Origin of the sequence: Rhizobium sp. CFBP 8762, assembly GCF_014841565.1 — a bacterium.
Taxonomy (GTDB): domain Bacteria; phylum Pseudomonadota; class Alphaproteobacteria; order Rhizobiales; family Rhizobiaceae; genus CFBP-8762.
On sequence record NZ_JACYUD010000002.1, the window covers coordinates 1 to 57,156 of the forward strand.

Sequence of the window (57,156 nt, forward strand, 5' to 3'; positions counted from 1 at the left end):
ATCACATAAAATCTGATTTGGGAATCTGCCGCCGGAAGCTACTCAACTGACGACACGCCCTAATATCGCCTGTAGATATCCCCACTTTACCGGCAAAGTCTAGAAGCAAAAAATAACGGCAGTGAGCATAAATTATAGGCATTATAAATACTTGACTTGATTTTGTGCATCCAATAACAATTTTCACCAGTTGGTAAAAATTGGGGAACACATCTATGACCAGCAAAATTCTTTTGTCCCGGCGCGGGGTTCTTGCGTCTGGTCTTGCGCTCAGCGCGTCCGCCTTTATCCCTTTTGCTCGAGCTGCTGCGCCGGTCAAAGTCGCTGGTATTCACGGCTCTCCAGTGGAAAATGCATGGAATTCCGTGCTGCACAAAGCGTTGCAGGATGCCGCGAAAGAGGGCGTTATCGAATACGTATTTTCGGAGGGGGTGTCGGGTACAGACTATCCGCGGGCGATGCGAGAATATGCTGAACAGGGCGCGAAACTGATTGTCGGTGAGACATTTCCAGTTGAGAAACAGGCCCGCGAAGTTGCCGTCGATTACCCAGACACTGCGTTTCTGATGGGGTCGAGCGGCAAGGAGGCCTGGGAAAATTTCGGTGTGTTCGGAACATGGAACTTCGATGGCGCCTATCTCGCAGGCATGCTGGCCGGCAAAATGACGAAATCGAATGTGGTTGGCTCAGTTGCCGCAATGCCGATTCCAGAGGTTAATATGCTGGTCAACGCCTTTGGCGCGGGCGTAAAGGCCGTCAATCCCGATGCCAAGCACCTCGTGACCTTCATTGGCACGTTCTTCGATCCACCAAAAGCGCGTGAAGCGGGGCTTGCACAGATCGATGCCGGTGCGGACGTGCTGTTCGGCGAGCGTATCGGCACAGCCGACGCTGCGAAAGAGCGCGGGATCAAATCGGTTGGTTCGCTGATTGATTATACGCCGCGTTATCCGGAAACCGTATTCGCCAACGCGCTTTGGAATTTCCGTCCGATCCTCAACGCAGCCCTTGCAGACGCGACTGCGGGCAAGGCCACTGGTCGGGACTACACAGCGTACGGCTTGATGAAGGAGGGCGGCAGCGACATCGTGTTCGTTAAGGGTGTCGCATCCGCGGAAGCGGAAGCCGCCATGGAAGCCAAGCGTGCAGAGATCAAAGCTGGCACCTTTGAAGTGCCACGCGTGATGGACGAACCGAAGTAACCGGACTGCACAATGCTACATGATGCAACGTCACTGGCTGATGCGATCCGCACGGGTCGCGTTAGTGCGGTGGAAGCCATGCACGCGTCTCTCGATCGGGCTGAGAAATGCGCAGATCTGGGCTCGATTTCGTATCTCGACCCCGATCTGGGCCTGCGAGCGGCCCGAGCTATCGATAAACGGCTGCTTGCCGACGCAGGGATGGCAGTGCCGTTTGGCGGTGTGCCGAGCCTCGCCAAGGATCTAGGAGGTCCTTTTGCGGGCCTTCCTGTTGCGGGCGGCTCCCGCATGATCGAGCGCGGAGTGCCGCAGCCGGGGTCTGATATTGCCACACGACTAAGCGCAACTGGTTTGTGCTTCTTCGGCCTGACGACAGTTCCGGAAATGGGTCTCTCACTGTCCAGCGAGCCGGATGCCGGACCCATATGCCGAAATCCATTGGACCCCGCTTTGACGCCGGGTGGCTCTTCAGGCGGTGCGGCAGCCGCCGTGGCCGCGGGAATCGTTGCCATCGCCCATGCCACGGACGCCGGGGGATCAATTCGGGTTCCCGCTGCCTGCTGCGGGCTTGTAGGGCTGAAGGCAAGCCGTGGAGTTTTGCCCGCTGGCCCCGGCTTCGGTAATCATCTGGGCGGTATTGCCAGTGAGCTGGCTGTCTGTCGCTCGGTGCGAGACCTGAAGACGGTGTTTGAATGTGCCAGAGGCACAGCGCGAGGGCCCTTTGCTGACCCTGATCTGATTGCGGCTGCATCCGGCTCTTTGCGCATTGGCATTGTCAGCGCGTGCGGCCCGGACTTTTCCGTTGATGCCGACCGTGCAGCCGCTGTCGATGCTGCCGGTTCTGCGCTTGAGTCGGAAGGGCATTCTCTGGTGCGTATACCCTGGAGCAGGCTGGCAGATGCGGCTCGGGTAAGCGGCAGCGTGTTTGCCGATATTATCGGGGTCAATCTGGCGAATTTTGTCCATACCGCAGCGCTGGATGTGCGAAAGGCCGAACGTCTGACACAAGCCTTCGCAAACCGCGGGCAAGCGCTCAGCGGCCAATCGCTTTGGGCATCGCTGGACGCCGGGGTGCAGGCAAGCCGAACCCTGTGGAATATTTTTGATGACATTGACGTTCTGCTGACCCCGATGCTGTCCAGCGCACCACTGCCCATCGGCTCCTTACCCTTCGACCATGATGACACCGGGTTGCACATTCAGCGCATGGCTGCTTTTGCGCCTCTGGCGTCTCTGCCCAACATTACCGGCTTTCCCGCGCTAACCTTGCCGTTTGGTACAGATGCCGCAGGCCTGCCGCTCCCTGTCCAGATCATCGGTCCGATGGGGCATGATCTTGTTCTACTGTCACTGGCACAGCGGTTGGAACGGGATGGCCGCTGGCAGCATCGATTTTCCGTTGCGGGACTGGACGCATGAACAAACCTGTTCTGGACATTATAAGGGTCAGCAAGCGGTTCGGCTCGACCCTTGCCAATGACGATATCTCGCTGTCGCTCGGCAAGGGGGAAATCGTTGCGCTGCTTGGCGAAAATGGCGCAGGCAAGACGACGCTGATGAGCATACTCTTCGGGCACTACGTTCCCGATACGGGCCGGGTGCTGATCGACGGACAGCAACTACCGCCCGGTAAACCGAGAGCAGCAATCCGCGCGGGTATTGGCATGGTGCACCAGCACTTTGCTTTGGCGCCCAACCTCACCGTGCTGGACAACGTAACGACCGGCACGGAGAGCCTTTGGTCACCGAGGTCGCGCCGACTGGAAGCGCGCACGAAGCTAATGGCGATCTCGCAGCGCTTCGGCCTGAAGGTCGATCCGGATGCAAGGCTCGGCGACCTTTCGGTAGGTGAGCAGCAGCGCGTGGAGATTTTGAAAGCGCTGTATAATGAGGCTCGGATTCTGGTCCTCGATGAACCGACAGCCGTGCTGACGCAAATTGAATCCGAGCGATTGTTTACAACGTTGAAAGACATGGCAGCGCAGGGCCTGTCGCTTATTTTCATTTCGCACAAGCTGGACGAGGTCATGTCCGCTGCAGACCGTGTGGTGGTGCTGCGTGGCGGTCGCCATGTGGCGGAGCGAAGGACGACGGAAACCACAAAAGCCGAACTTGCCGAACTGATGGTGGGACGCACAGTCACCCGGCCTGTCAGAGCGCCATCAACGCCTGGCGAACGGGTGCTGGAGGCCGTAGGCGTGAGCGTGCGTGCTGGCGGTGTCGATCGACTGAAGTCAGTGGATTTTCATCTATGCGCGGGCGAAGTGCTTGGCATCATAGGCGTTTCAGGCAACGGGCAGGCCACGCTGGCACAGCTTTTGTCCGGCACGTTGGCCAAGAGCGGCGGCGATATTCGATTGTTTGGCAAAGAGGTGAACCGCCTTTCAGTCGAAGACGCAGTAGCGGCTGGTATTGGCCGCATCCCGGAGGACCGGAACCGGGAAGGGGCCATCGGCGAGATGACAATCTGGGAAAACGCGATACTGGAACGGCTGGGCTCGTTTGCCAGCCGTGGATTGGTGGATCGAAAGGCGGCCATTGCCTTCGCGCAGACAATAATCGATCAGTTCGATGTTCGCGGCGGCACGCCCACCAGCCGCACCCGGCTATTGTCGGGCGGCAACATGCAGAAGCTCATTCTGGGACGCAATCTGATCAACCGGCCGCGCATACTGCTTGCCGCGCAGCCCGCGCGGGGGCTGGATGAAGGTGCCGTTGCAGCGGTGCATGAGCGCATTCTCGATGCGCGGCGACAGGGCGCAGCCGTGCTTTTAATCTCGGAAGATCTGGATGAGGTCATGGCGCTTGCCGACCGCATACAGGCCATTGTCGGTGGCAGGCTATCGCCGCCTATTGGCTCTGAAGAGGCATCGGCGCGCCGGTTAGGGCTGATGATGGCCGGTGAGTGGATGCAGGAGGCGGCCCATGCGGTTTGAACGGCGCGAACATCGCTCGGTGGCGCTCGTCATCGCAACACCGCTGATTGCTATTGCCTCGGCACTTGCTATCGCTGGCGTTCTGATTGTCATTGCCGGTGCGCCGGTTCTGGAAGCCTATTGGCGTATTCTGCAAGGGGCATTCGGCTCTCGGCTTGCAGCAACCGAAACGCTGACCCGCGCAACACCTTTGATTTTAACAGGGTTGGCTGCGGCGGTCGCGTTTCGGGCTCGGCTTTGGAATATTGGCGCTGAGGGGCAGTTGTATTTCGGTGCTATCACGGTGGCATGGGCAAGCTCCCGATTTTTGGGGGATATGCCGTCCATCCTACAAATTCCGCTGCTTCTGATGTTGGGAGCGCTTGCTGGCATGGCGCTTCTGCTGGTGCCGCTCTGGATGCGGTTGCGATTCTCCGTTGATGAGGTGGTGACGACGCTGCTGTTGAATTTCGTTGCCGTGCTGATTGTGTCCATGCTGATTGATACGGTCTTGAAAGATCCGATGGCGTTTGGCTGGCCCCAGTCGCAGCCGGTGGCGGATGCGGCGATGTTGCCGAAGATTCTGGCGCGCTCGCGGCTGCATATTGGCCTGTTGATCGCTGTTGTTCTTGCGCTCGTTCTGGCGTTTGTCGAAGCCCGCACCGTCTTCGGTCTGCAATCGCGCGCCGCCGGTCTCAATCCACAGGGTGCTGCCTATGCCGGTGTGCCGCTCAAGCGCACGCTCGTCATTGTAGCGTGCATATCCGGTGGACTGGCCGGGCTGGCAGGTGCTGTGGAGGTGATGGGTGTGCAGGGCTATGTGACAACAGAACTTTCCCGTGGCTATGGATATTCCGGCATTGTGGTGGCTATGCTGGCCAATCTCAATCCGTTCGGCGTCGTCTTGGCAGGGCTGTTTACGGCCACCATGTTCGTGGGCGCGGATGGCATGAGCCGCAGCCTTGGCATTCCCAGCTATATTGCCGATGTCATCGTGGCACTGTCTTTGCTGACTATGCTGATCGCCGTCTTCTTTACCCAATACAGGATTCGCCGATGAGCGCCGTGTTTGACATACTTGCATCGGCGGGGCTGTGGGCAGCGGTCTTCCGCATCGCCACGCCTCTGATTCTCGGCACGCTTGGCGCGCTGCTGTGCGAGCGGGCAGGGGTGCTCAATCTCGGTATTGAAGGCATCATGACCTTCGGCGCGATGATTGGCTGGTTGACGGTCTACAACGGCGCGGATCTCTGGACGGGCTTTCTCGTGGCAGCGCTGGCTGGCGGTTTGTTCGGCTTGCTGCATGCGGGCCTGACGGTCACGCTCGGCCTTTCGCAGCATGTGGCGGGATTGGGCGTTACGCTGTTTGCTGCCAGTTTCAGCTATTATGTATTCCGTCTGGCCGTGCCTGTGGCCGGTACGCCACCGACAATTACGCCGTTCCAGCCGATTGCCATTCCGGGCTTGAGTGATCTCCCCTTCGTGGGCCCGGCATTTTTCGTCCAGACGCCGCCCACCTATGTTGCTATTCTGCTGGCTCTGGTGCTTGCCTACCTGATTTTCCGTACGCCGCTTGGCCTTGCCATCCGCATGACGGGCGAAAACCCCCATGCGGCGGAAGCGCAGGGCATCAATCCGATGGCTGTGCGCTATGGCGCGGTCATTGCTGGCAGTGCATTGATGGGCATGGCAGGTGCGTTTTTGACATTGTCGGCCTTCAACAGCTTTTTTCCGACCATGGTGCAGGGGCGCGGCTGGATTTGCATTGCGCTCGTCGTCTTTTCGTCGTGGCGGCCGGAACGGGCGTTGCTCGGCGCGCTGCTGTTCGCGTTTTTTGATGGCTTCCAGCTTCGGCTGCAAACCGTGCTTGGGGGTGCAGTTCCCTACCAACTGTTTCTGATGATTCCCTATGTCCTGTCCATCGCGGCGCTGGCGCTGATGGCGCGTCGCGCGCGTGTTCCGCAAGCGTTGATGCAGCCCTATCGGCGCGGCGAGCGTTGATGTGTTTGCGTTGCAATACCCGAGGAGAGCAGCATGTTTGACCTGATTATCCGAAACGCCAACCTACCCGATGGTCGTCAAGGTATCGATATCGGGCTGGCTGACGGCAAAATCGTGGCTGTGGAAAAGCTGTTGCAGGCGTCTGCGGGCGAGGAAATCGATGCGAGCGGCAGGCTTGTCAGTCCGCCCTTCTGCGATCCGCATTTTCACATGGATGCAACCCTTTCGCTGGGATTGCCGCGCATGAATGTCTCCGGCACGCTGCTGGAAGGAATCGCGCTCTGGGGCGAGTTGCGGCCCTTGTTAACGAAGGACGCTCTAGTCGAACGCGCGCTGCGCTATTGTGATCTGGCGGTCTCCCAGGGTCTTCTGTTTATTCGCAGCCATGTCGATACGTCCGATCCGCGTCTGGTGACGGCAGAGGCTATGCTGGAGGTGCGCGAGCGCGTCGCGCCCTACATCACGTTGCAACTGGTTGCCTTTCCGCAGGATGGCTATTACCGCGCGCCGGATGGCGCGGCCTCGCTGGAACGTGCGCTGGATATGGGTATCGATATCGTCGGGGGCATTCCGCATTTCGAGCGAACAATGGACGATGGTCGCCGCTCCCTGGAAGCGCTTTGCCGGATTGCGGCGGAGCGTGGGTTGCCGGTGGATATTCACTGCGATGAAAGCGACGATCCTCTGTCCCGTCATATTGAAACACTGACGGCAGAAACGATACGCCACGGCCTGCAGGGGCGCGTGGCCGGATCGCACCTGACCTCCATGCATTCCATGGACAATTATTATGTCTCGAAGCTTATTCCCCTGATGGCGGAAGCCAAGATCAACGTCATTCCAAACCCGCTGATCAACATCATGTTGCAGGGCCGCCACGATACCTATCCCAAGCGTCGCGGCATGACGCGGGTGCGCGAACTGATGGATGCTGGGCTGAATGTGTCCTTCGGGCAGGATTGCGCAATGGACCCTTGGTATTCCATGGGCTCGGGCGATATGCTGGAGGTGGGCCACATGGCCATTCACGTGGCGCAGATGGGCGGCATAGAAGACAAGAAGAAAATTTATGACGCGTTGACCGTCAACTCCGCCAAGACCATGGGGTTGAACGGCTATGGCCTCGATGTCGGCTGCAACGCCGATTTAATAGTACTGCAAGCTTCCGATGTTGTGGAAGCGCTGAGACTGAAGCCGACACGCCTTTATGTAATTAAGAACGGCAACGTCATCTCTCGAAGTGCACCTCGGATTGGTGAACTTTTCCTCAAGGGCAGGCCCACGAGCATTGACCCCGGATTGGACTACGTACCCGCATCGGGTTGACAACAATGTGTAAACACAGTCGCGTACAATTCGGCTCCGGTTCAGCACGAAGTTCGAACTGAATTTTAACGAAATCTTAAATACGGGCAAATGCGAAATAAATTGCCTTAAGAGTCCTTTTCCTTGGCAAGAATGTCTTCGAGCGCCGCGAAGCTAGAATAAAATTGCTCGTGGTCAGGCCCCGCTTCTCATATGTTACACCCCACACAAGGAGCCATTTGATGCCTGCCAACACCATCGCCAGAACCATTTTCGGACTCGCTCTCTCCGTCGCTACACTGGTAGCCACACATGCTTCCGCGGACGCCACCCTGGACCGCATCAAGGGCCGTGGCAAACTGACGGTTGGCGTTATCCTGTCTGGTGCGCCGTTCGGCTTTATCGCCCCGAAGTCGCAGGAGCAGAAGGGTTACAATGTCGACCTCGCCAAGGCGCTGGCCGCCGATCTGGGTGTTGAACTGGAAACGGTCACGGTAACGCCGCCAAACCGTGTTCAGTTTTTGCAGCAGGGCAAGGTCGATATCTTGATCGCCAACATGCAGTACACGGACGAGCGCGCCAAAGTGCTTGATTACGTTCCGACACCTTACGACCGCGCCGGTGGTGCGGCTGTCGTGCGCAAGGATAGTGGCCTGAAAGACTGGGCTGACCTCAAGGGCAAGCCGGTCTGCATTTCGCAGGGTTCAAACTACGCGCAGCCGCTTGCGGAAACCTACGGCGCCGTTGTGAAAGGCTTGCCAAGCCAGCCCGAATCGCTGCTCGCCCTTCAAGGTGGCAATTGCGTTGCCGCCGTTCATGTCGGTGCGACTGTGGGTCTGCTGCTCCAGGACCGCGCTGACGAATGGAAGGATTACGAAATTCCTTTCCCAACAGAATTGATTCCGTCCGATAGCGTTATCTGGCTGCGCCAGGGCGAAAAGGACACGCAGGCGGCACTCGACGGAGCCGTGAAAAAACTGCATGCTTCTGGAAAGATGCTTGAACTGGCAAAGGCCAATCGCCTACTCAACACTCAGTATCTTGAGGAAGAAAACAAGAAGCTTTCCGCCAAGTAGGCGGACGGCGCCGGTAGAGCCATATGCAGGACATGAACCTGACCGGCCTGTTCATCGATCTAATGGGCAAGCTAGGTCTTAATTACGAATTTCTGGCAACGGGTTACGAAGCTCAAATTTGGCGTGACGGATTTATCACCACGCTTTACCTTGTCGCAGTTACCATCCCCGTCAGTCTGATTGTCGGCCTGATCTTTGCGGCCTGCCTGACGTCGGGCAGGCTTTGGCTTTCTGCGCCCGTCCGTGCCTTTGTGGAGCTGACCCGCAACACACCGACGCTGGTGCAACTGATGTTCAGTTTTCTTGTGCTGAACACTGTTGTTTCCAACATGCTCGGTGGTGCGCAGAACAATCCGCTTTCACCATTCTTCTGGGTTGTGGCTGTTGTTGGCCTTCACGTTGCGGCGCTGCACGCTGAGGCTATCCGTGGTGGCATCGAGGCCGTGCCAGCATCGATGATCGAGGCCGCGCGCGGCATGGGCTTCAGCCAGTTTGAAATCCTGCGTTATGTGCAGATCCCGCTCGCATTTCGGTTGTCGCTGCCCGCCATCGTCAACGGTCTGATCAGCCTCGTCAAATCGACCACCGTTGGCAACGCTATCGCGGTCAGTGAAATCACCTACGCGTCTATCATGGTCTGGACGCAGCGCGATAATGTGGTGGAACTGATGATCGTGCTTCTCGCCTTTTTCAGCCTGATCAATTTTGTCGTGGCCCGGGTCGGTGGGTGGGTTGAACGCAGGCTCGCCATTCCGGGATATGGCCTATGAGCATGCCCGCAACTCAAGCGCCTGAAACAAATACAAGCAGCCGTGTGTTGCGTTATATCGGTTTCATAGCGATGCCTATGTTGGTCGTCGTCTGGTCGCTGATCGATCCGACGCTGGGCAAGGAATTGCTGGAGTGGGTTCCGTATCTGGCATCCGGCTTTTCGATGAATATTCTCATCACCATCTGTGCGGTTACGTTGGGCACCTCGGCAGGGGTGATTTTGGGGCTCATGCAGCTTGCGTCGTATTGGTTCGTTCGCTGGCCCGCGCAGATCTATGTTCAAATTTTCCGCAATGCGCCAGCGCTGGTGCTGATTTTTGCGACCACGTATATCTTTCCATTCGAGATCGTCCTGTTCGGCAATTACTTGCCTTTCCCGGACTGGGTTAAGGCAGTCATTGGCCTTGCTATTCTTTCCAGTGCCTACATCGCCGAAATTACCCGCGGTGCCGTTCTGTCAATCCCCACGACGCAATGGGAGGCGACCAAAGGTCTCGGCTTTTCGCGTTTGCAGGCATTGCGCTTCGTCATACTGCCACAATGCGTGCGTCGCTCGTTGCCGCCATGGATGAATGTGGCGTCGTCGATGGCTATGGGCACCTCGCTGGCCTCACTGGTCGGTGTCCATGAATTGATGCATGCTGCAACGGACGCCAGCACCGCGGTGCGCCGGCTCGACTTCACCATCATCGCCTATGTTGTCGTCATGGCGGCCTTTTTCACGCTCTGCTACCCGATTGCCCGCCTGACTCGGCGCCTCGAACAGCGCTTCAACGCGGGATGAAGGAATTTTTCATATGACTGCATCCACCGACTCCGCGATTGTGAAATTGGAAGACGTGCACCTGTCCTTCGGCCAGACGGAGGTGCTCAAGGGCATTGACCTTGCCGTCAACAAGGGCGATGCAGTGTCGATCATCGGCCCGTCCGGCTCCGGCAAGTCTACTATTTTGCGCTGCATCAACGCATTGGTGACGCCGCAGAGCGGCAAAATCACTGTTGCCGGAACGCGTGTCGACCAGTTGACAAAAGAAAGCGAGCGGATTGCGCTTCGCAAGCGTGTCGGCATTGTTTTTCAGCAATACAATCTGTTTCCGCACCTGACAGTGCTCGACAACATCGTGCTGGCACCAACCCGTATTCTCGGAGAGGACAAAACCGCCACTGTCAAGCTTGCCCGCGAGTTGCTGGAAAAAGTACGCTTGTCTGAAAAGGCAGACGCTTACCCCGGCCAATTGTCTGGCGGCCAGCAACAGCGTGTGGCGATAGCCCGTGCGCTCGCCATGAAGCCGGAACTGGTTCTGTTTGACGAGGTTACCTCCGCGCTCGACCCCGAAACTGTGGGCGAGGTTTTGTGGGTGATCCGCGACCTTATTCGTGACGGCATGACAAGCATTCTCGTGACCCATGAAATGCGGTTTGCCGAAGAGATTAGCGACACTGTGGTCTTTACAGAAAATGGGCGCATCGTTGATACCGGTTCACCACAACAGATCTTTCATACCTCGGACAATCCGCGCATCCGCCAGTTTGTAGGTGGCTTGTCCGGGCGCGGCGCGGTGCGCGACGGCGAAGGAATTTAAAGATGGCGCTCCTCAACGCACCACTGACCACCGCATTCGCCACCGCAATTGCTCACTCCGATCCGAGGAGCGATGCCGTTGCTATGGATGCAGCGCGCACGGCGATCATCGATTTCTTCGCCTGCGCCATCGCCGGTGCAGCCGACCGCACCACCAGCATTCTGGCCGAGGCTGTCGGTGCCAATCTGCCGGGTGAGGCGATCCTTGTGGGCAGCAACAGGAAAACGGATCCGCTTGTTGCTGCCGTGGTCAACGGTTATGCCGGGCATGTGCTGGATTATGACGATGTCCATGCCAGCGTGCGCGGTCATCCGACAACCGTCATCATTCCGGCGTTGATCGCCCTTGCCGCCGAGCGCGAATTTTCTGCCGAAGAATTTATCGCAGCCTATGTGGTCGGCCTTGAGGCTATGGCGCGACTTGGCCTCTCGCTTGGCTCCAGACATTATGAGAATGGCTTTCACGCCACCGCAACGCTCGGTCCCATCGGTGTGGTGGCTGCGATTTCCCATCTGACCGGCGCATCCGTTGAGAACACGGCCACCGCGCTGGGACTCGCAGCAACACAGGCAGCTGGGCTGCGGCTGCAATTTGGCTTCGATGCGAAACCATATCATGCTGGCATGGCGGCGCGCTCCGGCCTTCTCGCTGCACGTCTTGCTAAGGCCGGTTTCAGCGGCGCGCGAGATTTTCTCGATAACGCCGTAGGTTTCCATTCGGCTTATGCATTCGGTGCCGGAAAGCCGGAACTTGCAAGCGAAAACTGGGGCGCGCCGTGGCAGATTGTCTCGCCTGGCTTGACACTGAAAGCCTATCCCTGCTGCACGGCCAGCCACCCGGTCGCCTCTCTTGGGATCGATCTGCACCGGGAAGGATTAAGCGCGGAACAGATTGAAAATATCATCTTCACCTATCCGCCCGGTGCTGATGCCGCGTTGGTGGTCACAAAACCGACCAACGGCATCGAGGCGCGTTTCAGCCCGGAATACGTGTTTTCTGCCGCCTTGATCGATGGCGCGTTGCGGCTTGATCATTTTGACGACCGCCCCGTCGAAAACCGGATCATGACCCTCGCCACCCGCGCGGGTCGCCGTCATGACGAAAGCGCGCCGCGTATGTCAAACGATCCAAGCACGCGTTTTGTCGTATTGGATCTTTCGCAAAAGGATGGCAGCACGATCACTCGTCGCTTCGACGGCCTCCCGGGCGTGACCGATCCGACGGATAAGTTTCGCGACGCAACCGTTGGCAATCCTGCATTCGCCGACATTCCCGATCTTGTCCGCAGCATGAGGAGCAATGCCGACCTGACCCGGCTGCTTGCCCTGCTCAATCAGAACCACATTTGACGAAAGATGTTGCCATGAGTGTCAAGAGACAAATCCATCTCGGCCTTTTCCTGCAGGGCGCGGGCCACCACGTTTCAGGCTGGCGTCACCCGCAGGCCGAGGCTGGCAGCGAGAATTTCGACCTCCTGCGGCGCGTGTCGCAGATGGCCGAACAGGCAAAATTTGATATGGTGTTTCTGGCCGACGGCCTGACCAGCGGTGTCGATGCACACCCGTCCACCATCGCCCGTTTCGAGCCACTGACCCTGCTGGCAGCGCTGGCCATGGTCACGGACAAGATCGGCCTTGCCGCCACATCATCCACCACCTATGGCGAGCCCTATCACACGGCGCGTGCGTTTTCCTCGATTGACCATTTGAGCCATGGCCGCGCCGCCTGGAACATTGTCACCACGTCTTACGCCAACACGGCCAACAATTTTTCCCGGTCGCATCCAGAACATGACGAACGGTATGCCGTGGCGGAAGAATTTGTCGATGCGGTGAGGGGCCTGTGGGACAGTTGGGACGACGACGCATTCGTCAAGAACAAGGAGACGGGTGTTTATGCCGACCCAAACAAGGTGCATGTACTGGATCACAAGGGTAAATATCATTCGGTCAAGGGACCGCTGAATATTCCGCGTTCGCCGCAGGGCCATCCCATTCTCATCCAGGCCGGTTCCTCCGGCCCCGGTCAGGATCTTGCGGCGCGTACCGCCGATGTGGTGTTTACCGCCCAGCAAAGCCTTTCCGAAGCGCAAGCGTTCTACAAGAGCTTGAAACAGCGCGTTGAGAAGGCCGGTCGTCGCGCTGATGACGTCGCCGTCATGCCCGGTTTTCTACCGGTCATTGGCCGTACAATGAAGGAGGCGGCCGACAAGCTTGCTGAACTCGATCAGTGGACCGACCTTAAAAGCGCCATGCCGCTCTTGGAAGAACGCATCGGCCACAGTCTTGCCGATTACGACCCGGATGGACCGCTACCGGACCTGCCGATCTCCGACCAACTGCGTAGCCGTGCCGAGTTGTTGACAGCGCTTGCTCGCCGCGAGAACTTGTCAATTCGACAACTGGCATTGCGTGTTGCTGCTGGTCGCGGGCACCATATCGTACTGGGAACGCCTTCGGACATCGCCGACCGTATGCAGCAATGGTTCGATGGCCGCGCGGCCGATGGTTTCAACGTCATGCCGCCCTTTTTCCCCGGCGGACTAGAAGAATTCACCCAGCTCGTCGTGCCGATCCTGCAAGAGCGTGGCCTGTTCCGGACAGACTACACCGGCTCGACCCTGCGTGATCATTTAGGTCTGACCCGGCCGGCACTTTAGATTTTGTTGCCATTTAGCGTCGAGCGCAACGGCAATGTTTGTCTTGGCCGGCGCGATGTAGTGCCAGTCCACCTTGGCCCGATCCGTCCATTTCAGGATCGCGTTGCGGGTGAACCCGCTGCCATTGTCACGCATTGCAACCGAAATGAATATCGTTGTTTAACTGCCGCAGCTCGGTAGCGCGTTAGTCGGTCGATCCGGAGATAATGACACCGACCTTCTGAAAGCTCGCCAGATCATCGGTGGCGTCAAACACTTGTTCGGAATGGGACTGAATGGTTCCTGTGCGAATCTCTGTTATAGAGACGTGTTCCAAGCTTAAACTTCGTTGGCCGCTGCGCGTAGCGGTTTGCTGGCGGAAGCAGCGTCTGCTTCTGATTTGCCTGCCCGAGCGGCCTGCCTTGTTATCTGTACGACCTCAGCAATGAGCGGTGCTCCAAGCCATCTGATGATGGAATCAAGTCCCTAGCAGATTTTTGTCAGCTCGTGTTGACAGCATGGCCGAACCGGCTTGACGTTTTTGTCAAGATATATAAGGGCACTTGCAACTAACTAAGCTCGAACGCGTTACGAAGCCAAATCTTTCAAACCCGCTTTCAGCGCCAGCCCAGGAATTTGTTATGAGCAACGTCGACACAAGGGCTGCCGCTGCAACGGTGGTGCCTAGATCCCGTTCACTTAAGGCCCTGAGCGCTGTTAACTTTTTCCTTGCCGACGTGCGAGACGGGCTCGGTCCATTCCTCGGAATCTTTCTGATCGGGCAGGGATGGAGTACCGCGACAATCGGCGTCGTCATGACGATTGGGGGTATTGCCGGGATGCTCGCCACAACACCGCTCGGCGCACTGGCAGACGCGTCTAAAGCCAAGCGCTTTATGGTGGCGTTTTGTGCCGCTCTGGTCATCGTCGCATCGCTTGCGATCCTTTTTGTCCCGACTGTCGCCTTTGTTACCGCGTCGCAGATTGCAACGGGCATCGCGGGTGCCGCGATAGGTCCGGCCATTGCAGGGCTCACACTCGGACTGGTCGGGCAGGGGGGTCTTGCCCCGCAGCTAGGACGCAACGAGGCCTGGAACCATGGCGGCAATGTCTTTGCCGCTGCCGGTGCTGGCTTCTTTGGCTATGAGTTCGGATTGACGGCGGTTTTCATTTTAATGACGCTTATGGCCATTGGTTCAATCGCAGCAGTACTGACCATCAAGGCCGATGACATTGACCATGACGCCGCACGCGGCATCGAGAAGAGCGACGGGAAAGAAAAACAAGCGCCATCGGGTTTCAGCGTTTTGTGGAAATCAACGCCGCTGATCATACTGGCCGCGACGCTCATGCTGTTTCACTTCGGGAACGGTGCGATGCTTCCGCTTCTTGGCCAACAGGTTGCTACCCAGTCTTCTACTCAGACCGATGCCAACACGCCAACGCCAGCGACTTCGATCAATGCAGCAAACGGACAGACCGACCAACCAACAATGGTGCCGCCGGGGCAGTCGACACCCGGCCAGCCGGCAGCAAAGCCAGTCAATCAGCATAGCACGCTTGAAAGCCTTCTCTCCGATCCGGTTTCCTACACCGCTGCCACCGTGATTATTGCGCAACTCACAATGATACCGATTGCGCTGCTGGCAGCCGGATTTGCTGGAAGGCGAGGCTACTTCCTGCTTCTTGTTGCAGCTCTAATCGCGCTTCCCATTCGTGGCCTGATAGCTGGCCTATGGCCGAATCCCTATGCATTGATCCCAGTTCAGATGCTGGATGGTGTCGGTGCAGGTTTGCTGGGCGTGGCGGTTCCCGGCCTCGTCGCTCGCATCTTGAAAGGCACCGGGCATATCAATGCCGGACTTGGCGCCGTGATGACCGTCCAGGGTATCGGTGCCTCCTTGAGTCCCGCTATCGCCGGTGTCATCGTCTCAACCTACGGCTTCTCTGTCGCGTATCTTGCCCTTGCTGGATTTGCGGTCTGCGGCTTGATCATTTGGCTGGTGTCAATGCGCAAAGTGGCAGCGGCGTGCGCCGGAACCGACTAAAGGTTTTGTGTTTTGCCACTGTTGATAACGGCTGGCGCTCTTTGCCGGGTGCCCAGATAAACCCTAGGTCTTCACATGACAGCAAGCTTAAGCCTCGCAACCTGGATTATCAGTGCGCTGACGGTGTTTGGCGTTATATTCAGGCCTATGCGCTGGCCGGAATGGACCTTCGCTGTCGCTGGTGCTTTCATCCTTTTAATAACCGGTCTGCTGCGCTGGTCAAACGCAGTTCAAGGCGTTTTGTCGGGAACAGACGTTTATCTGTTTTTGGCTGGTATGATGCTTCTGGCCGAAATAGCTCGGCGGGAGGGACTGTTTGACTACCTGGCTGCATATGCGGCTCGTGCGGCGAAGGGTTCACCTCACCGATTGTTCTGGCTTGTCTATGTCATGGGTACGTTCGTGACCGTTTTTCTGTCGAACGATGCCACCGCTGTGGTCTTGACGCCAGCCGTTATCGCGGTCTCACGAGCAGCAAAAGTTTCCTCGGCGCTCCCGTATCTTCTCGTGTGCGCGTTCGTTGCGAACGCTGCGTCGTTCGTCCTGCCGATCTCCAATCCAGCCAATCTGGTTGTCTTCGGCGAAGATCTTCCGGCACTCGGCCCTTGGCTTGCCCGGTTCGCGCTCCCGTCCGCCGTGGCCATTGCGGCGACGTTCTTTCTGCTGCGCTGGACCCAACGTCATGATTTGCAAGGCCGAATTGAGACGGATATTGCCATTCCTGAGTTGTCGCGAGGCGGAGGCGTCGCGGCATTTGGCCTTACGGCTGCTGCTATCATGCTTATGGCCTCATCATCGTTCGGTCTAGAACTTGGATTGCCGACCTTTGCGGCCGGTGTCCTTACAGCGCTTGCGGTAACCGTTGCCGAGCGCTCGAACCCGTTGCCGCTTGTGAAAGACATCTCCTGGGGAACCTTGGCACTGGTTGCAGGCCTGTTTGTCATCGTTCGTGCAGTCGAATTAAGCGGCCTGCAGCAGATATTGATCGATACGCTTCAGCCGCTTCTGAACGGCCACCCGCGGACCGGTGCCGTACTTGCCGGTGTTGTGTTGGCGTTCGCAACAAACCTAACCAACAATCTGCCGCTTGGGCTGATGGCGGGCGCCTTCACCACAGCGGCCGATCTGCCGGGGAAGGTCATCGATAGTATTCTCGTCGGCATTGACATCGGACCTAATCTCTCGGTCACGGGTTCGCTCGCAACAATCCTGTGGTTGACGGCGCTGCGCCGCGAAGGCCTGACCTTCAGCGCCTGGAATTTCTTGAAGCTTGGTTTGATAGTTATGCCGCCAACGCTGATCCTTGCACTTGCTGCTGTTGTAGTTCAGCCATGGACCTAGCGCGACCAACGGTTGGATTTGGCGCGGGCAGGTAGATGACGGTTAAGAGCAGCTGGAACAAGTACCAGATCTTAACTAAATCATTAGATAAGATATATTATGGAACTTTAACCAGACCCATGCGATGCCGGATATGTTATTTGACATCAAGCACTTCACATTTATTCTGAAGTGGTCACTGAGCACCTTATAGCCGATCGGTGATCGTTTGACGCACGCACTTTCGTCAATCAACGAAAGCCTATTGCATGATTGCACCGAAACTAACCAACACGAGTATGGCTGTCACTCCAGATGAACTGGCTGTGCAGTATGATGTGTTTCAGCACGCCTGCGCCCTGAAAGGTATCCCGCGTGACCATCCCGATGCGGAAACTGTCGCAACTGGTTTGATTGCGCTGCATCAACAAGGCGTCAAAGGACGACAAAATCTGCTAACGCAGTTTTTCGAGCGTACATCACGTACGTAATTAGTTCGTGACAGCCTGTTCATATCTGCAGTGCAATAAACACAAACTCTTGCACCGCTTCAGCCTTGACGGAACATTCATTGGACTTTTGTGTTTTAGGGCTGAACCTCAAAGGTTCTGCGTTTTTGCGGTGGTGAGTATGAATTCCAAAATTGCGGTGATCGGCTCTGGACCCACGGGTATCTACACACTCAAAGGTCTTATCGCCGCAAAAAAACCTGTCTCCATTACCGTTTTCGAAGTCGAAGCAGACCCCGGGAAAGGCACTCCCTATCACCCTGATATCAACGACCGCGCTATGTTGTCGAATATCGCCAGTATCGAATTGCCTCCCATCTGCGAAACGTTGAATGCCTGGCTTCACCGTCAGTCAGATGCTGATCTTGAACGCCTTGGCGTACCACGCGATATGATTCAGGAACGAGAGTTCTATCCGAGGGTAGTACTGGGCGAATTTCTTCAGGCTCAGTTCGAAATGCTCGTGAAATTGGGACGTGATCGGGGCCATCTGATTGATGTGAAGGCCCGCCACCGGGTTTCGGATATCGCGTTGCGTACCGATGAGATCGCCTTGACGGTGACGATGCCGGATGGAGCGCGCAAAGACTATGTCTTCGACCACGTCGTCATGGCGACCGGCCATGATTGGCCGGAAACAACCGAGATTAAACCGGGCTACTTCATGTCACCGTGGCCCGCCCCGGGGCTGAAAACCATTGCACCGGGATCGGTCGGCATTCTCGGCACCTCGCTGAGTGCCATCGATGCGCTGATCACCGTGTCAACGGCGCACGGTGCTTTTTACATGGATTCGGGTGGTCTCCTTCAGTACCAAAGCGCGCCCGATACCGAAGCCTTTCACACGACGATGATGTCGCGCAAAGGGCTCCTGCCGGAAGCTGATTTCTACTGCCCTATTCCCTACGCACCGTTGACCATCTGTACGGAGGAAGCGGTTGATACTCTCATCGCGTCCGACCGCGCCAATCTACTCGATAAGGTGTTCGAGCTTTTTCGCTCGGAGCTAACCGCGTGTGATCCTGCCTATGCTGCGAAAATCGGTTTGTCCCAGCTAACGGTGGAAACCGTTGCTTCCGCCTATTTTGCAGAGCGTGAGAAGGCAGACCCGTTTGTCTGGGCTGCACAAAACCTGTTGGAGGCGGAGCAGAACAAGGCAAATCGCTACACAGTCCAGTGGCGTTATGCCATTTTACGCATGCACGAAGTGATTGCCCGCGCCGTTCCTAGTCTGGATGAGACGGATCTGAAGCGTTTCCACAAATACTTCAAAACAGTCTTCATCGACGATTATGCAACAGTTCCCCACCAGTCGATACAACGACTTCTGGCTTTGCGGCGCGCCGGCAAACTCGACATCGTTGCACTGGGGTCAGATAGCGAGATCAGCACAGACGGCGTCGATCATGGCGCGGTGGTCAAGTTCGACGACCAACGCCTTGTCTTTGATGCATTCATTGACGCGACGGGTCAGGCATCCCTGTCTGCCCGGGACACACCCTTCCCCACATTAATGTCGCAGGGCGTTGTTCAGAAAGCCAAAACGGTGCAGGACGATACGCTCATGCTTAACACGGCTGGTACGTTGGAAACGGTTCGAACTGACGGCATTGATCTTGATTCAGCGTTCCGCCTCCGTTTTGAACAAAATCTGTCCAACAAACTGTACTGTGCGGCCATTTCCTTTCTTCTGCACAAGCTGCCATTCGTGCAGGGTATCACGAGTGCCCGCGATATTGGTGAGGTGGTATCCTCAGCTATTTTGAATGATCTGGACGATGCGCCAAAATCCGTGGAAAGTATCTTGAAAGCATCTCTCCATCCGGCAGAAAATTTGCCCTCGACGCTGCTTTTTCCTGGAATGGTAACGGCGCAGTAACGCCCCCGTCCACTTTGATTGAATCAACGTTTTCCTGGTTACGTCGGGGTATTTAAAAGAACGTCGTTCGCCTCGTCGTGATCCATGTCAAAAACCTTCTTTCCGATTTCGAAGCTGAAACCGTTTCGGGCGAACGCCGATAGTTCTTTCAGTTTGCGTTTATCATCAAGTTCAACGGTTCTGTAAGGTCCAAACCGGCGTTTTCGTGCGAAGATGACGGCCGCGACGAGGTCGTTCGTTTCGATCATTGCTGTTTCGACTGTTTCTGCTGCAACACCTTTGGTCGCCAGTTTCTGTGCAATCATGCGCCGGGATTTGCCGTTGCGCACCGCAGAGCGCGCGCTGACGCTGGCGTAATTGTTATCATCCAGCGCATTCTGCTCGTACGCGAAAGCGACAGCGTAGTCCGCAAGCGCTTGAAGTGTTGGCGCAGCGATAGGATTGAATTTTTCTTTTGCTTTACGGCGTATGGCATCAGACAGTTGTTTTTCAGTCAGCATTTGGCGGCTTAGTCGATATAGCGTGGAGTTTCGCGCCCATGTCAGCATTCGTGCCGTCGGTTCGTTCGGCTGGCTGTCGGCCTCATTTGTATCAGCAGCGGTCATCAATCACGCGGTATTTTAGTATCATCTGTTAATCGTTTTACTCTATGATGGTGTCTGTTATTCCCCTTGCCGGGATACCGCTGAGAATACGATGGATCACGCAATATTATACCCCTCAAAATTTACTGTTTATATATCGTTCGCCCTCCATATTGCCTGTCAAAAGGAGCGTGAATGTGAACGCCTGCCAGCAATGTAAAACCGATACCCTGTTTCCCCTGCCCTTCACGATGGCTTTTCAGCCAATTGTAGATGTCCGGTCAGGATCGGTCTATGCTCATGAAGCCCTCGTGCGCGGAACGAATGGCGCGGGTGCTGGCACAATTCTGGCGTCCGTAGATTCTGCCAATCGTTATGCCTTTGATCAAAGTTGCCGCGTCAAGGCCATTGAACTGGCGTCTAGCCTCGGCTTGGCGAACACTCCTGCCTTTCTGTCGATCAACTTCATGCCCAATGCCGTGTATGAGCCTCGGGCCTGTATCCGTCGCACCTTGGAAGCCGCAGGCAAAACAGGCTTTCCTACGGAAAAAATCATCTTCGAGTTCACGGAAAATGAGAAGCTCGACACCAAACATCTGTTAAACATCATGAATGCGTATCGGGCGATGGGCTTCAAGACGGCGATTGATGACTTCGGCGCGGGCTATGCCGGTCTCGGTCTGTTGTCGAAATTCCAGCCCGATCTGGTCAAGCTGGATATGGATATTATCAGAGATATCGACACAGTGCCGGTGAAACAAACGATCGTTCGCAACATTGTCAAACTGCTGGACGATCTGGGCGTTACCTTGATTTGTGAGGGTGTGGAAACCGCAGGGGAATTGACAGCGCTGGTTGACCTGGGTGTCGATTACATCCAGGGCTACCATATCGCGCAACCGCAATTCGAAGCGCTGACCCCGCCGATTTTGCCCGTTCGATCCGCGACCGAGAGGCCCGGGAGATTTTAGGTGCCTGGCGGCTATTCCTCGTCAAAACCGTGCAGCGGGCCGAATGTGGGTTGCCATTCCCCTTGTGCGTCCTTTTCCACCCGCTTATTGCCACGATAAAACACGGGTTTTCCGGTTTTCTTGTTCATCGCGAAACGGCTCGGGGCATGTTTTGCCTTGGCGTCTTCGCCCACGGCGAGCGCCAGCGCTTCCTTGAAGTGTCCGTTTTTGCAGAGGGCCTTAAACGCGTCGTGGTTCATGTGCTGCGCATCCTGTTTGGGCCTGTGTATACGATCCGTGCTGTCATTTCACCCCCTATGATTTTTACAGAACTGTCACGGTGGAAAACAGATCCTTAAGACTCCCACGATAATTTGACAGGCTCATCGGACGAACCGAACGGATTGCGCAATGGCTTTTCTCGATTTCGACACAACCCTGTTCCTATGGATGACGGGGGGGCCAAATGCTGCCATATGGTTGGTCATCATTGCTATTCTGATTGCTAAGGCGCCGATTTATTTTCTGCCGCTTCATATGGTCAACCTGTGGTTTTCCGGTTCTCCAAAGCTGAAGCAGACAGCACTGGCGTTGTTTCTAGCCCTCTTGATCGGTACGGTTCTCAGTTATGCTCTGGGCGTCGTTGCTTATCGTCCAAGACCGTTTGTGGCAGGGCTCGGAGCTGCTTTGATGGACCACCGCCAAAGCCCTTCCTTCCCGAGCAATCACGCGCTCGTTTTTGCGACCTATGCGACTACACTCTTGCTTCTGCGCCGCAGGCAGCTCGGCCTTCTGGTCGCTTCAGGCGGCGTTGTCGTGGGCTGGTCGCGTATCTATCTCGGCGTACACTATCCACTGGATATTGTCGGTGGTGCCGCCTTGGGCGTGGTATCATCGGTCGCGTCCTTGTGGATTATGGGCCGGTATGGCCGAACGCTCTATCATCATGTCGATCGCGTCTACATCCGCACGATTGATACCATGATGACAATCCTGTCTTTCGGACGCGATGGAAGCCGCGGCCGGCGATGATTGTCGATACGGTCTGGTTCGACCCGAGCGGTCATATTCCAAACAACAGGGAACTGCCGGTTATCCTGTATCAGCAGGCCCTTCCGTTACAGGCAGATATGACGAGGGCGTTCGAGACGCGATTTGCCGGGAACAAGTGGGGTGATCAGTGGCGCAATGGTGTTTTTGATTACCAGCACTATCACACGACCGCCCATGAGGTTCTCGGCATTGCTGCTGGCAACGCCCGTCTGCTCATAGGGGGACCGGATGGGAAGGTCTTGACGGTGAATGCTGGAGATTGTGTTTTGCTACCGGCTGGCACCGGGCATTGCAGGCTGGAGGCCAGTCGGGATTTTCTGGTTGTTGGTGCCTATCCTGCTGGACAGCACGCCGATCTCAAAACAGGCCCCGCATCAATGGTCGACATGCAAACCATCACACGCCTTCCGATGCCTGATCGAGACCCCATCGAGGGGAAAAATGGGCCGTTGTTGCATCATTGGATCAAGGGCTGACGCGGAAGAGCTTTAACATTCTCATGTTGAGGCAAATTCTTTCCGATCCTCGTTTCACGCCGGTCGGAATAGGCTCTAAATGCTGAGTTCTTTGCGTTCGGCTTCCGTTTGAATGGCCAGATCCAGAATTCTCTGCAAGTCCGCCGCATGGCGAAACCCCGGTTCTTCGCCTATGCCGATCTCGATGGACTGCGCAAAACGTTCATAGTTCGTTTTAACCGGCTCGGCCTCAATATCGCGCCAGACGGCATTTTCGACATCTGCACCCAGACATGCGCGCAATGTTGAATTTTCCGGCGTGTGAACAATCTCGAGCGCCCCGCGATCCCCGTGCAGCCTCAACCGCAATTCGTTCAGGTGCCCGGTTGCCCAACGGCTGGCATGAATAACGCCCATAGCTCCGTTTTCGAACTCCGCCGTCATCGTGAAACTGTCATTGGCGTCGAGATCATATTCACCGATGGCGTTGCCCGGCACCTTTTCAAACGTTTTCAACCGGGTAAACACCCGCTCGACTGTGCTGGCGGATCCGTAGGAGGCAAAGTCCAGAATATGGATGCCGACATCGCCGAGAACCCCGTTCGAACCATGCTTGGTCGAAAGGCGCCACAGCCACTGCGACTCCTGCGCCCAATCGCCCCACACCTTGGATACCAGCCAGCTTTGCAAGTAGGAGGCTTCAAGGTGTCGTACCTTGCCCAGCACGCCATTCTGCACCATCGTTCTGGCGGCCTGCAAAGGGGCAACGTTGCGGTAGGTCAGGTTCACCATGGCAATGACACCCGCCTGCTCCGCAGCCTTCGCCATTTCGTCGGCTTTGGCAAAATTTTCGGCAAGAGGCTTTTCGCAAAAAATGTGCTTTCCCGCCTGTATCACAGCCATGCTGGTCGGATGGTGGACGCGGTCGGGCGTTACGTTTGCCACCGCATCGAATTCGCCCCAGGCCAACGCTTCGTCCAGCGATGTGAAGGCCAATGGAATATTGTGCCGAAGGGCAAAGGCCCTCGCCTTCACATCCTCGACATCGACCGCAGCAACCAGTTCCACACCGGAAATCTGGGCAAAATTCATCGCATGGGCGTTGGCCATGCCGCCCGTTCCCAATATCAAAAGCCGCATGATTATTTATACCCTGCTTCGCCTGCCTGATGCAGCTTTTCGCCGCGTTCCTCAATCGGTTCCAGCGCTTGCTCCACCGGCACATTCGGTGCGTCGTGAATGGCGGTCAGCGCCGCCTGCGGATTGTAGGCCCAGTTGACAGCGTTGCGTAAAACCGTCTGCACATTGACGTCGTGATAGGTCGGGTATGTCTCATGTCCTGGCCGGAAGTAGAAAATGTTTCCTGCTCCCCGCCGCCATGTCATTCCGGAGCGAAAAACTTCTCCGCCTGCAAACCAGGAGATAAACACAGTTTCCAACGGTTCGGGCACGGAGAACTGTTCGCCGTACATTTCCTCGTGCTCCAGTACGAAATGGTCGTCCAGACCCTTGGCAATCTCATGGCGCGGGTTGATGACCCATAGCCGTTCACGTTCTCCGGCTTCACGCCACTTCAGCGCGCAGGGTGTGCCCATCAAACGTTTGAACGGCTTGGAGAAGTGACCGGAGTGCAGGACAATCAGGCCCATTCCCTCCCAGACACGCCTGGCAACCCGCTCCACCACCTCATCGCTTACCGCGCCATGGTCTTTATGGCCCCACCACAGCAACACATCGGTTTGCCGCAGCCGGTCTTCGGTCAGGCCGTGGTCAGGTTCTTCCAGTGTTGCGGTGGTCGCCTCAATGGCGTCGTCTGTATTCAGGGCATCGGCAATCGCATTATGAATGCCTGTCGGATAAATACTCCGAACGATATCGTTGGTTTGCTCGTGAATGTTTTCGTTCCAGACAACTGCACGAATAGGCAAAATCAGTTCCTCCAGTATCAATAAAATATAGCACCTAAAATGTCTGCAGTCGTCCTGATTTTGCGCTGGCGGGTGTCAGCACGACCGCAGAGTCGACAACAGCATCAAACCAGAAGTTCGCCCTCGTCCTCTCCATCCCAGTAATGAATGCGGCCCGCATGCACTTTGATCAACACGATGCCGGGCGTATCGATACCCTGCTCGAACCAGCGGTCCAGATCCTTTGTCCAGTGTTCCTCAAACTGAGCCTTGTCACGGATCAGTTCGGCTTCACCTTCCACATTGATGAAGATTGGCGGCTTGCCCAACAGACCTTTGCGGCCGGTAAATGACAACGCAACCTTGGGATCGGCCTTGATTTCGGTCACCATGCGGGACTCCTCCCAGGTGAAAAAGTAACTGTCTCCTTTGTACTCAACTTCGCCATTGTTGCTCATGGGGCGTCCAGCGATACTGCCATCGGCAGCGTGGGTCATCAACATAGCAAAATCGATATCCTGCATGGCTTTTGATAGATCGGGTAGCGTCATGTCTGACATGAATTGTTCTCCGGTTGGCAAGGGTTCAGTTCACACGGAAGTAGCGCATGCGTTGCGTTCGGCTAGAGCCGGTTTGCTTGATGGTTTGGTTCCCGGACTTTCTGAGGTTTCCTCAATGTCGCGACACAGCTAAACATCAACTGCAGCAAACCGCCAACCCCTTTCTGACCAGCCATTGGAACTAACCATGATACTTGACGAACGGACTTACGCAATCAAACCTGCTCATGTGCAGGACTATCTTAACCTGTACGTTTCAGAAGGCATGGCGTTGCAAATCAGCCATTTGGGCCACCTCGTCGGCTGGTTCACCACCGATGTCGGTGTCGTCAACGAGGTCGTTCATATCTGGCAATATGAAGGACTCGGAGACAGAGAAACGCGCCGCGCTGCACTGGAAGCAGACCCGCAATGGCAGGTATTTCGCACCAAGGCCGCGCAATATGTACTGGAAATGCGCAGCCGAATTCTGCGTCCGACCTCTTTCTCACCAATGAAGTAAGCGCGGTCTATGAAGATGCGTATTGTTCCCAGGCCAACCCAAACGGGCTTTCCTTGGCCCGTTTTTTGAGCCGCGCAATGGTTGCACTGAAATCATTGTCGTCGTCAAACTCTGTACCTGCGGGCAGTTCCAAAACAGCCATGCTGCACCGCATTAAGGGGAAAAGTTGCGGGTTGCCAAAGCGGTCGTTGCACTGAATGCAACCCGCATTTCGGTCGTCGTCGCTATACAGTTCGCGAACGCTGTTGGAAAAACCGGTCATCAGCGCTTCCATATGGTCCTGTACGACGCGATGGGGTAACCCGTTGAGGCCTATGAAAAAGTCGTCACCGCCCACATGACCCAGAAAGGCGTCTTCGTCCTGAAATTGGTGATGCAACAAACGGGCGTACAGCATTATCGCCATATCGCCGGTTTGAAACCCGTACTTGTCGTTGAATGGCTTGAAATTGTCGAAGTCGCCATAACAGAGATAACGGATCTGGCTACTCGTAGCCGCAGCGTCGCGCACAAACTGGCGAATAGAACGGTTTCCGGACAATCCGGTCAGCGGATTTTGATCCTGTGCTGATTTTAGTTGTTTTTCGTGAAGGATGCGCAGCAAGGAACCAGCGGATAAAACGCCGGAATAGCGCCCATGCTCTGTCAAGATAAGACAGTGGCTGGTAGCCGTGTCCGCAAAAATTTTAAGCAGTTGTTCGGCCGGGGTTGCAATGTCGACCACTGGAACCGGTGTTATAAAATGCGATACCCCGCGCTGGTAGATTTTGTTCTTCAGCAAATCCCGTCCGAATGGATGATAAATTTTATCCTTCAGCTCATTCTCATGCAAAATACCGCGCGGCTCGTCCTGCGCTGACACGACCGGAAACAAATGCAGTTTCGGATGACGACGGAACAGATCGAATACCCCCTCGATCGCATCTGTTTCACGCACAACGGGCAGTGGCTCAGCCTCTTTGCGGATCAAGACACGGTCAGCAGACGTCGTATCAGCCTGTCGACGCGTCGATGCCTCAAGATGGCGATAGGCCGTTGGCAGTTCCTCCACCTGCTGCACAGGCCGGGCGATGAACCAGCCCTGGACGAGGTCGCAACCCAACTGACGGCAGAGAGTATATTCCGCCTCGGTCTCAACACCTTCCGCGAGCGCACGCGCGCCGAGGGCATGTACCATGGACACGGTCTGTTTCAGTAGTTGGCGATTGCGGGGATTGTGGTCAACGTCTTGTAAAAAGTGCCGGTCTATTTTCACGTAGTCCGCCGACGCGTGGGATAAGACACGAAGACCATTGAAACCTGTGCCGAAATCATCGATTGCAATTTTGAACCCTTTGGCTTTCAACGTCTGTATAAAGGGCGTGAAGGCCGCATTGTTCAAATAATCAAAGCGTTCCGTCAGTTCGATGCAGACGGCGTTCGGGAGAAGACCGTGACCGGCGAGGCAGGCCGTTAACCGCTCCAAAAATAGTATTCCCTGCGCAATCAAGCGTGTATCGAAGTTGAGAAACAAGGTCTGGGTCAAGCCGCTTGCACGCGTTGCAAAACGCGAGACCGAATTCTCAAAGCTGGCTTGCTCCACCTGCAACAGCTGGTTGGTATGATGAGCCTTATCAAGAAGGTCGAGTGGCGTTTCAAACCCCAGATGTTCATAACCACGCAGCAGGGACTCATAGCCGTACACACGGCCGCTCACCATCTCCACGATGGGTTGAAAAGCATTGTCGAACGGCTGTTGACCCAAAGTGTTTGAGGTGTCTGCCGCTGGCGTTCTCAAAAACTCGATATTTGCCACACCGCTCTCCCTGTCGACAACAGACTCTCTTAGATCGCGTATAAGCGCAGATGATCAAGCAGAAATTGCGGAAAGCCGAGCGAAACACCCGGCTTTCCTAACGGCATCTTGTTAGAATGAACGCTGGAAGCGGACCATACCGCCCCACTGGTCGCCGGTTGCATCCTTACGGTCGCGATAGGCAACTTCCGGCGTAATAGCCAAGCCCTTCACAACAGTGAAAGCGACGTTTGCTGCGACAGCCAGCGTTTCTGCGTCGTCGTAGGAGACCTGTGCAGCCAGCTTTGTCTTTTCGGTCAGATTAGCAGATACGCCACCCCAGACAGCCCAGTCGCCGCCCCAGGTTGCGTACCGGTTCTTCATCTTGCCGTCTGTGTTCCAGCCACCCATAATGAAGGCGGAGACAGAGCCGAGCGTACCGTCGAGACGCGCCTTAATGGCACCCTCTTCCAGGCTTTCATCGTAACCGCCCACGACGCGCGCTGAGAATGCCTTGCTGACGTAACCCGCACCGGCTACCATATCCGGCATGTAGTTGCGGCCGGACTCGTCATCTTCAAGCGCGATAATGCCAGTCAAACCGTTATCGGACTTGAACGTATAGGACATCAGCGTCGTGCGGTACGGGCCGAAGGGGATCAAGTCGTCATTCATGACGCTACCGGCATAGCCCGCAAATGTCGTGAATGCGGATTCGTCAACGCCGACGCGAAAACCAGCCAGATCGATATATCCAAATTGTAGAGCGACTGCATCGGTTCCCTGGCGATAATTGAAGCGAACCTCGCTATAGGTCTTCAAGTCACCAAGTTCCGTATCGGATGCAGTGCTCACCCGCAGCGCGAAACGGGCGCGGTTGTCATAGGTATCGCCGCCAGCAACGCCGTCCGTGTTCAACCCCAGCAAGTCGCCACCCCTGACATCAAAACGCATGTAACCGCCAATTTTCAGGCAGGTTTCGGTGCCGGGGATATAGAAGTAACCCGAACCGAACGCGTCACAGACGCGAACATATTCCATGGGCTCAGGTTCGGCGGCGACGATAGCGTCCGCTGCGGTTGCCATTGGCGCGAAAGAAAGCAAAGCTGCGGAGCCAAGAAGAAGGCTGCGAAGTGTCATGATGACCTCCAGGTCAGATAAGTTTTTTGACGTCGGAGTAGGCTTTTGCCTGTCCGGCAACACCGGCGTGGTCGCGGGTTGCATGGAGCGGCTTAGTTTCCGTTCATGACACGAAAGCAATATTGCATTAGAATTGTTTTACTTACGGTGCGGCGAAGCTGAGATGTTGCTATTTCGCAACAAACTGCTCATTCCCCGGGGATTGTATGACAACCAAATAACCGTTTTGTGAAACGAAACCAATGGGTTAACAATCAAGCCTTGTGATTTTTTGCGCTCGCAACCTATTAGATAGTGCTGATTCGAGGACTGCGGACGCAATAGCTGCGTATCCAATTTCTAGCTGTTTGACGCAGGACTCTTCAAGAAAGCAGAGGCTGCTATATCCGCTCCAGCGACATAACTTTCAACGTTTCCTCGCGGATGTCGGCAAGGATTTCGCGCTTGTAGTGAGCAAAGGTCGGGTCTGTCAGGACGTTGGGAGTACGCGAGCGCGCCAGATCAATCATCATGTCTTTTTTGACGCGGCCGGGGCGACTGGCCAGTACGACAACACGGTCTGCCAGGAAAATTGCCTCGTCCACATCGTGCGTTACAAACAACACCGTAACACGATGGTTCTCCCATACGGTCAAGAGCAGTTCCTGCATCATACCGCGGGTTTGCGCGTCTAGCGCCCCGAAGGGTTCATCCATCAACAGGATCGCGGGCTGATAGACCAGCGCCCGGGCAATGGCGACGCGCTGGCGCATTCCGCCTGAAAGCTGCTTCGGATAAGCATTCTGAAAGCCTGAAAGGCCAACGGCGTTCACAAAATGCGCGACCAGTTCCTGCTTTTCCGGTTTTGACAGAGCGCTCTTTTCCAAGGCAAAACGAATATTGCCTTCGACTGTCATCCACTCAAACAGGCTGTAGCTCTGAAACACAAAACCGCGATCCCGTCCCGGCCCCCGCACCGGTTCGCCATCGATCAGGATGTGACCGGTTGTCGCCTCATCGAGTCCGCCGATCATATTGAGAAGCGTCGATTTTCCGCATCCTGATGTTCCCACAATCGAGACAAACTGATTTTGGGGAATATCGAGGCTGATGGATTCGATCGCCGTAACGGGGCCGTCGTTCCCCTTGAACGTTTTTCCGACTTGGACCACGGACAATTTGACTGGTTCGCTCATCGCGTCTGACTGCTCCAGGTAAACAGTGACCGCCCTGCCCGTTTAAAGAGATAATCCGTCAACAAGCCCAATAATCCGATGAACAAAATGCCGAACAGGATCGTATCCGTTGCAAGGTAGCGCTGCGCGTCCATGATCCGGCGCCCAAGCCCGGCATTGGCAGCCACCAGTTCAGCGACCACCAGATAGGTCCATGTCCAGCCGATGGTAATGCGGAACGTATCCCAGATACCCGGCATGGCGGCAGGCAAGACGATCCGTCGCAAGATCTCGCCATCACTGAATCCCAGAGTTTGTCCGGCACGAATAAGGTTAATGTCAATGTTTTTGACATTGTCCATGATCATCAGTGCTTGCTGAAAAAACGTTCCGAGAAACAGAATGAGAATTTTCTGGACGTCGCCGATGCCAGCCCACAAAATGGACAGGGGAATGAGAGCGACAACGGGCATATAGCGTACCGTGGAGATCAGCGGCTCGAACAGCCCCTCCATCAGCCGATAATTGCCCATAAGTATGCCGAGGGGTACGGCAACAACGGTCGCGGCCAGCCAGCCTACGATGATACGGTAGATCGAGACGGACGCATCTTCCAGCAGAATACCCTCCCGCAACTGCCGGACTCCTTCGCCGATAACGCTCCACGGGCTGGGCAGAAACAGCGGACGCACCAGCCCCAACCATGTGACGCCCGCCCAGATGGCCAGCAACAGAAGCGGTATCAAAAACCCGGACAGGCGAAAAATCGGTTCCGGAATGTCCTTTCTTAAACGCAACAGCGTTTTGCGGTGCATCATTGCGCTGCAACGGCCTTCAAAGGCTCAAGTGCCAGCAGTTCGTCGGCGGTCGGTACGCGCTTGATGTTATCAGGGTTGGTTTCATGCATGATTTCGCCAGCAGCCTTCATCGATTCCTGAAATTCGCCCTTCAGGAACTGTTGGTTTTCCTGAATATCGTACATTCGCACGCCCGCGAATGCCGGCTCCAGTTCTTCCAACGAACTGCCAACGGCCTTTGCGATGATGGCTTTCCCTTCCTGCGGGTTCTCGCGCACGAATTTGACTGCGTCGTCCCATGCGCGGATCAGGCCCTGCACATCTTTGGGGTTGGCCGCAATCCATGTTGAGGAGGCCGTTAACATATCGCTGATCAAGCCGCGCTTTTCAGCGGCAGTATAAATAACCTTGAATCCCCCGCCTTGCTTCAGACTGGTGGATATATACGGCTCGTACGTCACCGCCGAGTCGACTCGACCCGCAATCAGCGCAAGGCCCGCTTCGGACGCGCCCATGGGCACATGCTCCACATCGCTGAGTTTCATGCCGTTCTGTTTCAGTGCGTAGTTCAGCAGCAGGTCGCTTGTGGCCCCCGCTTCAAAGGCAACCGTTTTGCCCTTTAAATCCTTGACGGAATTGATGCCGTCCCCGGCCAGAATGGCGTCCGCCTCAAACGACAGATCCATAACCAGAAAGCCTTTCTGATCGACGCCCTGATTGACATTGGTGATAACGCTGTTGCTGCCCGCGGCGATGACATTCAAATTTTCGCTCGCCAAGGCGGCGGTCATATCCTGATCCCAGTTGAACGTGGTCAGGACCACATCCAGATCATGCTTTTTGAAAAACCCCTTTTCCTCGGCAACCCATAGGGGGCCATAGCCCAACCATGGCTGAACCCCGACCTTGATGGTATCTGCGTGCGCCTGAGCGAGCGAAACGGTGGCAAGGGTCAGTGCCAGTGCGAGAGCTTTTATCATGCTGGAATCCGTGACATTCTTTGAAGGTTGGTTTTTCTTAACCTGATCTTGGGGCCAGGAAAACCCTGTTGATGTGGGTTTTACCCGGATTGATCAGAAAGCTCGACTGATGAGAAAGCCCAACTCATGAAAAAGAATGCGACCCCACCCTATAGCTACCGAAACGACCCCGCAGTGCCGCCATTTCCGGACGATAAACCAATTTTTCTGTTTGATGGTCAATGCGGTTTTTGCTCTGCCGCAGTGATGTTTCTGCTGCGAAGGTGCAAGAGCGCTGATTATCGCTACGTGCCGGCGCAAACACCGTTGGGTCAAGCCCTGTTGATCCATTACGGATATGACGCAACCGACTATGAGACGGCGTTGTTTTTGCGGGATGGTGTAGCCTATACTCGCTCGGAAGCAAATCTGAGAGCGTTTGCCGGGTGTGGCTTTCCCTACAGCGTGTTGAACCTTGCCCTGTTGATTCCCCGGTCAATCCGGGACCGGGTTTATGATTTCGTCGCGCGCAACAGAATGCGCATTGCCGGGAGACTGGATACGTGCATGATCCCCACGCCATCTCATGCGGCGCGCTTTCTAAGCTGACAACACGTTCTAATCGCCGGTATCCCACAGCGCCGTCAGAAACAGCGCGCCATAGCGTTCCAGCTTGGTTTCGCCAATTCCTGATATCTCCAGCATGTCGTCCAGCGTACGCGGACGCTGCGTTGCCAGCGCGATGAGCGTTGTGTCGGGAAACACAACATAGGGAGGAACACCAAGCTCCTTGGAAATGCGCAGGCGCTCCATTCTGAGTTTTTCAAACAACTCATGGGCGCTCCCGGACAAACCCGTATAATCCCGCTGCCCGGTTTTTTGCGCGTTACCGCGTCGCGTGCTGGCAACCCGGTCCTTGCGGAACATCACCGCGCGTTTCTTTTTAAAAACATTGGATGCCTCCGCCCGCAACGTAATGGCGCCGAAATTGTCGTGCTCCACATGAATGAGGTCCAGCGCCAGCAACTGGCGATACACAGACTGCCATGTCTGCACGGACAAGTCCTTGCCAGCACCAAACACCGGCATGGAGGTGTGACCAAACTTCTCGGTCTTCTCGGTCACTTTGCCGATCAGCACATCGATCAGATGGCCGGTGCCAAAGCGCTCCCCGGTGCGGTAGGCGGCGGCCAGAGCCTTGATCGCGGCGTCGGTGCCGTCCCATTGCTCCACAGGACGCACGCATGTATCGCAGTTTCCACAGGGCTGCTCGTAAGCCTCGCCAAAATGCGAAAGAATGGCGCGCCGCCTGCATCCCGCAGTTTCGCAGATCGCAATCAGGGCATTGAGCTTGCCGCGCTCGATCCGCTTGATCTCTTCGGTCGAGTCACCTTCGTCTATCATGCGCTGGCGCTGGACAATGTCCTGCATACCATAGGTCATAAAGGCTTCAGACGGCATTCCGTCACGACCGGCGCGGCCCGTTTCCTGATAATAGCCTTCCACAGAGGAGGGCAAATCCAGATGGGCGACGTAGCGAACGTTTGGCTTGTTGATGCCCATTCCAAACGCAACGGTGGCAACGAGACACAGCCCCTCTTCGAGCCTGAAGGCATCCTGACTTTCGGTTTTCAGACGCGCATCCATCCGTGCATGGTAATACCGTGCCTTGACGCCGTTCTCGTTCAGCCATGCAGCGGTTTCCTCCACCTTGCGGCGTGACAGGCAGTAGACGATGCCGCTTTCGCCCTTATGGCGCTTCAAAAACTGAAGAAGCTGCGCCTTGGGATTGGAGCGTTCAACGATTTCATAGCTGATATTGGGCCGGTCAAAGCTGTCGATAAAAATTTCTGCCTCATCCAGTTCCAACAGGCGCACGATATCGCGGCGTGTGTGTGGATCGGCAGTGGCTGTGAGCGCTATTCGGGGAATTCCGGGATAGATTTCCTTCAGTTTCCCAAGCGACAGATAATCCTTGCGAAAGTTATTGCCCCATGTGCTGACGCAGTGGCACTCATCAACGCAGAGCAGCGCAATCTTCGTGCCGCCAAACATCTGGGCAAAGCTTGGTAGAACCACCCGCTCTGGCGTCACATACAGGATTTTAAGGTCACCAGCGCGCAGCCTGCGGCGCACGGACAGCGCTTCTTCGTCCGGCTGGTCGGCGTAAAGACAGGCTGCCGGTATGCCCAACGCTTTCAGGTCGTCCACCTGGTCACGCATCAACGCCACCAGCGGCGATACAACAATGGTCGTGCCCTCAAGGCACAGCGCTGGAATCTGGAAGCAGAGCGACTTGCCTTTGCCCGTTGGAAACAGAACAAGCGCATCGCGGCCAGACAGCACGGTGCGGATAACGGCCTCCTGCTGCCCCCGAAAACCGGAATATCCCCAGACCTGTTTGAGAACCTGTGTCGGGTTGGACCGATAATGCTGCAACATGGACGCGTATCAAACCAATCTATAAGCCGTGCGTATGAGCGCTATTCGATCTGATTGAATCAGATCGGTGCTCTAAGTCATTTATTTGTAAGCATAATCTTTTCGATCCTCGCTTGGCTCCGGTCGGATTATGCTTCAGGCGCTGTCTGTCGCAGATTCGACTGGCCGCGTCCATGGCAACATCCGCTTGGGTTTGATCCGCACAGTGCCCACGCGCGTAAATGCCGATAGTAAAACACAGGGACAGGCATGACCGGCATGAAACAACCCTTGCATACGCGCTGGCAGTACGCCGCCTATGCCTTGCCTGCCCTGCCGCTGGCGGGTCTGGCCCTGCCTCTCTACATCATTGTGCCAACGTTCTACGCCGATGTTATTGGTCTGCCGCTGGCATCGGTCGGGATGGCCTTGCTTGCCATTCGCATTCTGGACGCCATTACCGACCCGCTGTTTGGTTGGTCAGCCGATAGTTTTTCGAAGCGCATCGGGCGGCGAAAAGGCTTTTTTCTCCTGTCTATACCGGTAACGGCGCTGTCCGGCTTCATGCTGTTCTGGCCGCCGATGGATGCGGGACTGGCCTATCTTGGCCTATGGGGTGCACTGGCGTCTATCGGGTACACATGGAGCGTGCTGCCTTACACGGCCTGGGGAGCAGAGCTGGTAACGGACTATACGGGGCGTGCGCGGCTCTCGGCGTGGCGGGAAGCGGCAACGCTGGTCGGAACGCTGCTCGCCATCAGCTTGCCGTTCACGATCGGGCTTCAACGGGCAGACGGCTTTCACGGTCTGGCGGCCATGGGCCTGCTGCTTCTCGTTGCACTGCCATTGTGCGCAATGGTTGCCACGGTCACCGTGCCAGAACCAAAGGACCATTCGACCACCGGCGTTTCACTCTTGCAAAGCCTTCGGTTTCTGGCCCGGAATGGTCCCTTTGTACGGCTGATATCAGCGTTCTTCCTGAACGGGTTTGCCAATGCCATTCCCGCGACGCTGTTCCTGTACTTCGTGTCCGACCGTCTGGGTGTCCCGGACATGCGCGGACCGTTTTTGTTTCTCTATTTTCTCAGTGCCATTGCGGGTGTCCCATTGGCGCTCAAAGCTGCGGAGCGGTTCGGCAAACACCGTGCGTGGTGCGGATCGCTGGTCACGGGCTGCGCGATTTTTGCGCTGAGCGGGTTTCTGGGGCCGGGGGATGTCATTGCCTTTGGTGTGATCTGCGTGTTGACCGGGCTGCTTCTGGGCTTTGATCTGGCGCTACCCCCATCCATTCAAGCCGATGTTATCGATGTGGATACGGCAACGTCCGGGGCACAGAGATCGGGTTTCTATTTTGCCGCATGGAGCCTTGCGACGAAACTGGCACTGGCGCTCGCTGTCGGTGCCGTGTTTCCTATTCTCGACTATGCCGGTTATCAGACAAGCGGCACAGTGAACGCGCCATCAGCGCTCACGGTACTCGGTATTCTCTACGCATGGATGCCCATCATCCCGAAGCTTGCGGCGGCGGCGTTGATCTGGAATTTCCCCATCGGAAAAGCAGAGTTGGCTACCATTCAGCAACGCATTGTCTTAAGCCAACGGTAGCGGGGTCTCTTTACCTTCGATCAGGATAGCCCTGAAATCGTTGACGTTGGTGCCCGTCTGGCCTGTGATAAACACATCATTCGTTGATTCAAATGCGGTGAAGGCATCATGGGCATTCAGGCACGCAACCGGATCGACGCCCGCACCGCGCATATTGACAGTCGTTCGCCCATCCGCAAACGCCCCGGCATTGTGCTCGGAACCATCAATTCCGTCCGTATCTGCCGCCAAAGCGACAATGCGGTCTTCACCAGCGATGTCGAGCGCGAACGATAACAGGAACTCGGAGTTCCGGCCTCCCCTGCCCGCACGTTCGTCGCGTATCGTTACGGTTGTCTCACCACCGCTCAGCAAGACGATCGGGGCCTCGAACGGGCGGTTTCGGGCCGCAACCTCCCGCGCGATTGCAGCGTGCATTTTGCCGATGTCCCGCGCTTCGCCTTCAATGCAATCGGAGAGGATCACGGCGCGCACCCCCTGCCGTTGCGCCGCGTCTGCCGCTGCCTCCAGCGACACCCGCGCGGACGCGATGACGTGGTGCTCATTCGCCGGATTGAGCAGCATAACCGTGCTGTCCTCCGCATGTTCAAGACAACGCATCACTGCGTCCGGTAGGATAAGGCGGTGTTGGCGGACCAGTGCCAAAGCATCTGAACGTGTCGAGCCATCCGACACCGTCGGACCGGAAGCCACATGGGCCGGATTGTCTCCAGGTATATCGGACACGATCAGGCTAAAAACACGGGCGGGGTAGGCAAGCTGCGCCAACTGTCCGCCCTTGATTGTCGATACGTGCCGGCGGATAACATTCATCGCTGAAATCGGCAGCCCAGAGGCAAGAAGAGCACGGTTAACTGCGATTTCGTCTGCGAGCGTCAGCCCCGCAGCAGGCGAAGGCAGCAATGCCGATCCGCCTCCGGAAATCAACGCGACCACCAAATCGTCTTCTGTCAGGTCCGCAACCGCTGCTTTCAAGGCAAGAGATGCTCTTAGACCGGCGTCGTCGGGAACCGGGTGCGCAGCGTGCAGCACGCTGATGCGCTCACAGACTGTCTCATCGCCATGACGCGCAACCACAACGCCTGACAGAGGTGCAGTCCAAAGCTGCTCAAAAGCCAGTGCCATGACTGCGGATGCTTTTCCAGCGCCCACAATGACGGTTCGACCTTTGGGTCGTGTCGGCAAATGCGCCCGGATGGCGACAAAAGGATCTGCTGCCGCAACCGCAGCCTCGAACAGGGAGGTCAAAAAGGCGCGTTGTACAACCGGATGCTTTTTCTCGTCCGATGGCACGCTCTACGAATCCTGTTTTATCTGCGTGGCAGCGGAACTGCTCTGGGTTGCCGCTGTGCAGGCTTGTCGGATTGCGGATATCAACGCATCCGCATCATATGGCTTCCCGAGCACCGTTGCACCGCTTTCCGCCCTAACGCTACCGGGGTCGCCGGTGGCAAACAGGATAGCGGCTGAGGGGCGGATCGACCGGGCACGCGCCGCCAACTCCGGGCCGGATACGCCGGGCAAATTGACATCGGTCACCAATACATCAAACGGTGTTGTCTGCAGCGCCGCCATGGCTTCTTCCGCACTTGCGGCGTCCACAACGATGTAGCCTGCATCCTGCAAGATATCGGCAGTGTTGATGCGGATCAGAGCGTCATCCTCCACCAGCAGCACTGTGATTTGCGAGGTTACCGCACTTGGTGGTGGCATCGTCACCTTTGGCTGAGCGGGCTTTGCAACGGCACGCTGGCGCTGGTTGGCCAGCACATGGCGAAATTTTCGCGCCAGCGCTTCACGCGTATAAGGCTTGGAAAGAAGCTCGACACCGGCATCCAGCTTGCCGCCATGAACAATGGAGTTCTCGGTGTAGCCGGACGTGAACAGAACGGCAATATCCGGCAGGCGCTCGCGCGCCATGCGCGCCAGTTCCGGGCTTTTGAGCGTGCCGGGCATCACCACATCGGTGAACAGAAGGTCGATGGGTATTCCGCTTTCGATAACGTTCAGCGCGCTGGAGGCGTCAACGGCTTTCAGTACCCGGTAGCCAAGATCGGCCAGCATGGCGACGACGGTTTCGCGGACTTCTGCATCGTCCTCGACAACCAGAACGGTCTCTGTGCCGCCCGAGATTGGACCGGTATCAACCGCGACCTCCACATCTTCCGACTGCATGGCCCGGGGAAGGTAGAGCTTGATGGTTGTTCCGTGGCCGACTTCCGAATAGATTTTGACATGGCCGCCCGACTGCTTCACGAAGCCATAGACCATCGACAGGCCAAGTCCTGAACCTTTGCCTTCCGCCTTGGTCGAGAAAAAGGGTTCAAACACCTTTTCGATAATGTCAGGTGACATGCCGGACCCCGTATCGGTCACAGCCAACAGAACATATTGACCTGCGGTCACCTCATCATGGGTGCGGGCATACGCATCATCCAAATGCGCATTGGCCAGTTCTATCGTCAGCTTGCCACGTCCTTCCATGGCATCGCGTGCATTGATCGCCAGATTCAGAAGTGCATTCTCAACCTGCGCCGGATCGATGAACGTGTTCCACAAGCCGCCGGTGACGACCGTTTCGACCTCAATTGCTTCGCCAATGGCACGGCGCAGCATATCGTCCATCCCTTGCACGAACCGGCTGATATTGACGACTTTTGGTTCGAGCGCCTGACGGCGCCCGAAGGCCAGCAACTGGCTGGCCAGTTTTGCGCCCCGGGCCACGCCCGCCACGGCGTTGGTGACACGACGCTCGGCCTGACTGTTTCCGGCAATATCCTTTGCGAGAAGCTGCAGATTGCCCGACACCACCTGCAGCAAGTTGTTGAAGTCATGGGCAACGCCGCCGGTGAGTTTGCCGACCGTTTCCATCTTCTGGGCCTGCGCCAGCTTGGCTTCTGCCCGCCGTCGCTCCTCGATTTCCGCGATCACCCGGGCTTCAAGATTTTCATTCAGGTGGCGAAGTTGCTCTTCGGCGCGTTCACGGTGACGCACTTGCCGGGAGAGCGCTTCGGCCTGATCCCGCAAGGCAGCTTCCGCGGCTCGTTGGTGCGTGATATCAGTGTGGACACCCACCCATTCGACAATGTCGCCGGCTGTGTTCAGCATGGGCAGCGCACGGACAGCGAACTGCCGCCATGTCCCATCATGCCGGCGAACGCGATGTTCATGCACAAAGACCGATTTGGTAGCAACCGCCTGCCCCCAGACAGCTTTCGCGGACTCGCTGTCGTCAGGGTGAAGCGCGTTGGACCAGCCATAGCCCTCATAGTCGGCCTGTGTCTGGCCCGTCAGGGCGGACCATCCGGGCTGCTCGCCAACCATGCGACCATCGGCGCTGTTGGTCCACAACACACCATGGACGGCATCGATCGCAGTGCGAAAACGGCTGTTGCTGATTGCCAGATCGGACTCGCGCCGGGCGCGGTCTTCCATTTCGATACCGAGAATATGCACACCGGGGATGGACCCATCGCCCTCGATATGCGGGACATACCGGACTTCGATGGCGCGTGAACCACCATCCTTGTGCGGAAGCCTGCTTTCCGCTGAGAACGTCTCCCCTGCCAACGAACGATCAATATTCACACGGCGGTTTTCGTAGGCAACGGGCCCGATCATATCGCGCACATGACGCCCAATCATGGCTTGTGGCGATATCCCGAACCATTCATCATAGGCAGCGTTGGCGAAGCGATAAATATGATCCCGGTCCACATACGAAATGAGCATGGGAACGGCGTCGGTCACGCGGCGAAGCTCCGCTTCCCGCTCAGACAGGCGGCGCTCGGCCGCCAGCCGCGCGCTGTTGTCCACCAACGTACACATGACGCCGCCTACGAGGCCGGTTCCAACGTAAACCGGGGTGTAAAACAAATCCAGATACAGCGTTTCAGGACCGTGAGTCCGGTTCAGCACAACGGGGTAGTCGCGGTAGCGAACTGTTTCGCCTTTCCGGCACGCTTCGAAAATACGCTTTGTCCAATCCCAAAGCTCCGGAAATACGGTTTGGATCGGCGCGCCGAGCGCCATGGGATGACGCTCGCCCACAATGTCGCGATAGCGATCATTGTAGATCATCGTGTCATCTGGACCCCAGACCAGAACTTTCGCAACGGGCGAATTGACAATATTGGCAACCGTTGTTCGCAGCTCAACTGGCCAGCTTCGCGCATTGCCGAGTGATGTCCATGACCAGTCCTTGTCTCGAATGATCTCGCCGCAGGCACCGCCGCCAATGGGCCACGAACCATCGTCAATGGGCAATGACTTCGCGTCATCCCGCAGTGCCCGCAAAGCAAATGCAACCACCTCCTCGGCGTCGTTGAAGGCGCCGGATTGCAGGCAGGATTCGATAAACTGCTCCAGTTCGACTGGCAGCAAAATGTCACGCGGGCTACGTTGGGTCATGGCGTTTCGTGCCAGTTTTGTTCGATTGTGTCAATCAACTGGAATAAAGCGGATCTTGCATTTTCGTGAGGTTTCATCAGCGATCAACGATAACTGGAACCAACAGGAATCAAGCTCGTTAATTCCGGTTAAGAGAGGAAAAATCATGAAACCGCAGGATGAGAAACTCGACGAACAGCCAGCCGAAGGTGACCGCGAAGTGATCGACCGCGAACTTGCGCGGCAGGGCGACAAAACAAAGCCTACCGAGAAAAAAGCCGACCCGGCGCCCGAGACCAAGAAATAGGCTACTTCGGCGAACGTACTTTCTCGATCACGTTCATCACGATCTGTGCATCAAACGGCTTGTTGATAAAGCGGGATGAGGGCGGCAAATCTCCAGCCTCTGGCTCTACGGCGCCGGAGGCTATGATGATGTGAATATGCGGCCAAAGTTGTGACACTTTGCGCGCTAAAGACAAGCCATCGAGCTCACCTGGCATTTGTATATCGGTAAACAACAGGTGTGGTGCATCATGTTCCAGCAGGTACGCGAAAGCTTCATCAGCGGTTGCCGCCTCGAGCACTGTAAAGCCTGCATCGCTGATGATGTCGACCGTATCCATGCGGATCAACGGCTCATCATCAACCACCAGTGCGATGGGGCGTGTCGTTTGTGATGCGTTTTTCATGCCGGTTAAAGACGTTGAACCCTATTCCGTTCCAGAGATTTTACGGAAACGTGAATGGCGGGATCAGTCTGTTTTTAAACGTGATCTTGTAATCGACGGGTAACATCTTAATATTGTTGCCAATTAAAACGACAAATAAGGACGGGGAATTGCGCTTTAACGGAACCGGCATCAGCATTACCGATACCGCGACATCTCGGGACTTTCTGGCCGGCGGCGGAAACACTGGCACGGCAATTCGCAACCACAATTGGAGCGGCACGTCCCTTGGTCCCATTACCGAATGGCCAACCTCGCTGAAAACCATTGTGCGGCTTGTGCTGACGTCGCATCAGCCGATGTGTCTGTTCTGGGGCCCGGACCTTATCAACATCTACAATGATGCGTACCTCCCGATGCTGGGCAAGCGCGCGTCTGTTGCCATGGGCCAACCATTCCGTACCCTCTGGGCGGATGTGTGGGACGGTGTTTATCCGTTTGTGAAGACCGCTCTGGAGGGCAAAGGCACATGGGCGGAAGATTTGCCGCTGGTGATGACGCGCAATGGCTACGAAGAACAGACGTACTGGACGTTTTCCTACAGTCCACTGCACGATGATAATGGTCAGGTTGCAGGGCTGTTGAATATCGTTACGGAGACCACGCAGACCGTTGCCGACAGGCAATCGCTGAAACAGAGTCTGGAAGCAGCAGAGCAATATATTCAGTTGCAGCAGCAACATGAGGAACAACAGCGCCTGTTGCGTAATGAGCTGAGCCACCGGATCAAGAACACGTTGGCAATGACGCAAGCAATTGTTTCGCAGACAATGCGCCATTCCGACAATATGGATACGGCGACCAAGACTATCCAACAGCGCATTGCGGCCATGGCGCAGGCCCATGACATGTTGACCCGCACCAGCTGGGACGAGGTTGATATTCATCACGTCGTTGACAGCGCGCTTGTTCCACACCGGGATCATCCAACACGCTTTGAGGTGACAGGACCGCAATTGCCGGTGTCATCAGAGCAGGCCATGGGGCTGGTACTGGCCGTCCACGAATTGGCAACCAATGCGATGAAATACGGCGCACTTTCCCATGAAAGCGGAACTGTCGCGATCCGCTGGTCAGTTGATGCGGATGAAACTTTTCATTTCGAATGGCAGGAAACCGGCGGACCGAAGGTCGAAAAGCCGACCCGTACGGGATTTGGTTCCCGCCTGACGAACCGGATCGTTGCGGCCTATTTTTCCGGAACCGGCGAAGCCGATTACCATCCGGACGGGCTTCATTTTCGTCTCAAGGGCAAATTGCGTACGCTGGAGCAGGACGCAGCCTAGAGCATTTCCGGTGAATACGGGTTGACTGGAAATGCTCTAGATCCTTTATTTGTCGCATTGTCCAGACGTGAAAACCACTCCAGTTTTCACTGGAAATGCTGCAGAACGTCTCTTGTAAGAGTTTGTAGCTCTAGCCACCGGGCGCTGTGACAGAATGCAGTGGAAATGCGCCGACAACCTGATCGCGCCCCTGATGCTTGGCGTCGTAAAGCGCGGCATCGGCCACCCGCAACGCATTCTCAAAACTGCTTTCACCAAAAGCAATGCCGGCGCTGACTGAGCATGAGAAGACAACCCCGTCATGTATAATGGGCAGGTTGCGGAAACGATTGCAGATTTCCTCCGCAATCCGCCGCGCCTGTGACGGTATTGCGTCTCTGAGAACCAGCAGAAACTCTTCACCGCCCATGCGCGCCGCAATGTCATCCGGTTCCCGCCCCTCCATCAGCACGGTTGAAAAGGCTTTCAAAGCCATATCTCCGGCGGCGTGTCCCAGTTTATCGTTCACCTGTTTGAAGTGGTCGATGTCGAATGCGATGATGGCTGTAGCGGGTGCCAGAGCCCCCAAACTCATGCTTTCAAACAGTCCGCGACGATTGGTCAGCCCTGTCAGCGCATCCGTCAGGGACTCGCGCAGGTGCCGGGCAGTTTGACGTGCCTGATGAAGCGTCAGGGAAATGGCACCAGCACCTGTGGTTGCAAAAATACTGACGAGAATATTGAGGTCCTCCGCCCAGTTGGAGGGGGCACGCCCAAGAACCCAACGTTCCTCACTCAGGAGCACGCCGGCACAGGGAAGGAAAGACAGACCTGCAAACGTATAGAGAAGGCTGAGCGCACGCATGGCGTCGGGTGCCTGCGCCTTCGCCTTCCAGTAATTGACACCGGATGCAATCAATAGGGCGGCTGCAAGCAGGTTCAGGAATATGAAGGCAACGCCGTCATAGCCCACTACGAGCCAGGGAACAGTCAGCAAAACTGAAAATGACAGGGATATCGAGAAAGTAAGAAGCGATGTACCACCGATGCGAAACTGCCGCGCGGCGGCCAGAAAAGCGGAAAAACCGGCCAGAAAAAAGACCAGCGCGCTGATACCTAGCCAAAGACCGGGTGCGGAAACATAGGCGTGGTAAGAGAGCAAGCCAACAACCATGAGGCTCACACCCGCACCCCAGGTCATCATGAACGTTTCAGACCGGCGGACCGTCCACCTGGCCATCAGAATAATGGCAAGACACAGCCCGGAAAAGCTCAAACCCAGCAGCAGTGATCCATAGTCGAAGTGCATGAGGTTGATCGTCTGCCCTAGCCGGTAAAATCAATTGTGCCTGTATTACAACGTACTCGTGTGTTCACATTCTGCATAGATGTCTGAGAAAAATTATCATGTCACGGGAATAGATTCTCGTGCAGCTTCGTATACAGGGTATGAAACAGAAGAAACCCCTCTTCAACATTGTGGACCAGTTGGGCGCACTGCGGCGGTATGCCCGGTCGCTGGCACGCGACTCCAACGATGCGGAGGATCTGGTTCATGATGCGCTGGTGAAGGCGCTGGAACGAAAAGCCAGTTTTCGCAGCGATGGAAATCTTCGTTCCTGGCTATTGTCGATTGTGCATAACGAATTCATTGATGGCCTTCGTAGAGCCCGTGCCAGCCAGAAGCGCAGCGATGATGCGGGCCTGCTGTCGGATAGCAGCGAGGCTGCAAGCCAGCCGTCAGCGGTTCGACTGAAACAGGTGCAAGCGGCGTTTTTCCGTCTACCGGATGAACAGCGTGAAGCGCTTCATTTGGTAGCGGTGGAAGAACTCACCTATCAGGAGGCAGCACAGGTGCTTGGCATCCCGGTTGGCACATTGATGTCGCGCGTATCGCGCGCGCGGGCACAGTTGCGAGCGTTCGAAGACGGCAAGCCCGGCTCGCAATCCAATACGAGCCATACCAACCTGAGATTGATAGGAGGCAAAGGCGATGACGGCTACTGATCCCATTCTGGATAGCGATCTCAATGCCTATGTCGATGGACAGTTGAGTGCGGAACGCGCCATAGAGGTGGAAACCTATCTGTCGCGCAACCCCACAAAGGCGGCTGAAGTTATGGCGGACCTGCGGTTAAAGGGCGAACTGCGGCTGGCATTTGCAACCGGGCCTGACCATGGCCGCGCTGAGACACGCCATGCGGCACGACGGCTTAATACGGCACTGGTGCAGCGCCAATGGCTGTTTCGTTTGCAGCGCATTGCTGCCATTGCCCTGTTGGTTGCAGGTGGCTGGTTTGCGAATGCGCATTTCGGCCCGTTCCGCGCCACTGCGGTGGTGGCGGCGGCGCCCGCGCCTGCGTTCGTGGAGGAAGCGGTTCGCGCCCACCAGACTGCGGCCTTGCGTGGAACCATGCCATCGCAAGCGGAAACCGCACGGTATGATCCGCGAGATATCCGCTCGGCAACCGCCATCGTCATGCCGGATGTCCCAGCAGAATGGGCCGTATCCGATGTTCAGATTTTCCCGTCGGCTTTCGGGCCGAGTGTTGAAATGGCGTTGAAGGCTGGCAAGGCAGAGCATGTGTCTTTGTTTGCCGTTCGTCCCGGCACATTTGCCGTTCAGGATGTGCAGTCAATCACCGCCGATACCGTTCGCGCGGCGTACTGGCAAATTGGAGACGTCGCCTATGCGCTCGTTTCCAGTGAACAGGATGCCGACGCTCTCACCGATGCCGCACGAAAACTTGCGCGCACTCTTTACTAACCACAGGAGACTGATGTGAATCCTACTCCCTCCAAATTTGGCTATAACACAGCCGCCGCCTCCGGCGCGCTGTTTGACGAGAGCCTGCGCCAGCATATGCTGCGGGTATATAACTATATGGGCCTCGGCCTCGTCATCACCGGTATAGTCGCGTTCATCGTCGGCAATACGCCTGCCTTGTACGTTCCAATCTTCAATAGTCCGCTGAAATGGGTTGTCATGCTGGCCCCGCTGGCCTTCGTGTTCTTCTTCTCGTTTCGTATTCAGACCATGTCGGCAGCCACGGCACAGATGACGTTCTGGGCGTTCTGCGCGGTCATGGGTCTGTCACTGGCCTCGGTGTTCCTCGTGTTTACCGGAACCAGCATCGCGCGCACCTTCTTTATCGCGGCCACCATGTTCGGTGCTACTAGCCTTTATGGCTACGTAACCAAGCGTGATCTTGCCAAGGCGGGATCGTTCCTGATGATGGGTCTGATCGGCGTGGTTATTGCCAGCGTCGTTAATATCTTCCTCGGCTCCAGCGCCCTGCAGTTTGCTATCTCTGTCATCGGTATTGTCGTATTCGTCGGTTTGACGGCATGGGACACTCAGAACATCAAGCAGCAGTTTGCGGAGAATATCGATCAGGAATCCCAGCAGAAAATGGCTGTCTTCGGTGCGCTGTCGCTGTACCTGAATTTCGTCAACATCTTCCAGCTGTTGTTGAACTTCACTGGCGAACGCGAATAATCTGCACATCGGTAAGATTGAAAAGGCGGCGTGGCAACACGTCGCCTTTTTGTTATGGTGATGTAAACACGCACCGGATCGTCATGCCCGCCTCACCTTTAAAACCAGTTCTACGCATTGATTTTCCACTGAACGAACGGTTGGGACGTGGCAAAATGCTGCTGTTGGAGCACATCGTCAGAACCGGGTCCATTTCTGCCGCCGGTCGCGCGATGGACATGTCCTACCGTCGCGCTTGGTTGCTGGTGGATGCAATGAATCGCATGTTTTCGCAGACGGTCGTGGAATCGCAGCGGGGCGGCAAACAGGGTGGAGGCGCGGTTGTTACCGAGTTCGGTTATTTGCTGCTGGCCCGTTTTCGGGCTATGGAAGCCAACCTAGGCGCGGCACTGGCAGACGACCTGCGCTGGCTGGAAGCCCACAGGGCTGTTATAGATGATCCAGAGCAACGGTCTTTATGATGGCAAAAACCGCTTTGCCAGAGTGCAGATCCAGCCGATCCCGTGACAATGCCGTTACCCGTGCCAGAACTGTATCCTGACCGCATCGAACGGACAGGTTCGTCATGCCATCTAAATCGCCCCGCATATCCGTAATCGTTCCCGCAAGAACATTCAGCGCGCTCAAGCCTTCCGGTGCATGGGTCGAGATCATCACATCGCGCGCGGGGATGCGGACGCGCACGGCGCGGCCAACCATCAGCCCTGCTGATGGAACCAGAAGCGCGTCACCATGCAAGCGCACCGTTGCCAGACCATAGCGAACCTCTATACTTTCTACTAGTCCCGTCAGTACGCTGCCCAATTCGCGCCTGTCCGCTGCTGCAATCAGGCTTGGTCCGCTGAGGACGTCCGACGCTGCACCGTTGGCAATCACGGCTCCATCCTGTAGCAGCACCACCCGGTCCGCCAAGCGTGCAACTTCAGCCACCGAATGGCTGACATAGATGATCGGTATGCGTAGCTCATCGCGCATCCGTTCCAAAAACGGAAGAATTTCGGCTTTGCGCTCATCATCGAGGGCAGCCAGTGGTTCGTCCATCAAAAGCAGACGCGGTGAAGACAGCAGGGCTCGGCCGATGGCGACACGCTGTTTCTCTCCACCCGACAGTTTCGCGGTTCGCCGTGCCAGCAGATGCCGAATGCCAAGCATTTCAACGATATGTTCCGCGTTGGAAATGCCGCGACGCTTTGCAAACCACTGTCCGTAATGCAGGTTCTGACGAACGGTGAGATGGGGGAACAGGCGCGCTTCCTGAAACACGCAGGCAAACTGACGATGGTGCGGCGCTACATATACGCCCGTGCCCGAGTCAGCCAATACCTGATCGTCGAACCGCACCGTGCCTGTGTCGGGCCTCGCCAGCCCCGCAATTAGGCGCAGCACCGAGCTTTTGCCGGACCCCGAGCGGCCGAACAGGGCTGTAACGCCCCGGTTCGTATCAAAGGCAACGTTCAAGTGAAATGTGCCGAGTGTCTGGGTGACTTTGACTGACAACATCACGACGCATGTACCCGTTTGGCAATTTTCTGCGCCAGAAACTCAGACGCTAGCAGAGCGGCAAATGAAATGAGAATGGCCACGATCGTCAGCCGCATCGCGCCGACATCCCCGCCGGGAACCTGCGTAAACGTATAGATTGCGGCAGACAAGGTCTGTGTCTCGCCGGGAATGTTGGACACGAATGTGATCGTGGCACCAAACTCCCCCATGGCCTTCGCGAAGGCCAGTATCGCACCCGCTATAACCCCCGGCAGAATAAGCGGCAGGGTTACTGTCAGAAAGATCCAGAATGGTGATGCACCCAGTGTCCCCGCCGCCTCCTCTAGTTTGCGGTCAACAGCCTCAATAGAAAGACGGATGGAGCGGACCATCAAAGGGAAACCCATGACGGCACAGGCAAGTGCGGCTCCAGTCCAACGAAACGACAGGACGATACCGAAGGTTTCTGCCAGAAAGCTGCCGACCGGCCCGCGTCTCCCAAACGTGATAAGCAACAGGAAGCCTGTTACCACCGGCGGCAGAATCAAGGGCAAATGGACAAGCCCGTTCAGGATGGACTTGCCCCAGAAGCGGCCACGCGCCAGCGCCAGCGCGATTGCGATGCCGAAAGGCAAGCTTGCCACCATGGCAATGAACGAGACACGTAAACTCAGCCGAATGGCCGTCCACTCAGCCTCGCTCAATACCAACCAATCCACGCGTGCGATGCCCCTACTTGAGAACTGTAAAACCTTGTTTTTCGAACAGCGGCGCTGCCTTTTCGGACTTCAAAAACTCAAGGTAACTGGCTGCTTGCGATGTCGAAGAATCCTTGAGGACGGCAATGGGATAAATGATAGGAGGGTGGCTGTCTTCAGGAAAAGTGCCGACGATGGTTACGCCCGTATCGGCGGCTGCATCGGTCTGGTAGACAATACCATAGGGCGCCTCCCCCCGTGATACCAGTGCCAAAGCCGCTCGAACGCTTTCCGCGCCGGCAACCTTGCCTTCAACCGAAGCCCAAACCCCAAGCGATTCCAGTGCAGCCTTGCCATATTTGCCCGCAGGCACGGAATCAACAGCGCCCATGGCAAGCTTGCCATCCCCGATTAAACCGGCGAGATCGAAACCCTTCTTGATATCAACCGCTTTGGCAGCGTCCTTCGGCGCAATCAGCACAATGCGATTTCCGAGCAGGTTGGAGCGGGTTTCCGGCTTGATGAGATTTTTCTCGCCAAGGTAATCCATCCACGCAAGATCGGCCGAGATGAAAACATCGGCGGGTGCACCTGCTTCAATCTGTTTGGCGAGTGCCGAACTGGCCGCGTAGGATACTGTTGTTTCGGTCTTCGTTTCCTCGGTCCATGCCGTGTTTGCTGCGTCCAGCGCATTCTTCAGACTGGCAGCGGCAAATACGGTCACCTTCTCCTGCGCTGATGCTGGCATGGCCAAGGCACTGGCGGCAAGGCATACGGCGATGGCAATACGTTTCGTCCAATCTCTCATCATACTTTACCCTCTCGTAGCGTCATATTTTTGAGAATATAACGGTCAATACGATTCTGGCGATTGCTAAATCAGTCATTTTTTGAATTTATTTTTACGCGCGTCGCTCGCCTGGCAGAACGGTGTTGGCAAGGGACGCCATCAGCAGCGCAATGCCCCCGCCCAACATGGTGGCCAGCAGCCGGTAAAAGGCGGTTTCCAACTCCGGATCATGGTTGAGCGCTAACAGCAGAACCACGGTTGCGGTAATCGAAATTGTAAACGCAACATACTGGCTTTTTTGCAAGGCGAACGACAGCCATGTCGAGACCATCAGGCAGGCCAGCAACACGGCACTTGACGTGATGAAAAATCCAGCCAGCCCTGCCACCGCACCGCCGATGACCGTGCCGGACAGACGCATGACACCCCGGCTGCGCGTATCCTGCAGTTTCGGTTTCAGCACGATCAGCGCCGTCATGGGCGCCCAGTACCCATGCGGCATTTGCAGCCAATGCACCAGAAGTGTGGTGATGCCCACGGCAAGCGATGCCCGCACTGCGTGGCGCGCCGTTGGCAGCCGCCCTCCCCGCGCCAGATGAAGCCCTCTTCGAACACGCACAACGCTATGATGCGCGGTGGCTTTGAGCTGTGCTCCGCCAAGCCGCCAGCACAGCATGATCAAACCGGCCTGCAACAAGCCGCCGACAAGCGTCAGGGCGCCCCGTTCGACTGCTCCCGAAACGGTGGCGGGATAACTGCCCGCGACAAACAGCGCAATGGCGCATTGCAGCAGGATCCACCAGGCGCCGAGTTCAATGGCCGCAAAGACGGCGCACAGTGCCGCCCACACGATGGACGCGATGAGGAACACCGTGAACTCATGGCCGGAAAGTGAGCCAACAAATGCCGAAAATGCCATGCCGAACGCTGCCGCCAGCATAGGCGCGGGCCGCCACCGAGAAAATGTCTGCGCCGCACCAAACCCGACGGCGAGCGCGCCGCCGGTGGCAATCGTCGCCTCTGGAAGGAAATCGAAGGTCAAACCCGCAAGCAACAGGCCACCGATAACGGGCAGTCCCAGCAGAGCCAGAGCGCCGCGGAAATTGACAAGCCCAAATCGTGTGGCCAGTGAGTTGGTCGCGTCAAAAACTACAGTCATTCATCAGCCTGCCGGAGCGCTCTAGATTTGACCTCTGGAAATTACGGCAGACGCTACCCTCAACGTCTACAGGCTGGCAAGAGCGCATCCGGGCCGACTGTATAATTCCAAATGCCACAGCGCCCCGCGTTATGTTCGACGCGCGGCGCTATGGCGATCACTGATCCGTATTTTGGGCTTACCCAATTGCCATCAGGCTAGCATTGCCGCCCGCAGCAGCGGTGTTGATGGATGTTGAGACTTCTTCCAGCAACCAGTTCAGGCAATAGGCATCGCCGCCGCCCGTAATCGCCGCAGTCGTTGCAGCCTGCACCAGAACCAGCGGGCCGGGTAGGCCGGCGATCTTCTGGTTGACAGTTCGCACGCGCTCCGCGTCGCCTTCAATCAACGCTGCAGCATACGGGGCATTCCTCTGCCATTCTTTGGTGAATGCAATGCGCGCAACCACACTCTGCGGCAATGTTTTCAACAGTTGCTCGAACTCTGGGTTATGGTCGATGACGGCGGTGTTCCCGGTCGCCAGCACGGCGGACAATTGGCGGATCAGGCCCGCTTGCGTCTGCGGCACCAGCAACACCTGACCACGGGCATGCAGAGCATAGAGATTGCGTTCACCCACTGGACCCGGCAGCTCGGTCATAAGTCCGAGTGCCGAGGTACTTGCTGTCTCTCGCGCGTCTTCCGCAGCTGCCGCGTTTCCGTTTTCATCCAGCCAGCGGGCATAATCCAGCACCGCCGGGTCCAGATGAATGGAACTGTGTTGCGGCGGAACGGGTGGGGTGGATACCAGCCGACCGAGATAAAGCGGCCCGCCAGCCTTCGGCCCCGTACCCGAAAGTCCCCGGCCGCCAAACGGCTGGACCCCAACAATAGCACCGATAACGTTGCGGTTAACGTACAGATTGCCAGCCTTGATACGGGATGTGACATGCGCAATCGTCTCATCCAGTCGCGTATGCAGGCCAAAGGTCAGCCCATACCCCGTGGCGTTGATATCGTCGATCAAGCGATCCAGATCGTTTCGCGCATAGCGCAGAACATGCAGCACGGGTCCGAAAACCTCGCGCTTCAAATCGGACAATTGCTTGAGTTCGATGATAGTCGGGGAAACGAACGTGCCTTTTGCGGACTCAGCGGGCAACGCAATCTGTTCGACCTTGGCACCGATACCGCGCATCGCTTCGATATGCGCTTCAATCGTTTCCTTGGCCTCGGCGGTGATGACGGGCCCGATATCCACGGACAGGCGATCTGTGCGACCAATGTTAAACTCGTGCAACGCACCTTTCAACATCGTCAGCACGCGGTCCGCCACATCGCTTTGCAGGCAGAGAACGCGCAGCGCCGAGCAGCGTTGTCCCGCGCTGTCGAACGCGGACGCAATCACATCGGCAACCACCTGCTCCGCCAGAGCGGACGAATCCACGATCATAGCGTTTTGACCACCGGTTTCCGCAATCAGAGGAATTGGTTGGCCACTGGCAGAGATGCGTTGCGCCAGCTGCGCCTGAATGAGACGAGCCACATCCGTTGACCCGGTAAACATCACACCAGCCGTCTGGGGAGCCGCAACAAGTGCTGCGCCGATGCGCCCATCACCGGGAATGAACTGAAGGGCTTCCGTCGGAACACCCGCCTCGTGCAAGATGCGCACGCCTTCGGCTGCAATAAGTGGTGTTTCTTCAGCTGGCTTCGCTAGAACCGGATTACCGGCAACCAAAGCGGCGGAAATTTGCCCAATGAAAATCGCAAGAGGGAAATTCCACGGACTAATGCATATAATTGGCCCCAAGGGACGATGTGCCGGACCTAGCGTCCTGCTTGCCTGTTCCGCATAATAGCGCAGGAAGTCGATCGCCTCGCGCACCTCGGCAATGGCGTTGGGTGCGGATTTGCCAGCCTCGCGCATAATCAAGCCCAACAGGGTCGGCATACGATCCTGCATCAGGTCTGCTGCCTTCAACAGCACAGCAGCGCGCTCGGCGGGCGCGATTACCGCCCACGCCGACGCCGTCTCAGCGGCCTTCGCAACAGCGTTTGCCGCGTCCGCAGCCGATGCTTCCGTAACCAACCCAACGTGATCAGTGTGATCTGCCGGGTTCAGCACAGGGCGGGCGTCTGGTGTGGACTCGCTACCGACGATCTGTGGTTCGGCCTTCCAGTCGATCGTCACAGAAGCCGACAGTGCATCCGAAAGACCATTCAACGTTCTCTCGTTGGAGAGATCCAGCCCCGCAGCATTCTTGCGACCCTGCCCATAAAGGTTAGCCGGTGCCAGAATCTGGTCATGCGGATGCCCGACAACCGGCTGTGAGGCCACGATTTCGACGGGATCGGCAATCAGGTCTTCGACCGAAACCTTCGGGTCTGCGATCCGGTTAACGAACGAAGAGTTCGCACCGTTTTCTAGAAGACGGCGAACGAGGTAGGCCAGCAGTGTCTCATGGGTACCGACAGGCGCATAAATGCGGCACGGGCGGTTCAGATTGCTGGTGCCCACGACCTCGTCATACAGCGGTTCTCCCATGCCATGAAGGCACTGGAATTCATACTTGCCAATCTCAAATTCCGGCCCGGCCAGTTCGTAGATGGTCGCAAGCGTCTGGGCGTTGTGCGTTGCAAATTGTGGAAAGATCACATCGGTTGCGCCAAGCAGCTTTTTTGCGCAGGCGATGTAGGACACATCCGTATGGATTTTCCGGGTAAAAACGGGAAACCCTTCCAGACCATCGACCTGCGCGCGCTTGATTTCCGCATCCCAATAGGCGCCCTTCACCAACCGCACCATCATTCGGTGCCCCGAGCGGCGTGCAAGATCAATAATGAAGTCCAGAACAAAGGGGCAGCGCTTGCCGTAAGCCTGCACGACGAAACCAAGACCGTTCCAGCCCGAGAGCGCCTCGTCCAACCGCAAGGCTTCCAGCAGATCCAGCGAAATTTCAAGCCGATCCGCCTCTTCGGCATCGATGTTCAGGCCCATATCGTAGGATTTCGCAATCACCGCCAGCGCTTTGACCAGCGGCAGCAACTCGCCCATGACCCGGGCTGATTGCGAACGGGAATAGCGCGGATGCAGGGCCGACAGCTTGATTGAAATGCCCGGTCCCTTGTAAATTCCGCGCCCATCCGAGGCTTTGCCGATGGCATGGATCGCGTTTTCGTAGTCCTTGTAGTAACGGGCAGCGTCGGCTGCAGTCGTAGCCGCTTCGCCCAGCATATCATAGGAATAGCCGAAGCCGCGCGCTTCCAGCGCCCGGGCGCGATTCAGAGCTTCTTCGATCGTTTCACCGGTTACGAACTGCTCACCCATCATCCGCATGGCCATATCCACGCCGCGCCGGATAACCGGTTCGCCGCAGCGTGCTATCAACCGCGTCAACGCCGCCGACAGGCCGCGATCATTGACTGTACCTGTCAACTTGCCCGTAACAACCAGACCCCACGTGGCCGCGTTCACGAACAAAGACCGACCGCCGCCAACGTGCGAACGCCAATCACCATCGGCAATCTTGTCGCGGATCAGCGCATCGCGCGTGGCTGTATCGGGAATGCGCAAAAGAGCCTCGGCAAGGCACATAAGCGCCACACCTTCCTGACTGGACAGCGAGTATTCGTGGACGAGCCCTTCAACGCCGGAGCCCTTGTGCTTGGCACGAAGGGCCAGAATCAACTTGCGTGCGGTATCCTTGGCTCGTTTACGCACATCTTCGGGCAGTGTGGCTTGCGCGACCAGCGCAGATACGCACTCTTCCTCTGCGCGCCGGTAGGCCAACGTGATGGACCGCCGAAGCGGGGTGGCAGGTGAAACCGGTGGTGCGAACGCGGAGAAGACCGTTTCATCAACAGTTTCGGATGTCTTAAGCGCAGAGGACGAAGCGTTGGCCATCAGTAATGCTTTCCAAGAGAGAGGTTACGCTGTTATAGCACGTTGACCGAAACCAATCAGACCTCAATCTGTTCACAGATACGATTTAATCACCAAATATAAGGCGTAAAGCAGGAATAATGGATGGCAAAAACCGGTTTTCCGAGTGAAATGGACGCCTTTGACCAGCGGATTATCGAGGCGCTTCTGGAAGATGGGCGCATGTCGATCACCGACCTGTCGAAGCGGGTGGGTCTTTCCAAGACCCCATGTCAGGTTCGTTTGAAGCGTCTGCTGGACGAAGGCTTCATTACCGGCTTTCGCGCGACACTTAATCCGCAGAAACTGGGCCTCGACCACATTGCGTTCGCCGAGGTCAAATTGTCGGACACGCGCGAAAAGGCACTGACCGATTTCAACACGGCGGTGCGCAAGATTCGCGAGGTAGAAGAGTGCCACATGATAGCCGGTTCGTTCGATTATCTGCTCAAAGTGCGCACCGCTGATATCCGTCGCTATCGGTTGGTTCTGGGCGAGCGTATCTCCAGCCTGCCCCATGTCTCCAATACATCCACTTATGTTGTCATGCAGTCGGTCAAGGATAACGGTCTGTAACTGATACTTTGTGGGGCTTTCGCACCGGGTGCGAATATGGCACTAGGGGGTACCAATTCCCGTCGCTCTGTCGCTTCACGCGACTCTGTTGCGAAAAAACGAGCCATAGCAGACATGACAAGATCTTCATCCGAGGGTGCGACTGCACCCGTCTCCGCGCCTGCACCTGCACGCGCGTCCAGTAAGCTCATTCTGGGTATCTGTCTTGTTCTGATCGCGTTTAATCTGCGGCCTCTGTTTTCCAGCGCATCAGCTTTGCTGCCGGAGATACGGTCCACGCTGGGCCTTACAAGCTTTGCAGCCAGCCTGCTGACGACATTACCAGTCGTGTGTCTCGGCCTGTTTTCACCGCTTGCGCCGAAACTCTCGCAACGGCTTGGAACGGAGCGGACGCTGTTGTTTGTGTTGCTGCTGCTTGCGCTCGGTACGGCTCTGCGCGGCTTGGGCTCCGTACCACTGTTGTTTCTTGGCACTGCCCTGGCGGGCGCCTGCATTGCCACGGGCAATGTGCTGCTGCCCGGACTGGTCAAGCGGGACTTTCCTGAAAGAACTGCCCTGCTCACCGGCTTCTACACTATGGCGCTGTGTGCAGGCGCGGCCAGCGCCGCGGGCTTGACTTTGCCTATCGAGCATATGCTTTCAGGTTCGCTGAATGGTGCACTGGCGATATGGGCCTTGCCGGCCTGCCTTGTCGCTGCACTATGGTTTCCGCAGGCTTTGCAAGCCCACGGTCATGCCCGCCGTGCCAGTTACCGCGTGGACGGGATTTGGCGAGATCCGCTGGCTTGGAAAGTGACGTTTTTCATGGGCTTGCAGTCGGCTCTGGCCTATTGCGTCTTCGGTTGGCTGGTTCCTATCTTGCGCGAACGCGGGCTGGAGGGGGTAACAGCCGGCGCAATTGTGTCCGTATCGGTTATGGTTCAGGCCGCAGCCTGCCTGATTGTGCCGCAGATTTCTGCGCGTGCCAAAGACCAGCGCCTTGTCAATGTCCTTCTGGTCGCGATAGCAGTCATTGCGCTGCTTGGTCTGCTGTTTGCACCGTTGTCAACCGTTTGGGTCTGGGCAGTGTTGCAGGGGATCGGTCAAGGCGGCTTAATTGCCATGGCCATGACGGTCATCGTTCTGCGTTCACCCGATGCCCATGTCGCCGCGCATTTGTCCAGCATGGCGCAGTGCGTCGGTTACCTTCTGGCAGCTGTCGGCCCGCTGGTTGTCGGGCTGCTTCGGGGCTGGACCGGTAGTTTCAACGCCAGTGCAGTTCTGTTCATTCTGGTTGGTCTTGGTGCCGCTTTCAATGGCTGGGGCGCTGGCCGAGCGGGACATGTTGGCGTTCGAAGCGTCCGCGTCTGAATTGTTCATCAGAAAACTATAATATAACGAGTATAGGTGCGTTTTACCCTCTTGACGTTTAGCGCCGGAAGGCGTTTGTTTGGCGCGGTTGCTGATCATGGCAGGCTGACGGGAGGGGGTTTCCGTGAAACGAAGAAGACACTGGGCGGTTTGGCTTCTCATTCTGCCGTTTATCGGCCTTTTGTGTGTGCCGTTTTACAATCGCCACGATCCCGTGATTTTCGGCTTTCCGTTCTTCTACTGGTATCAGTTGGCGTGGGTGCCGATCACCGCGTTTCTCACGTATCTCGCCTATCGGAGCGTTCGCCATGACGTCTGATGCCGCCGCTCCTGCAACTGACTGGACGGCGCTGTCCGTCTGCCTGTTTTTCTTCGCTCTCGTTACCGTCCTTGGCTTTGTGGCATCCCGGTGGAAGCGCCCGCAAACCATGGACCACATTGATGAATGGGGCCTCGGCGGACGCCAGTTCGGCACCTGGATTACATGGTTTCTGGTGGGTGGAGATTTTTACACCGCCTATACGGTCATCGCTGTGCCCGCATTGGTCTATGCCGTCGGTGCCTATGGCTTCTTCGCCCTGCCCTACACCATCATCGTGTATCCCATCGTGTTCATGATCATGCCTTTGCTGTGGCAACGGGCGAAAGATCACGGCTATGTAACGGCCGGTGACGTGGTCCACGGCATTTACGGCTCACGCGGGCTTGAACTGGCTGTTGCGGCAACGGGGGTCATCGCCACCATGCCCTACATTGCCCTGCAACTTGTCGGCATGGCAGCAGTCTTGAAGGCCTTGGGGTTGACGGGTGAACTCCCCATGGTGATCGCCTTTGTCATTCTGGCGCTCTACACCTATTCGTCCGGGTTGCGGGCACCAGCACTGATTGCGTTCGTCAAAGACATTATGATCTATATCGTGATCATCGTGGCGGTCGGCATTATTCCCTACAAGCTTGGTGGCTACGCCAATATATTTGCCTCCGCTGAAGCGGCCTTTGCTACGAAGGGGGCCGGCAACACCCTCGTCAACGATAATATGGTCGTTGCCTATGCGACCCTGGCGCTCGGTTCCGCATTGGCTGCGTTTATGTATCCGCACACGCTGACCGGGATTTTTGCGTCGAACGGAAAAAACACAATCCGTAAAAATGCGGTCTTGCTGCCAGCCTATACCCTGCTGCTCGGTTTGATCGCGCTTTTGGGCTATATGGGGCATGCTGCCGGTTTGAAGGTCGAGAACAACAACGACATCGTTCCCGCTCTCTTTCAAAGCTTGTTTCCCAGTTGGTTTACGGGCTTCGCATTTGCCGCCATCGCCATTGGCGCGCTCGTTCCCGCAGCCGTCATGAGTATTGGGGCAGCCAATCTTTTCACGCGCAATTTCTGGAAAGCTTACGTCAATCCCAATGTCAGCAACGCTGGAGAGGCGCAGGTTGCCAAGATCACATCGCTTGTCGTGAAGGTCGGTGCCCTGTTGGTCATCACGTTCCTGCCCACGCAGTTTGCGCTCGATCTGCAACTGCTCGGAGGTATTTGGATTATCCAGACTCTTCCTGCGCTTGTGTTCGGGCTGTATACAAACTGGTTCCGCGCGCGTGGACTCCTCACAGGCTGGTTTTTCGGCTTCGGAATTGGCACGTTTCTGGTTTGGGGGAACGGCTGGAAACCCTTGCAGTCGTTCCATTTCGGTGAGACATCATTCAGCGTCTACATCGGCCTCATTGCGCTGGCGATCAACATTGCAGTCGCGGTTCTTGTCAACGCCGCAACGCCAGAGCGATCCACTCGTAGTGCAGTTCATTCGTAGAACGACTTGTGCCAACGACGATTTGCGAAGAGAGCGCCGCGATCTCGCGCGGCCACGACATTGATATAAATGACACAAACAAAGCACTATGTTCTGAAAAGCAAAAAGCCTGCCGCGGGAGGAGGTGCGGCAGGCTTTTAAAACTTGATCAACAGCTGGGAGGAGGATCGCTGCTGATCTGGTATCAACGACGCTGGGAGGAGGAGTGCGCCGTCGACAATCTCGAAGATCAGCGGGAGGAGGTGCATCACTTCGATGATTTGAATATAAATCAAAACTGCTGAAAGCATAGGCACAATGCGACAGTGCTGCCATGCGTGCAATGCATAGGTCTCGTTGCTCCGTTTTATGAACAGTTGCACACGCAAGCGCATCGCTTACTGCGTCGACGTCCGAC

The 57,156-nt window shown here is 56.5% G+C and carries 53 protein-coding genes; 33 read left to right on the forward strand and 20 right to left on the reverse strand.

All coding sequences use genetic code 11. The features are described from left to right. Positions 1-215 precede the first annotated feature (215 nt). The 16 genes from IFT84_RS05200 (at position 216) to IFT84_RS05275 (ending at position 19,247) form a co-directional block, all read left to right on the forward strand. Positions 216-1,202 (forward strand): BMP family protein, encoded by a 987-nt coding sequence (locus tag IFT84_RS05200; protein ID WP_192117619.1) that lies wholly within the window; start codon positions 216-218, stop codon positions 1,200-1,202. A 12-nt stretch (positions 1,203-1,214) separates the two neighbouring features. Continuing rightward, positions 1,215-2,621 carry an amidase gene (locus IFT84_RS05205; RefSeq protein WP_192117620.1) on the forward strand — a complete coding sequence of 469 codons (1,407 nt, stop codon included), beginning with the start codon at positions 1,215-1,217 and terminating at the stop codon, positions 2,619-2,621. Beyond that, the gene (locus IFT84_RS05210) at positions 2,618-4,138 is read left to right on the forward strand and encodes an ABC transporter ATP-binding protein (RefSeq protein WP_192117621.1); all 1,521 of its coding nucleotides are present in this window, start codon (positions 2,618-2,620) and stop codon (positions 4,136-4,138) included. The genes IFT84_RS05205 and IFT84_RS05210 overlap by 4 nt, the downstream gene beginning before the upstream one ends. Further along, complete coding sequence (locus IFT84_RS05215) at positions 4,128-5,177, forward strand: ABC transporter permease (protein ID WP_192117622.1); 1,050 nt, start codon at positions 4,128-4,130, stop codon at positions 5,175-5,177. The genes IFT84_RS05210 and IFT84_RS05215 overlap by 11 nt, the downstream gene beginning before the upstream one ends. Beyond that, the gene (locus tag IFT84_RS05220) at positions 5,174-6,118 is read left to right on the forward strand and encodes an ABC transporter permease (RefSeq protein WP_192117623.1); all 945 of its coding nucleotides are present in this window, start codon (positions 5,174-5,176) and stop codon (positions 6,116-6,118) included. Before IFT84_RS05215 ends, IFT84_RS05220 begins: the two co-directional genes overlap by 4 nt. 33 nt (positions 6,119-6,151) lie before the next feature. Next, on the forward strand, positions 6,152-7,444 hold the full coding sequence (locus tag IFT84_RS05225; protein WP_192117624.1) for an amidohydrolase family protein: 1,293 nt from the start codon (positions 6,152-6,154) through the stop codon (positions 7,442-7,444). A 221-nt stretch (positions 7,445-7,665) separates the two neighbouring features. Next, complete coding sequence (locus tag IFT84_RS05230) at positions 7,666-8,499, forward strand: transporter substrate-binding domain-containing protein (RefSeq protein ID WP_192117625.1); 834 nt, start codon at positions 7,666-7,668, stop codon at positions 8,497-8,499. Between the two features lie 23 nt (positions 8,500-8,522). Next, a complete protein-coding gene (locus tag IFT84_RS05235; protein ID WP_192117626.1) occupies positions 8,523-9,269 on the forward strand; it encodes an amino acid ABC transporter permease in 747 nt (248 codons plus the stop codon). Between the two features lie 71 nt (positions 9,270-9,340). Further along, the gene (locus tag IFT84_RS05240; protein ID WP_244651106.1) at positions 9,341-10,054 is read left to right on the forward strand and encodes an amino acid ABC transporter permease; all 714 of its coding nucleotides are present in this window, start codon (positions 9,341-9,343) and stop codon (positions 10,052-10,054) included. Positions 10,055-10,067: 13 nt separating this feature from the next. After that, positions 10,068-10,853 carry an amino acid ABC transporter ATP-binding protein gene (locus IFT84_RS05245; RefSeq protein ID WP_192117627.1) on the forward strand — a complete coding sequence of 262 codons (786 nt, stop codon included), beginning with the start codon at positions 10,068-10,070 and terminating at the stop codon, positions 10,851-10,853. A 2-nt stretch (positions 10,854-10,855) separates the two neighbouring features. Further along, positions 10,856-12,202 (forward strand): MmgE/PrpD family protein, encoded by a 1,347-nt coding sequence (locus IFT84_RS05250; protein ID WP_192117628.1) that lies wholly within the window; start codon positions 10,856-10,858, stop codon positions 12,200-12,202. Between the two features lie 14 nt (positions 12,203-12,216). Continuing rightward, positions 12,217-13,512 (forward strand): LLM class flavin-dependent oxidoreductase, encoded by a 1,296-nt coding sequence (locus IFT84_RS05255; RefSeq protein WP_192117629.1) that lies wholly within the window; start codon positions 12,217-12,219, stop codon positions 13,510-13,512. Between the two features lie 620 nt (positions 13,513-14,132). Next, the gene (locus IFT84_RS05260) at positions 14,133-15,539 is read left to right on the forward strand and encodes an MFS transporter (RefSeq protein ID WP_192117630.1); all 1,407 of its coding nucleotides are present in this window, start codon (positions 14,133-14,135) and stop codon (positions 15,537-15,539) included. Positions 15,540-15,614: 75 nt separating this feature from the next. Continuing rightward, positions 15,615-16,880, forward strand: coding sequence for an arsenic transporter (locus IFT84_RS05265; protein WP_192117631.1), 1,266 nt, complete (start codon positions 15,615-15,617; stop codon positions 16,878-16,880). A gap of 248 nt (positions 16,881-17,128) precedes the next feature. Continuing rightward, positions 17,129-17,350 carry a hypothetical protein gene (locus tag IFT84_RS05270; RefSeq protein ID WP_192117632.1) on the forward strand — a complete coding sequence of 74 codons (222 nt, stop codon included), beginning with the start codon at positions 17,129-17,131 and terminating at the stop codon, positions 17,348-17,350. A 139-nt stretch (positions 17,351-17,489) separates the two neighbouring features. Further along, entirely contained in the window at positions 17,490-19,247 is a 1,758-nt protein-coding gene (locus IFT84_RS05275) for an FAD/NAD(P)-binding protein (RefSeq protein WP_192117633.1), read from the forward strand. Between the two features lie 38 nt (positions 19,248-19,285). On the opposite strand, the gene recX is transcribed toward IFT84_RS05275, so the two are convergent. Then, the gene (gene recX / locus IFT84_RS05280) at positions 19,286-19,852 is read right to left on the reverse strand and encodes a recombination regulator RecX (protein WP_192117634.1); all 567 of its coding nucleotides are present in this window, start codon (positions 19,850-19,852) and stop codon (positions 19,286-19,288) included. A gap of 176 nt (positions 19,853-20,028) precedes the next feature. Here recX and IFT84_RS05285 point away from each other — a divergent pair, with 176 nt between their 5' ends. Next, entirely contained in the window at positions 20,029-20,802 is a 774-nt protein-coding gene (locus IFT84_RS05285; protein WP_342212833.1) for an EAL domain-containing protein, read from the forward strand. A gap of 11 nt (positions 20,803-20,813) precedes the next feature. Here IFT84_RS05285 and IFT84_RS05290 read toward each other — a convergent pair whose 3' ends face one another. Continuing rightward, a complete protein-coding gene (locus tag IFT84_RS05290) occupies positions 20,814-21,041 on the reverse strand; it encodes a hypothetical protein (RefSeq protein ID WP_192117635.1) in 228 nt (75 codons plus the stop codon). 151 nt (positions 21,042-21,192) lie between these two features. Between IFT84_RS05290 and IFT84_RS05295 the strand changes: the two genes are divergently transcribed. Further along, positions 21,193-21,813, forward strand: a complete 621-nt coding sequence (locus IFT84_RS05295; protein WP_192117636.1) for an undecaprenyl-diphosphatase — start codon at positions 21,193-21,195, stop codon at positions 21,811-21,813. Continuing rightward, entirely contained in the window at positions 21,810-22,310 is a 501-nt protein-coding gene (locus tag IFT84_RS05300; protein ID WP_192117637.1) for a cupin, read from the forward strand. The genes IFT84_RS05295 and IFT84_RS05300 overlap by 4 nt, the downstream gene beginning before the upstream one ends. Positions 22,311-22,385: 75 nt before the next feature. Here the strand turns inward: IFT84_RS05300 and IFT84_RS05305 are convergent, their stop codons facing one another. The 3 genes from IFT84_RS05305 to IFT84_RS05315 form a co-directional block, all read right to left on the reverse strand. Beyond that, positions 22,386-23,429 (reverse strand): Gfo/Idh/MocA family protein, encoded by a 1,044-nt coding sequence (locus IFT84_RS05305; RefSeq protein ID WP_192117638.1) that lies wholly within the window; start codon positions 23,427-23,429, stop codon positions 22,386-22,388. A 2-nt stretch (positions 23,430-23,431) separates the two neighbouring features. Continuing rightward, positions 23,432-24,217, reverse strand: a complete 786-nt coding sequence (locus tag IFT84_RS05310) for a ThuA domain-containing protein (protein ID WP_192117639.1) — start codon at positions 24,215-24,217, stop codon at positions 23,432-23,434. A 104-nt stretch (positions 24,218-24,321) separates the two neighbouring features. Then, the gene (locus tag IFT84_RS05315) at positions 24,322-24,756 is read right to left on the reverse strand and encodes a pyridoxamine 5'-phosphate oxidase family protein (protein ID WP_192117640.1); all 435 of its coding nucleotides are present in this window, start codon (positions 24,754-24,756) and stop codon (positions 24,322-24,324) included. Positions 24,757-24,943: 187 nt separating this feature from the next. Between IFT84_RS05315 and IFT84_RS05320 the strand changes: the two genes are divergently transcribed. Then, complete coding sequence (locus tag IFT84_RS05320; RefSeq protein WP_192117641.1) at positions 24,944-25,258, forward strand: NIPSNAP family protein; 315 nt, start codon at positions 24,944-24,946, stop codon at positions 25,256-25,258. A gap of 7 nt (positions 25,259-25,265) precedes the next feature. Here IFT84_RS05320 and IFT84_RS05325 read toward each other — a convergent pair whose 3' ends face one another. The 5 genes from IFT84_RS05325 to IFT84_RS05345 form a co-directional block, all read right to left on the reverse strand. Further along, positions 25,266-27,053 carry a GGDEF domain-containing protein gene (locus IFT84_RS05325; protein ID WP_342212834.1) on the reverse strand — a complete coding sequence of 596 codons (1,788 nt, stop codon included), beginning with the start codon at positions 27,051-27,053 and terminating at the stop codon, positions 25,266-25,268. 111 nt (positions 27,054-27,164) lie between these two features. Then, entirely contained in the window at positions 27,165-28,172 is a 1,008-nt protein-coding gene (locus IFT84_RS05330) for a porin (RefSeq protein WP_192117642.1), read from the reverse strand. 380 nt (positions 28,173-28,552) lie between these two features. Then, positions 28,553-29,347 (reverse strand): ABC transporter ATP-binding protein, encoded by a 795-nt coding sequence (locus tag IFT84_RS05335; RefSeq protein WP_192117643.1) that lies wholly within the window; start codon positions 29,345-29,347, stop codon positions 28,553-28,555. Beyond that, the gene (locus tag IFT84_RS05340; RefSeq protein WP_192117644.1) at positions 29,344-30,144 is read right to left on the reverse strand and encodes an ABC transporter permease; all 801 of its coding nucleotides are present in this window, start codon (positions 30,142-30,144) and stop codon (positions 29,344-29,346) included. Before IFT84_RS05340 ends, IFT84_RS05335 begins: the two co-directional genes overlap by 4 nt. Continuing rightward, entirely contained in the window at positions 30,141-31,103 is a 963-nt protein-coding gene (locus IFT84_RS05345) for an ABC transporter substrate-binding protein (protein WP_192117645.1), read from the reverse strand. The genes IFT84_RS05340 and IFT84_RS05345 overlap by 4 nt, the downstream gene beginning before the upstream one ends. 126 nt (positions 31,104-31,229) lie before the next feature. Between IFT84_RS05345 and IFT84_RS05350 the strand changes: the two genes are divergently transcribed. Continuing rightward, positions 31,230-31,691, forward strand: coding sequence for a thiol-disulfide oxidoreductase DCC family protein (locus tag IFT84_RS05350; protein ID WP_192117646.1), 462 nt, complete (start codon positions 31,230-31,232; stop codon positions 31,689-31,691). Positions 31,692-31,700: 9 nt separating this feature from the next. Here IFT84_RS05350 and recQ read toward each other — a convergent pair whose 3' ends face one another. Then, positions 31,701-33,524, reverse strand: coding sequence for a DNA helicase RecQ (gene recQ, locus IFT84_RS05355; RefSeq protein WP_192117647.1), 1,824 nt, complete (start codon positions 33,522-33,524; stop codon positions 31,701-31,703). Positions 33,525-33,773: 249 nt separating this feature from the next. On the opposite strand from recQ, the gene IFT84_RS05360 reads away from it, so the two are divergent. Continuing rightward, a complete protein-coding gene (locus IFT84_RS05360; protein WP_244651107.1) occupies positions 33,774-35,108 on the forward strand; it encodes an MFS transporter in 1,335 nt (444 codons plus the stop codon). Here IFT84_RS05360 and IFT84_RS05365 read toward each other — a convergent pair. Next, on the reverse strand, positions 35,094-36,401 hold the full coding sequence (locus IFT84_RS05365) for a DUF4147 domain-containing protein (RefSeq protein WP_192117649.1): 1,308 nt from the start codon (positions 36,399-36,401) through the stop codon (positions 35,094-35,096). The genes IFT84_RS05360 and IFT84_RS05365 overlap by 15 nt on opposite strands. A 3-nt stretch (positions 36,402-36,404) precedes the next feature. After that, complete coding sequence (locus IFT84_RS05370) at positions 36,405-39,518, reverse strand: PAS domain S-box protein (protein ID WP_192117650.1); 3,114 nt, start codon at positions 39,516-39,518, stop codon at positions 36,405-36,407. Positions 39,519-39,663: 145 nt separating this feature from the next. Between IFT84_RS05370 and IFT84_RS05375 the strand changes: the two genes are divergently transcribed. Then, positions 39,664-39,804, forward strand: coding sequence for a hypothetical protein (locus IFT84_RS05375; RefSeq protein WP_192117651.1), 141 nt, complete (start codon positions 39,664-39,666; stop codon positions 39,802-39,804). Between the two features lies 1 nt (position 39,805). Here the strand turns inward: IFT84_RS05375 and IFT84_RS05380 are convergent, their stop codons facing one another. Further along, complete coding sequence (locus tag IFT84_RS05380) at positions 39,806-40,189, reverse strand: response regulator (protein WP_192117652.1); 384 nt, start codon at positions 40,187-40,189, stop codon at positions 39,806-39,808. Between the two features lie 149 nt (positions 40,190-40,338). Between IFT84_RS05380 and IFT84_RS05385 the strand changes: the two genes are divergently transcribed. Beyond that, entirely contained in the window at positions 40,339-41,514 is a 1,176-nt protein-coding gene (locus IFT84_RS05385) for a sensor histidine kinase (RefSeq protein ID WP_244651108.1), read from the forward strand. Positions 41,515-41,644: 130 nt separating this feature from the next. Here IFT84_RS05385 and IFT84_RS05390 read toward each other — a convergent pair whose 3' ends face one another. Beyond that, the gene (locus IFT84_RS05390; protein ID WP_192117653.1) at positions 41,645-42,802 is read right to left on the reverse strand and encodes a GGDEF domain-containing protein; all 1,158 of its coding nucleotides are present in this window, start codon (positions 42,800-42,802) and stop codon (positions 41,645-41,647) included. Positions 42,803-42,942: 140 nt separating this feature from the next. Between IFT84_RS05390 and IFT84_RS05395 the strand changes: the two genes are divergently transcribed. The 4 genes from IFT84_RS05395 (at position 42,943) to IFT84_RS05410 (ending at position 45,453) form a co-directional block, all read left to right on the forward strand. Next, entirely contained in the window at positions 42,943-43,500 is a 558-nt protein-coding gene (locus IFT84_RS05395) for a sigma-70 family RNA polymerase sigma factor (protein WP_192118280.1), read from the forward strand. Then, a complete protein-coding gene (locus IFT84_RS05400) occupies positions 43,487-44,260 on the forward strand; it encodes an anti-sigma factor family protein (protein WP_192117654.1) in 774 nt (257 codons plus the stop codon). The genes IFT84_RS05395 and IFT84_RS05400 overlap by 14 nt, the downstream gene beginning before the upstream one ends. A 15-nt stretch (positions 44,261-44,275) precedes the next feature. Then, positions 44,276-44,992 carry a Bax inhibitor-1 family protein gene (locus tag IFT84_RS05405; RefSeq protein WP_192117655.1) on the forward strand — a complete coding sequence of 239 codons (717 nt, stop codon included), beginning with the start codon at positions 44,276-44,278 and terminating at the stop codon, positions 44,990-44,992. An 83-nt stretch (positions 44,993-45,075) separates the two neighbouring features. Beyond that, a complete protein-coding gene (locus IFT84_RS05410) occupies positions 45,076-45,453 on the forward strand; it encodes a winged helix-turn-helix domain-containing protein (RefSeq protein ID WP_192117656.1) in 378 nt (125 codons plus the stop codon). On the opposite strand, the gene modC is transcribed toward IFT84_RS05410, so the two are convergent. The 5 genes from modC to putA all read right to left on the reverse strand — a co-directional run bounded on the left by modC (position 45,422) and on the right by putA (position 53,007). Beyond that, a complete protein-coding gene (gene modC, locus IFT84_RS05415) occupies positions 45,422-46,495 on the reverse strand; it encodes a molybdenum ABC transporter ATP-binding protein (RefSeq protein WP_192117657.1) in 1,074 nt (357 codons plus the stop codon). The two genes, IFT84_RS05410 and modC, sit on opposite strands and share 32 nt — an antisense overlap. Further along, positions 46,492-47,193, reverse strand: a complete 702-nt coding sequence (gene modB, locus IFT84_RS05420) for a molybdate ABC transporter permease subunit (RefSeq protein ID WP_192117658.1) — start codon at positions 47,191-47,193, stop codon at positions 46,492-46,494. Before modB ends, modC begins: the two co-directional genes overlap by 4 nt. 13 nt (positions 47,194-47,206) lie before the next feature. Beyond that, positions 47,207-47,983 carry a molybdate ABC transporter substrate-binding protein gene (modA, locus tag IFT84_RS05425; RefSeq protein WP_192117659.1) on the reverse strand — a complete coding sequence of 259 codons (777 nt, stop codon included), beginning with the start codon at positions 47,981-47,983 and terminating at the stop codon, positions 47,207-47,209. 91 nt (positions 47,984-48,074) lie between these two features. Beyond that, positions 48,075-49,121 (reverse strand): FUSC family protein, encoded by a 1,047-nt coding sequence (locus IFT84_RS05430; RefSeq protein ID WP_192117660.1) that lies wholly within the window; start codon positions 49,119-49,121, stop codon positions 48,075-48,077. Between the two features lie 178 nt (positions 49,122-49,299). After that, a complete protein-coding gene (gene putA, locus IFT84_RS05435) occupies positions 49,300-53,007 on the reverse strand; it encodes a trifunctional transcriptional regulator/proline dehydrogenase/L-glutamate gamma-semialdehyde dehydrogenase (RefSeq protein ID WP_192117661.1) in 3,708 nt (1,235 codons plus the stop codon). A gap of 123 nt (positions 53,008-53,130) precedes the next feature. On the opposite strand from putA, the gene IFT84_RS05440 reads away from it, so the two are divergent. The 5 genes from IFT84_RS05440 (at position 53,131) to IFT84_RS05460 (ending at position 57,043) form a co-directional block, all read left to right on the forward strand. After that, the gene (locus IFT84_RS05440; RefSeq protein ID WP_192117662.1) at positions 53,131-53,601 is read left to right on the forward strand and encodes an Lrp/AsnC family transcriptional regulator; all 471 of its coding nucleotides are present in this window, start codon (positions 53,131-53,133) and stop codon (positions 53,599-53,601) included. A 114-nt stretch (positions 53,602-53,715) separates the two neighbouring features. Then, a complete protein-coding gene (locus IFT84_RS05445; protein WP_192117663.1) occupies positions 53,716-54,951 on the forward strand; it encodes a CynX/NimT family MFS transporter in 1,236 nt (411 codons plus the stop codon). A gap of 124 nt (positions 54,952-55,075) precedes the next feature. Continuing rightward, the gene (locus IFT84_RS05450) at positions 55,076-55,270 is read left to right on the forward strand and encodes a DUF3311 domain-containing protein (protein WP_192117664.1); all 195 of its coding nucleotides are present in this window, start codon (positions 55,076-55,078) and stop codon (positions 55,268-55,270) included. Beyond that, on the forward strand, positions 55,260-56,759 hold the full coding sequence (mctP, locus tag IFT84_RS05455) for a monocarboxylate uptake permease MctP (protein WP_192117665.1): 1,500 nt from the start codon (positions 55,260-55,262) through the stop codon (positions 56,757-56,759). The genes IFT84_RS05450 and mctP overlap by 11 nt, the downstream gene beginning before the upstream one ends. Positions 56,760-56,767: 8 nt before the next feature. Continuing rightward, positions 56,768-57,043 (forward strand): hypothetical protein, encoded by a 276-nt coding sequence (locus IFT84_RS05460; protein ID WP_192117666.1) that lies wholly within the window; start codon positions 56,768-56,770, stop codon positions 57,041-57,043. Positions 57,044-57,156: the final 113 nt, after the last annotated feature.

Excerpts from the sequence above, each read along its gene's own strand:
- IFT84_RS05230 (WP_192117625.1), top strand. The coding sequence starts at position 7,666 with ATGCCTGCCAACACCATCGCCAGAACCATTTTCGGACTCGCTCTCTCC.
- recQ (WP_192117647.1), bottom strand. The coding sequence starts at position 33,524 with ATGTTGCAGCATTATCGGTCCAACCCGACACAGGTTCTCAAACAGGTC.
- IFT84_RS05320 (WP_192117641.1), top strand. The coding sequence starts at position 24,944 with ATGATACTTGACGAACGGACTTACGCAATCAAACCTGCTCATGTGCAG.
- IFT84_RS05335 (WP_192117643.1), bottom strand. The coding sequence starts at position 29,347 with ATGAGCGAACCAGTCAAATTGTCCGTGGTCCAAGTCGGAAAAACGTTC.
- IFT84_RS05275 (WP_192117633.1), top strand. The coding sequence starts at position 17,490 with ATGAATTCCAAAATTGCGGTGATCGGCTCTGGACCCACGGGTATCTAC.
- IFT84_RS05255 (WP_192117629.1), top strand. The coding sequence starts at position 12,217 with ATGAGTGTCAAGAGACAAATCCATCTCGGCCTTTTCCTGCAGGGCGCG.
- IFT84_RS05200 (WP_192117619.1), top strand. The coding sequence starts at position 216 with ATGACCAGCAAAATTCTTTTGTCCCGGCGCGGGGTTCTTGCGTCTGGT.
- IFT84_RS05400 (WP_192117654.1), top strand. The coding sequence starts at position 43,487 with ATGACGGCTACTGATCCCATTCTGGATAGCGATCTCAATGCCTATGTC.
- IFT84_RS05360 (WP_244651107.1), top strand. The coding sequence starts at position 33,774 with ATGACCGGCATGAAACAACCCTTGCATACGCGCTGGCAGTACGCCGCC.
- recX (WP_192117634.1), bottom strand. The coding sequence starts at position 19,852 with ATGACCGCTGCTGATACAAATGAGGCCGACAGCCAGCCGAACGAACCG.
- IFT84_RS05305 (WP_192117638.1), bottom strand. The coding sequence starts at position 23,429 with ATGCGGCTTTTGATATTGGGAACGGGCGGCATGGCCAACGCCCATGCG.
- IFT84_RS05315 (WP_192117640.1), bottom strand. The coding sequence starts at position 24,756 with ATGTCAGACATGACGCTACCCGATCTATCAAAAGCCATGCAGGATATC.
- IFT84_RS05410 (WP_192117656.1), top strand. The coding sequence starts at position 45,076 with ATGCCCGCCTCACCTTTAAAACCAGTTCTACGCATTGATTTTCCACTG.
- IFT84_RS05340 (WP_192117644.1), bottom strand. The coding sequence starts at position 30,144 with ATGATGCACCGCAAAACGCTGTTGCGTTTAAGAAAGGACATTCCGGAA.
- IFT84_RS05265 (WP_192117631.1), top strand. The coding sequence starts at position 15,615 with ATGACAGCAAGCTTAAGCCTCGCAACCTGGATTATCAGTGCGCTGACG.
- modA (WP_192117659.1), bottom strand. The coding sequence starts at position 47,983 with ATGATGAGAGATTGGACGAAACGTATTGCCATCGCCGTATGCCTTGCC.
- IFT84_RS05260 (WP_192117630.1), top strand. The coding sequence starts at position 14,133 with ATGAGCAACGTCGACACAAGGGCTGCCGCTGCAACGGTGGTGCCTAGA.
- IFT84_RS05240 (WP_244651106.1), top strand. The coding sequence starts at position 9,341 with ATGCCTATGTTGGTCGTCGTCTGGTCGCTGATCGATCCGACGCTGGGC.
- IFT84_RS05350 (WP_192117646.1), top strand. The coding sequence starts at position 31,230 with ATGAAAAAGAATGCGACCCCACCCTATAGCTACCGAAACGACCCCGCA.
- IFT84_RS05270 (WP_192117632.1), top strand. The coding sequence starts at position 17,129 with ATGATTGCACCGAAACTAACCAACACGAGTATGGCTGTCACTCCAGAT.
- mctP (WP_192117665.1), top strand. The coding sequence starts at position 55,260 with ATGACGTCTGATGCCGCCGCTCCTGCAACTGACTGGACGGCGCTGTCC.
- IFT84_RS05390 (WP_192117653.1), bottom strand. The coding sequence starts at position 42,802 with ATGCACTTCGACTATGGATCACTGCTGCTGGGTTTGAGCTTTTCCGGG.
- IFT84_RS05295 (WP_192117636.1), top strand. The coding sequence starts at position 21,193 with ATGGCTTTTCTCGATTTCGACACAACCCTGTTCCTATGGATGACGGGG.
- IFT84_RS05210 (WP_192117621.1), top strand. The coding sequence starts at position 2,618 with ATGAACAAACCTGTTCTGGACATTATAAGGGTCAGCAAGCGGTTCGGC.
- IFT84_RS05220 (WP_192117623.1), top strand. The coding sequence starts at position 5,174 with ATGAGCGCCGTGTTTGACATACTTGCATCGGCGGGGCTGTGGGCAGCG.
- IFT84_RS05430 (WP_192117660.1), bottom strand. The coding sequence starts at position 49,121 with ATGACTGTAGTTTTTGACGCGACCAACTCACTGGCCACACGATTTGGG.
- IFT84_RS05215 (WP_192117622.1), top strand. The coding sequence starts at position 4,128 with ATGCGGTTTGAACGGCGCGAACATCGCTCGGTGGCGCTCGTCATCGCA.
- IFT84_RS05225 (WP_192117624.1), top strand. The coding sequence starts at position 6,152 with ATGTTTGACCTGATTATCCGAAACGCCAACCTACCCGATGGTCGTCAA.
- IFT84_RS05440 (WP_192117662.1), top strand. The coding sequence starts at position 53,131 with ATGGCAAAAACCGGTTTTCCGAGTGAAATGGACGCCTTTGACCAGCGG.
- IFT84_RS05205 (WP_192117620.1), top strand. The coding sequence starts at position 1,215 with ATGCTACATGATGCAACGTCACTGGCTGATGCGATCCGCACGGGTCGC.
- IFT84_RS05300 (WP_192117637.1), top strand. The coding sequence starts at position 21,810 with ATGATTGTCGATACGGTCTGGTTCGACCCGAGCGGTCATATTCCAAAC.
- IFT84_RS05250 (WP_192117628.1), top strand. The coding sequence starts at position 10,856 with ATGGCGCTCCTCAACGCACCACTGACCACCGCATTCGCCACCGCAATT.
- IFT84_RS05375 (WP_192117651.1), top strand. The coding sequence starts at position 39,664 with ATGAAACCGCAGGATGAGAAACTCGACGAACAGCCAGCCGAAGGTGAC.
- IFT84_RS05330 (WP_192117642.1), bottom strand. The coding sequence starts at position 28,172 with ATGACACTTCGCAGCCTTCTTCTTGGCTCCGCAGCTTTGCTTTCTTTC.
- IFT84_RS05290 (WP_192117635.1), bottom strand. The coding sequence starts at position 21,041 with ATGAACCACGACGCGTTTAAGGCCCTCTGCAAAAACGGACACTTCAAG.
- IFT84_RS05370 (WP_192117650.1), bottom strand. The coding sequence starts at position 39,518 with ATGACCCAACGTAGCCCGCGTGACATTTTGCTGCCAGTCGAACTGGAG.
- putA (WP_192117661.1), bottom strand. The coding sequence starts at position 53,007 with ATGGCCAACGCTTCGTCCTCTGCGCTTAAGACATCCGAAACTGTTGAT.
- IFT84_RS05345 (WP_192117645.1), bottom strand. The coding sequence starts at position 31,103 with ATGATAAAAGCTCTCGCACTGGCACTGACCCTTGCCACCGTTTCGCTC.
- IFT84_RS05380 (WP_192117652.1), bottom strand. The coding sequence starts at position 40,189 with ATGAAAAACGCATCACAAACGACACGCCCCATCGCACTGGTGGTTGAT.
- IFT84_RS05245 (WP_192117627.1), top strand. The coding sequence starts at position 10,068 with ATGACTGCATCCACCGACTCCGCGATTGTGAAATTGGAAGACGTGCAC.
- IFT84_RS05445 (WP_192117663.1), top strand. The coding sequence starts at position 53,716 with ATGACAAGATCTTCATCCGAGGGTGCGACTGCACCCGTCTCCGCGCCT.
- IFT84_RS05395 (WP_192118280.1), top strand. The coding sequence starts at position 42,943 with ATGAAACAGAAGAAACCCCTCTTCAACATTGTGGACCAGTTGGGCGCA.
- IFT84_RS05235 (WP_192117626.1), top strand. The coding sequence starts at position 8,523 with ATGCAGGACATGAACCTGACCGGCCTGTTCATCGATCTAATGGGCAAG.